This is a genomic window from Proteus sp. PR00208 (assembly GCF_016238545.1).
In the GTDB taxonomy this organism is placed as follows: Bacteria; Pseudomonadota; Gammaproteobacteria; order Enterobacterales; family Enterobacteriaceae; genus Proteus.
Genome location: NZ_JAEHQE010000011.1, coordinates 1 through 57,671, shown reverse-complemented (window position 1 = coordinate 57,671; position 57,671 = coordinate 1). Strand labels below are relative to the sequence as shown.

General features: G+C 40.0%; 58 protein-coding genes (1 of these 58 running past the window's edge). 36 read left to right on the top strand and 22 right to left on the bottom strand.

The features are described from left to right. The 8 genes from lptA to rnk all read left to right on the top strand — a co-directional run. A protein-coding gene (gene lptA / locus JEP36_RS09415) for a lipopolysaccharide ABC transporter substrate-binding protein LptA (protein ID WP_075671459.1) crosses the window boundary here: on the top strand, nucleotides 1–452 show its 3' portion. Its footprint begins 82 nt before the window's first position; the window shows 452 of its 534 coding nt (coding positions 83–534); the start codon falls outside the window, past its left edge; it ends in the stop codon at nucleotides 450–452. Nucleotides 453–458: 6 nt separating this feature from the next. Next, nucleotides 459–1,184 (top strand): LPS export ABC transporter ATP-binding protein, encoded by a 726-nt coding sequence (gene lptB, locus JEP36_RS09410; protein ID WP_006535352.1) that lies wholly within the window; start codon nucleotides 459–461, stop codon nucleotides 1,182–1,184. A gap of 59 nt (nucleotides 1,185–1,243) precedes the next feature. Further along, nucleotides 1,244–2,725, top strand: a complete 1,482-nt coding sequence (gene rpoN / locus JEP36_RS09405) for an RNA polymerase factor sigma-54 (RefSeq protein ID WP_198630123.1) — start codon at nucleotides 1,244–1,246, stop codon at nucleotides 2,723–2,725. 23 nt (nucleotides 2,726–2,748) lie between these two features. After that, nucleotides 2,749–3,036 (top strand): ribosome hibernation promoting factor, encoded by a 288-nt coding sequence (gene hpf, locus JEP36_RS09400; RefSeq protein ID WP_036913954.1) that lies wholly within the window; start codon nucleotides 2,749–2,751, stop codon nucleotides 3,034–3,036. A 149-nt stretch (nucleotides 3,037–3,185) separates the two neighbouring features. Then, nucleotides 3,186–3,653, top strand: coding sequence for a PTS IIA-like nitrogen regulatory protein PtsN (ptsN, locus tag JEP36_RS09395; RefSeq protein ID WP_023582879.1), 468 nt, complete (start codon nucleotides 3,186–3,188; stop codon nucleotides 3,651–3,653). 79 nt (nucleotides 3,654–3,732) lie between these two features. Next, nucleotides 3,733–4,587, top strand: a complete 855-nt coding sequence (gene rapZ / locus JEP36_RS09390; RefSeq protein ID WP_023582880.1) for an RNase adapter RapZ — start codon at nucleotides 3,733–3,735, stop codon at nucleotides 4,585–4,587. Continuing rightward, on the top strand, nucleotides 4,584–4,856 hold the full coding sequence (npr, locus tag JEP36_RS09385; protein WP_006535359.1) for a PTS phosphocarrier protein NPr: 273 nt from the start codon (nucleotides 4,584–4,586) through the stop codon (nucleotides 4,854–4,856). The genes rapZ and npr overlap by 4 nt, the downstream gene beginning before the upstream one ends. Before the next feature lie 175 nt (nucleotides 4,857–5,031). Beyond that, the gene (gene rnk / locus JEP36_RS09380; RefSeq protein WP_075671465.1) at nucleotides 5,032–5,442 is read left to right on the top strand and encodes a nucleoside diphosphate kinase regulator; all 411 of its coding nucleotides are present in this window, start codon (nucleotides 5,032–5,034) and stop codon (nucleotides 5,440–5,442) included. 116 nt (nucleotides 5,443–5,558) lie between these two features. On the opposite strand, the gene pmbA is transcribed toward rnk, so the two are convergent. Further along, nucleotides 5,559–6,887 (bottom strand): metalloprotease PmbA, encoded by a 1,329-nt coding sequence (gene pmbA, locus JEP36_RS09375; RefSeq protein ID WP_109371960.1) that lies wholly within the window; start codon nucleotides 6,885–6,887, stop codon nucleotides 5,559–5,561. Between the two features lie 187 nt (nucleotides 6,888–7,074). Here pmbA and yjgA point away from each other — a divergent pair, with 187 nt between their 5' ends. Next, nucleotides 7,075–7,635 (top strand): ribosome biogenesis factor YjgA, encoded by a 561-nt coding sequence (gene yjgA, locus JEP36_RS09370; RefSeq protein WP_198630137.1) that lies wholly within the window; start codon nucleotides 7,075–7,077, stop codon nucleotides 7,633–7,635. A gap of 73 nt (nucleotides 7,636–7,708) precedes the next feature. Here yjgA and JEP36_RS09365 read toward each other — a convergent pair whose 3' ends face one another. The 10 genes from JEP36_RS09365 to mreB all read right to left on the bottom strand — a co-directional run bounded on the left by JEP36_RS09365 (nucleotide 7,709) and on the right by mreB (nucleotide 19,509). Next, nucleotides 7,709–7,990 carry a barstar family protein gene (locus tag JEP36_RS09365; RefSeq protein WP_198630122.1) on the bottom strand — a complete coding sequence of 94 codons (282 nt, stop codon included), beginning with the start codon at nucleotides 7,988–7,990 and terminating at the stop codon, nucleotides 7,709–7,711. Then, nucleotides 7,990–8,490, bottom strand: coding sequence for a ribonuclease (locus JEP36_RS09360; protein ID WP_198625947.1), 501 nt, complete (start codon nucleotides 8,488–8,490; stop codon nucleotides 7,990–7,992). Before JEP36_RS09360 ends, JEP36_RS09365 begins: the two co-directional genes overlap by 1 nt. Before the next feature lie 86 nt (nucleotides 8,491–8,576). Further along, nucleotides 8,577–10,022 carry a metalloprotease TldD gene (tldD, locus tag JEP36_RS09355; RefSeq protein WP_109371966.1) on the bottom strand — a complete coding sequence of 482 codons (1,446 nt, stop codon included), beginning with the start codon at nucleotides 10,020–10,022 and terminating at the stop codon, nucleotides 8,577–8,579. After that, complete coding sequence (gene nit1, locus JEP36_RS09350) at nucleotides 10,019–10,879, bottom strand: deaminated glutathione amidase (protein WP_151434176.1); 861 nt, start codon at nucleotides 10,877–10,879, stop codon at nucleotides 10,019–10,021. The genes tldD and nit1 overlap by 4 nt, the downstream gene beginning before the upstream one ends. Next, entirely contained in the window at nucleotides 10,876–14,676 is a 3,801-nt protein-coding gene (gene yhdP, locus JEP36_RS09345; RefSeq protein ID WP_198630121.1) for an AsmA2 domain-containing protein YhdP, read from the bottom strand. Before yhdP ends, nit1 begins: the two co-directional genes overlap by 4 nt. A 45-nt stretch (nucleotides 14,677–14,721) precedes the next feature. Beyond that, nucleotides 14,722–16,191, bottom strand: a complete 1,470-nt coding sequence (gene rng, locus JEP36_RS09340) for a ribonuclease G (protein WP_109371972.1) — start codon at nucleotides 16,189–16,191, stop codon at nucleotides 14,722–14,724. Next, nucleotides 16,188–16,775 (bottom strand): Maf family protein, encoded by a 588-nt coding sequence (locus tag JEP36_RS09335; protein WP_196532389.1) that lies wholly within the window; start codon nucleotides 16,773–16,775, stop codon nucleotides 16,188–16,190. The genes rng and JEP36_RS09335 overlap by 4 nt, the downstream gene beginning before the upstream one ends. A 52-nt stretch (nucleotides 16,776–16,827) precedes the next feature. After that, the gene (gene mreD / locus JEP36_RS09330; protein WP_100159963.1) at nucleotides 16,828–17,316 is read right to left on the bottom strand and encodes a rod shape-determining protein MreD; all 489 of its coding nucleotides are present in this window, start codon (nucleotides 17,314–17,316) and stop codon (nucleotides 16,828–16,830) included. A 5-nt stretch (nucleotides 17,317–17,321) separates the two neighbouring features. Beyond that, nucleotides 17,322–18,374, bottom strand: a complete 1,053-nt coding sequence (mreC, locus tag JEP36_RS09325; RefSeq protein WP_109371976.1) for a rod shape-determining protein MreC — start codon at nucleotides 18,372–18,374, stop codon at nucleotides 17,322–17,324. A 91-nt stretch (nucleotides 18,375–18,465) separates the two neighbouring features. Next, a complete protein-coding gene (mreB, locus tag JEP36_RS09320) occupies nucleotides 18,466–19,509 on the bottom strand; it encodes a rod shape-determining protein MreB (protein ID WP_023582893.1) in 1,044 nt (347 codons plus the stop codon). A gap of 687 nt (nucleotides 19,510–20,196) precedes the next feature. Between mreB and acuI the strand changes: the two genes are divergently transcribed. From acuI to JEP36_RS09265, 11 genes are all read left to right on the top strand, one after another. Beyond that, the gene (acuI, locus tag JEP36_RS09315; RefSeq protein WP_198619271.1) at nucleotides 20,197–21,171 is read left to right on the top strand and encodes an acrylyl-CoA reductase (NADPH); all 975 of its coding nucleotides are present in this window, start codon (nucleotides 20,197–20,199) and stop codon (nucleotides 21,169–21,171) included. Between the two features lie 478 nt (nucleotides 21,172–21,649). Continuing rightward, nucleotides 21,650–22,093, top strand: coding sequence for a type II 3-dehydroquinate dehydratase (aroQ, locus tag JEP36_RS09310; RefSeq protein WP_006535378.1), 444 nt, complete (start codon nucleotides 21,650–21,652; stop codon nucleotides 22,091–22,093). A 33-nt stretch (nucleotides 22,094–22,126) separates the two neighbouring features. Next, on the top strand, nucleotides 22,127–22,597 hold the full coding sequence (gene accB / locus JEP36_RS09305; protein ID WP_023582895.1) for an acetyl-CoA carboxylase biotin carboxyl carrier protein: 471 nt from the start codon (nucleotides 22,127–22,129) through the stop codon (nucleotides 22,595–22,597). A gap of 12 nt (nucleotides 22,598–22,609) precedes the next feature. Beyond that, complete coding sequence (gene accC, locus JEP36_RS09300; RefSeq protein ID WP_109371980.1) at nucleotides 22,610–23,959, top strand: acetyl-CoA carboxylase biotin carboxylase subunit; 1,350 nt, start codon at nucleotides 22,610–22,612, stop codon at nucleotides 23,957–23,959. A gap of 272 nt (nucleotides 23,960–24,231) precedes the next feature. Then, nucleotides 24,232–24,480, top strand: coding sequence for a YhdT family protein (locus JEP36_RS09295; protein ID WP_023582900.1), 249 nt, complete (start codon nucleotides 24,232–24,234; stop codon nucleotides 24,478–24,480). Next, nucleotides 24,470–25,915: a sodium/pantothenate symporter gene (gene panF / locus JEP36_RS09290; protein ID WP_198630136.1), complete on the top strand. Its 1,446-nt coding sequence runs from the start codon at nucleotides 24,470–24,472 to the stop codon at nucleotides 25,913–25,915. The genes JEP36_RS09295 and panF overlap by 11 nt, the downstream gene beginning before the upstream one ends. A 23-nt stretch (nucleotides 25,916–25,938) precedes the next feature. Next, nucleotides 25,939–26,820 carry a 50S ribosomal protein L11 methyltransferase gene (gene prmA / locus JEP36_RS09285; protein WP_198619269.1) on the top strand — a complete coding sequence of 294 codons (882 nt, stop codon included), beginning with the start codon at nucleotides 25,939–25,941 and terminating at the stop codon, nucleotides 26,818–26,820. A gap of 321 nt (nucleotides 26,821–27,141) precedes the next feature. Continuing rightward, nucleotides 27,142–28,113, top strand: a complete 972-nt coding sequence (dusB, locus tag JEP36_RS09280) for a tRNA dihydrouridine synthase DusB (protein WP_069368388.1) — start codon at nucleotides 27,142–27,144, stop codon at nucleotides 28,111–28,113. Nucleotides 28,114–28,133: 20 nt separating this feature from the next. Next, nucleotides 28,134–28,430, top strand: a complete 297-nt coding sequence (fis, locus tag JEP36_RS09275) for a DNA-binding transcriptional regulator Fis (RefSeq protein WP_004245342.1) — start codon at nucleotides 28,134–28,136, stop codon at nucleotides 28,428–28,430. Nucleotides 28,431–28,667: 237 nt separating this feature from the next. Beyond that, complete coding sequence (locus tag JEP36_RS09270) at nucleotides 28,668–29,300, top strand: hypothetical protein (RefSeq protein ID WP_198630120.1); 633 nt, start codon at nucleotides 28,668–28,670, stop codon at nucleotides 29,298–29,300. 1 nt (nucleotide 29,301) lies between these two features. Next, a complete protein-coding gene (locus JEP36_RS09265) occupies nucleotides 29,302–30,054 on the top strand; it encodes a DUF3307 domain-containing protein (RefSeq protein WP_198619267.1) in 753 nt (250 codons plus the stop codon). 4 nt (nucleotides 30,055–30,058) lie between these two features. Here JEP36_RS09265 and JEP36_RS09260 read toward each other — a convergent pair whose 3' ends face one another. Then, nucleotides 30,059–30,586, bottom strand: coding sequence for an SMI1/KNR4 family protein (locus tag JEP36_RS09260; protein WP_232805438.1), 528 nt, complete (start codon nucleotides 30,584–30,586; stop codon nucleotides 30,059–30,061). 140 nt (nucleotides 30,587–30,726) lie between these two features. Here JEP36_RS09260 and JEP36_RS09255 point away from each other — a divergent pair, with 140 nt between their 5' ends. Continuing rightward, on the top strand, nucleotides 30,727–31,473 hold the full coding sequence (locus tag JEP36_RS09255; protein ID WP_198619265.1) for a hypothetical protein: 747 nt from the start codon (nucleotides 30,727–30,729) through the stop codon (nucleotides 31,471–31,473). A 119-nt stretch (nucleotides 31,474–31,592) separates the two neighbouring features. Continuing rightward, nucleotides 31,593–32,783 (top strand): cyanate transporter, encoded by a 1,191-nt coding sequence (locus tag JEP36_RS09250; RefSeq protein WP_198619264.1) that lies wholly within the window; start codon nucleotides 31,593–31,595, stop codon nucleotides 32,781–32,783. Nucleotides 32,784–32,883: 100 nt separating this feature from the next. Here the strand turns inward: JEP36_RS09250 and JEP36_RS09245 are convergent, their stop codons facing one another. After that, nucleotides 32,884–33,831, bottom strand: coding sequence for a carbamate kinase family protein (locus JEP36_RS09245; RefSeq protein WP_198625941.1), 948 nt, complete (start codon nucleotides 33,829–33,831; stop codon nucleotides 32,884–32,886). Nucleotides 33,832–34,154: 323 nt separating this feature from the next. Continuing rightward, a complete protein-coding gene (locus tag JEP36_RS09240; RefSeq protein WP_109372016.1) occupies nucleotides 34,155–34,889 on the bottom strand; it encodes a glycerophosphoryl diester phosphodiesterase in 735 nt (244 codons plus the stop codon). A gap of 174 nt (nucleotides 34,890–35,063) precedes the next feature. On the opposite strand from JEP36_RS09240, the gene ugpB reads away from it, so the two are divergent. The 5 genes from ugpB to JEP36_RS09215 all read left to right on the top strand — a co-directional run bounded on the left by ugpB (nucleotide 35,064) and on the right by JEP36_RS09215 (nucleotide 40,515). Beyond that, nucleotides 35,064–36,371, top strand: coding sequence for a sn-glycerol-3-phosphate ABC transporter substrate-binding protein UgpB (gene ugpB / locus JEP36_RS09235; protein ID WP_198625940.1), 1,308 nt, complete (start codon nucleotides 35,064–35,066; stop codon nucleotides 36,369–36,371). A gap of 62 nt (nucleotides 36,372–36,433) precedes the next feature. Further along, nucleotides 36,434–37,318 carry a sn-glycerol-3-phosphate ABC transporter permease UgpA gene (gene ugpA, locus JEP36_RS09230; RefSeq protein WP_109372020.1) on the top strand — a complete coding sequence of 295 codons (885 nt, stop codon included), beginning with the start codon at nucleotides 36,434–36,436 and terminating at the stop codon, nucleotides 37,316–37,318. Next, nucleotides 37,318–38,166, top strand: coding sequence for a sn-glycerol-3-phosphate ABC transporter permease UgpE (gene ugpE, locus JEP36_RS09225; protein WP_109372022.1), 849 nt, complete (start codon nucleotides 37,318–37,320; stop codon nucleotides 38,164–38,166). Before ugpA ends, ugpE begins: the two co-directional genes overlap by 1 nt. A gap of 1 nt (nucleotide 38,167) precedes the next feature. Next, nucleotides 38,168–39,268 carry a sn-glycerol-3-phosphate ABC transporter ATP-binding protein UgpC gene (ugpC, locus tag JEP36_RS09220; RefSeq protein ID WP_198630119.1) on the top strand — a complete coding sequence of 367 codons (1,101 nt, stop codon included), beginning with the start codon at nucleotides 38,168–38,170 and terminating at the stop codon, nucleotides 39,266–39,268. Between the two features lie 494 nt (nucleotides 39,269–39,762). Continuing rightward, the gene (locus tag JEP36_RS09215) at nucleotides 39,763–40,515 is read left to right on the top strand and encodes a M48 family metallopeptidase (RefSeq protein ID WP_198630118.1); all 753 of its coding nucleotides are present in this window, start codon (nucleotides 39,763–39,765) and stop codon (nucleotides 40,513–40,515) included. 55 nt (nucleotides 40,516–40,570) lie between these two features. Here JEP36_RS09215 and JEP36_RS09210 read toward each other — a convergent pair whose 3' ends face one another. After that, nucleotides 40,571–41,038, bottom strand: coding sequence for a MarR family winged helix-turn-helix transcriptional regulator (locus tag JEP36_RS09210; RefSeq protein WP_198630117.1), 468 nt, complete (start codon nucleotides 41,036–41,038; stop codon nucleotides 40,571–40,573). Between the two features lie 115 nt (nucleotides 41,039–41,153). On the opposite strand from JEP36_RS09210, the gene JEP36_RS09205 reads away from it, so the two are divergent. Further along, a complete protein-coding gene (locus JEP36_RS09205) occupies nucleotides 41,154–42,341 on the top strand; it encodes an MFS transporter (protein WP_198619258.1) in 1,188 nt (395 codons plus the stop codon). Between the two features lie 11 nt (nucleotides 42,342–42,352). After that, entirely contained in the window at nucleotides 42,353–42,760 is a 408-nt protein-coding gene (gene panM, locus JEP36_RS09200; RefSeq protein ID WP_198630116.1) for an aspartate 1-decarboxylase autocleavage activator PanM, read from the top strand. 140 nt (nucleotides 42,761–42,900) lie between these two features. Here the strand turns inward: panM and JEP36_RS09195 are convergent, their stop codons facing one another. The 5 genes from JEP36_RS09195 to ftsY form a co-directional block, all read right to left on the bottom strand. Further along, nucleotides 42,901–44,043 carry a glycerate kinase gene (locus JEP36_RS09195; RefSeq protein WP_198625935.1) on the bottom strand — a complete coding sequence of 381 codons (1,143 nt, stop codon included), beginning with the start codon at nucleotides 44,041–44,043 and terminating at the stop codon, nucleotides 42,901–42,903. 94 nt (nucleotides 44,044–44,137) lie between these two features. Continuing rightward, nucleotides 44,138–44,992 (bottom strand): RNA polymerase sigma factor RpoH, encoded by an 855-nt coding sequence (gene rpoH / locus JEP36_RS09190; RefSeq protein ID WP_023583733.1) that lies wholly within the window; start codon nucleotides 44,990–44,992, stop codon nucleotides 44,138–44,140. Nucleotides 44,993–45,359: 367 nt separating this feature from the next. Further along, nucleotides 45,360–46,337 carry a permease-like cell division protein FtsX gene (ftsX, locus tag JEP36_RS09185; protein WP_109372037.1) on the bottom strand — a complete coding sequence of 326 codons (978 nt, stop codon included), beginning with the start codon at nucleotides 46,335–46,337 and terminating at the stop codon, nucleotides 45,360–45,362. Continuing rightward, nucleotides 46,330–46,995 (bottom strand): cell division ATP-binding protein FtsE, encoded by a 666-nt coding sequence (gene ftsE, locus JEP36_RS09180; RefSeq protein WP_023583735.1) that lies wholly within the window; start codon nucleotides 46,993–46,995, stop codon nucleotides 46,330–46,332. Before ftsE ends, ftsX begins: the two co-directional genes overlap by 8 nt. Nucleotides 46,996–47,000: 5 nt before the next feature. Further along, nucleotides 47,001–48,782, bottom strand: coding sequence for a signal recognition particle-docking protein FtsY (gene ftsY, locus JEP36_RS09175; RefSeq protein ID WP_198630115.1), 1,782 nt, complete (start codon nucleotides 48,780–48,782; stop codon nucleotides 47,001–47,003). Nucleotides 48,783–49,010: 228 nt separating this feature from the next. On the opposite strand from ftsY, the gene rsmD reads away from it, so the two are divergent. Both rsmD and JEP36_RS09165 read left to right on the top strand, forming a co-directional pair. Further along, the gene (gene rsmD, locus JEP36_RS09170; protein WP_198619254.1) at nucleotides 49,011–49,595 is read left to right on the top strand and encodes a 16S rRNA (guanine(966)-N(2))-methyltransferase; all 585 of its coding nucleotides are present in this window, start codon (nucleotides 49,011–49,013) and stop codon (nucleotides 49,593–49,595) included. Nucleotides 49,596–49,612: 17 nt separating this feature from the next. Continuing rightward, the gene (locus tag JEP36_RS09165; RefSeq protein WP_109372044.1) at nucleotides 49,613–49,909 is read left to right on the top strand and encodes a DUF1145 family protein; all 297 of its coding nucleotides are present in this window, start codon (nucleotides 49,613–49,615) and stop codon (nucleotides 49,907–49,909) included. A gap of 80 nt (nucleotides 49,910–49,989) precedes the next feature. Here the strand turns inward: JEP36_RS09165 and JEP36_RS09160 are convergent, their stop codons facing one another. Then, a complete protein-coding gene (locus JEP36_RS09160; RefSeq protein WP_198619253.1) occupies nucleotides 49,990–50,376 on the bottom strand; it encodes a DUF2500 domain-containing protein in 387 nt (128 codons plus the stop codon). Nucleotides 50,377–50,523: 147 nt separating this feature from the next. Here JEP36_RS09160 and JEP36_RS09155 point away from each other — a divergent pair, with 147 nt between their 5' ends. Further along, nucleotides 50,524–51,150 carry a lysoplasmalogenase gene (locus JEP36_RS09155; protein ID WP_109372048.1) on the top strand — a complete coding sequence of 209 codons (627 nt, stop codon included), beginning with the start codon at nucleotides 50,524–50,526 and terminating at the stop codon, nucleotides 51,148–51,150. 179 nt (nucleotides 51,151–51,329) lie between these two features. After that, the gene (locus JEP36_RS09150) at nucleotides 51,330–53,711 is read left to right on the top strand and encodes a zinc/cadmium/mercury/lead-transporting ATPase (protein ID WP_198630114.1); all 2,382 of its coding nucleotides are present in this window, start codon (nucleotides 51,330–51,332) and stop codon (nucleotides 53,709–53,711) included. A 60-nt stretch (nucleotides 53,712–53,771) separates the two neighbouring features. On the opposite strand, the gene tusA is transcribed toward JEP36_RS09150, so the two are convergent. Then, on the bottom strand, nucleotides 53,772–54,026 hold the full coding sequence (tusA, locus tag JEP36_RS09145) for a sulfurtransferase TusA (protein WP_109372081.1): 255 nt from the start codon (nucleotides 54,024–54,026) through the stop codon (nucleotides 53,772–53,774). A 205-nt stretch (nucleotides 54,027–54,231) separates the two neighbouring features. On the opposite strand from tusA, the gene JEP36_RS09140 reads away from it, so the two are divergent. The 3 genes from JEP36_RS09140 (at nucleotide 54,232) to JEP36_RS09130 (ending at nucleotide 57,579) form a co-directional block, all read left to right on the top strand. After that, nucleotides 54,232–54,906 (top strand): 7-cyano-7-deazaguanine/7-aminomethyl-7-deazaguanine transporter, encoded by a 675-nt coding sequence (locus JEP36_RS09140; protein WP_196532411.1) that lies wholly within the window; start codon nucleotides 54,232–54,234, stop codon nucleotides 54,904–54,906. A gap of 364 nt (nucleotides 54,907–55,270) precedes the next feature. Then, a complete protein-coding gene (locus tag JEP36_RS09135) occupies nucleotides 55,271–56,374 on the top strand; it encodes a glycerol dehydrogenase (RefSeq protein ID WP_198619251.1) in 1,104 nt (367 codons plus the stop codon). Between the two features lie 59 nt (nucleotides 56,375–56,433). Next, complete coding sequence (locus tag JEP36_RS09130) at nucleotides 56,434–57,579, top strand: phosphoenolpyruvate-utilizing N-terminal domain-containing protein (protein WP_196532413.1); 1,146 nt, start codon at nucleotides 56,434–56,436, stop codon at nucleotides 57,577–57,579. The last annotated feature ends 92 nt before the right edge of the window (nucleotides 57,580–57,671 follow it).

The window sequence follows — 57,671 nt, the reverse complement described above, 5'->3', positions numbered from 1 at the left end:
CACAACAACCTATTGTTGTGAACTCAGAGAAACAGTCGCTTGATCTAGAAAAAAACGTCACAACCTTTACACAAAATGTTGTGATCAAACAAGGATCTATCGATATTCGTGCTGATAAAGTTGTTGTCACACGCCCAGGTGGTGACTCCAAAAGGATCGTCATAGAAGCTTTTGGTAACCCAGTGACTTTTTATCAGTTACAAGATGATGGTAAACCTATCAAAGGTCGTGGCGAGAAAATGACCTATGAAATGGATAAAGAGTTAATGACCTTAACGGGTAAAGCCTATCTTGAACAATTAGACAGTAATATCACCGGTGATAAGATCACTTATCTCGTCCCAACTCAGCAAATGGAAGCTTTTAGCGGTAAAGGTAAACAAGTGACTACTGTTTTACTGCCTTCCCAGTTGCAAGAGAAAGGCCCTGGTGTTAACAACAAAGGTAAGTAACACTTTATGGCGCTGTTAAAAGCTGAAAATTTAGCGAAAGCATACAAAGGGCGCACCGTTGTCGGTGATGTAAGCCTGAACGTTAATTCAGGTGAGATTGTCGGCTTACTTGGACCAAATGGTGCAGGTAAAACAACCACATTCTATATGGTTGTTGGCATTGTCGCTCGTGATGCAGGTAGTATCACAATTGATGATGAAGACATTACGCTGTTACCGTTACATGAACGAGCACGTAAAGGCATTGGCTATCTTCCTCAAGAGGCGTCTATTTTTAGACGCTTAAGCGTTTATGACAACATTATGGGGATCTTAGAAATCCGCCATGATTTAACGCCTGAAGAACGAAAAGATCGAGCAGAAGAACTGCTAGAAGAGTTTAATGTCAGCCACTTACGTAACAGCTTAGGGCAATCATTATCAGGGGGTGAACGCCGCCGCGTTGAAATCGCGCGGGCATTGGCAGCAAACCCTAAATTCATTTTATTAGATGAACCTTTTGCGGGTGTTGACCCTATTTCGGTATTAGATATTAAAAAAATTATCCAGCATCTACGTGATTATGGATTAGGTGTACTGATTACTGACCATAACGTTCGTGAAACATTAGATGTGTGTGAACGTGCTTATATCGTCAGCCAAGGTCACCTTATCGCTCATGGTTCACCAGAAGAAATTCTTGAAAATGAGCAAGTTAAACGTGTTTACTTAGGTGAAGGCTTCCGCCTGTAATCTTTGATTCACTTTTACTCTGTCATGGATGACAACAGCAAAGGACTCATCGCATTATTATGAAACAAAGTCTGCAACTTCGTCTTAGTCAGCAACTGGCAATGACGCCACAGCTACAACAGGCTATTCGTTTGTTGCAACTTTCGACGCTTGAATTACAACAAGAAATTCAGCAAGCGCTTGAGTCTAATCCACTTCTAGAACAAGACGACGATCAACAAGATCCCGTTTCAGATGAGACCTCTCATACAGAGAATCAGTCAGACTCTACAACAGAAACAACAGCTGAAAACGGAGTTGAAGAGTTCGACACGCTGGATGCTTTAGAGCAAAAAGAGATGCCTGATGATCTCCCTTTGGATACTCAATGGGAAGAGATCTACACCGCAGGCACGCCTTCTGGCACCAGTAATGACTATACTGATGATGAGCTTCCATTGTATCAAGGTGAAACAACTGCCTCATTGCAAGATTACCTAACATGGCAGGCTGATCTCACTCCATTTTCAGAAACAGACAGAGCGATTGCGATAAGTATTATCGATGCTGTTGATGAAACAGGATATTTAACGGTCACAACAGATGACATCCTTTCTGGAATGGGCGATGATGAATTAGAGCTTGATGAAGTCGAAGCCGTATTAAAACGTATTCAACGCTTTGATCCTATTGGTGTTGCTGCTCGTGATTTAAAAGAGTGTCTTTTGATTCAGCTATCCGCTTTTTCAACAGAAACACCCTATCTTAAAGAAACGCAGTTAGTTATTAGCCAATATTTAGAGTTGCTAGGTAACCGTGATTTTCGTCAATTGATGCGTCAAACGAAGTTACGCGAAGAGACACTAAAATCTGTTATTGAGATGATCCAGTCTCTTGATCCTAAGCCCGGATTAAGTATTGATACAGGCGAGTCAGAGTATGTTATTCCAGATATACTGGTAAAAAAATCAGGTGAACGCTGGCAAGTTGAGTTAAATACAGATAGCATTCCTCGCCTACGAATAAATGAGACTTATGCAGCTTTGGGTCAATCGACTCAAAATGAAAGCGATGGAAAATTTATTCGTGACAATTTACAAGAAGCCAAATGGCTGATAAAAAGTTTAGAAAGCCGTAATGAGACATTATTAAAAGTCGCTCATTGCATTGTTGACACACAGCAGGCATTTTTCGAATTGGGTGAAGAGCATATGAAACCCCTAGTGTTAGCCGATATTGCTGAACAGGTTGAAATGCACGAATCCACCATTTCTCGCGTGACAACGCAAAAATTTTTGCATTGCCCGAGAGGAATTTTCGAATTGAAGTATTTTTTCTCTAGCCATGTGAATACTGATAGCGGAGGCGAAGCCTCTTCAACAGCAATCAGGGCTTTAGTGAAGAAACTAATCGCAGCAGAAAATCCAGCGAAACCACTTAGTGATAGTAAACTGGCTGATATGCTCGCAGAACTTGGAATACAAGTTGCTCGACGTACTGTTGCGAAGTATAGAGAGTCATTATCCATCCCGCCTTCAAATCAACGCAAAGAGTTGGTTTGAGCATAATTGAGAAGGAAGACACTATGGAACTTCAAATCACTGGTCATAATATTGAATTAACCGATGCTCTGCGTGATACCGTCAAAGCAAAAAGCGCGAAATTACCTCAGTTCTTTGACAAAATTAATAACGTTCAGGTTATCCTGAAAGTCGAGAAAGTTAATAAAATCGCGGAAGCGACCATTCAAGTTAATGGCGGTGAATTGCATGCCTCTGCAGAAGCAGAAGATATGTACGCAGCAATTGATGGATTAATGGATAAACTGGCTCGTCAATTAACCAAACACAAAGATAAACTGAGACAACATTAATTCATTTCCCATTGTGAAATGGAGATACAATCGGCGAAGTTACTGCGTTGTTTATGACTCGGTTTAAACCAACGCCTAATCAATATCAGTAACGAAAAACCAGATGTCACTTTGTGGCATCTGGTTTGCTGGTCTAAGTGAATAAGACAATGAACAACGATACAAAGATGAATATTAGCGACGTACTTTCTCTGGCATGTACGCATAATGATGTACATTGCACGAGTAAAAAGCGCGCGTTAGAAATTATCAGTGAAAATGCAGCAAAAGCACTTAATTTACCCGAAACACTGATATTTGAAGCCTTATTGACGCGTGAAAAAGTCGGTACAACAGGGATTGGGGGTGGCTTGGCTATCCCTCATGGACGTATTGAAAGTGATGAAACAGAAAAAGTAGTTGGTGTGTTTCTTCACCTAAGCGAACCTATTGCCTTCGACGCTATTGATAATCAACCTGTCGACTTGTTGTTCGCATTACTCGTTCCTGCAACACAATGTAAGGAACATTTACACACACTGTCTTTGATTGCAAAACAGTTGGCAGACAAAAATTTATGTCGCCGACTACGCTCCGCACAAAGTGATGAAGAGCTTTATCAGATTATCACTGAATAACCCCTACGGGTTTAGTAGGACGCGAATAGCATACAGTGGAATGATATTCATCACTGGGAAATTATAGGGGAGCTACCTCATGGTGCTGATGATAGTCAGCGGACGCTCTGGTTCAGGTAAGTCGGTCGCTTTGCGTGCGCTTGAAGACATGGGATTTTATTGTGTTGATAACTTACCTGTTGATCTTTTACCTGAGCTCGCAAAAACACTGGCTGAACGTGATGCTTCTGCTGCCGCAGTCAGTATTGATGTCCGAAATATGCCAGAGTCGCCGGAGATCTTCGAAAAAGCGCTGGAAAGTTTACCCGCTGAATATTCTCCACAACTCTTATTTTTAGACGCAGATAGAAATACCTTAATTCGTCGTTATAGTGATACACGACGTCTGCACCCTCTCTCAACTAAAAATCTTTCATTAGAAATGGCGATTGATACAGAGAGTGATCTGCTTGAGCCATTACGATCACGAGCTGATCTCATCATTGACACCTCTGAAATGTCAGTTCATGAGCTTGCAGAAATGCTGCGTACTCGCTTATTAGGCAAGCGTGAACGTGAGCTAACGATGGTTTTTGAATCCTTTGGCTTTAAGCATGGTATTCCTATTGATGCGGATTATGTTTTTGATGTGCGATTCTTACCAAATCCACATTGGGATCCTAAACTGCGTCCAATGACAGGTTTAGATCGCCCTGTCGCGGCATTTTTAGATAGACACACCGAAGTTCATAACTTTATTTATCAAACTAGAAGCTATCTTGAACTTTGGTTGCCGATGTTAGAAACCAATAACCGTAGTTATTTAACGGTTGCGATTGGTTGTACGGGAGGTAAACACCGTTCTGTTTATGTTGCTGAGCAACTCGCAGATTATTTCCGCTCTAGAGGGAAAAACGTACAATCACGCCACAGAACACTAGAAAAACGCAAATGACCCAATATCGACAAGTTGCGATTAAAAATCGACTCGGTATGCATGCAAGACCTGCAATGAAGTTGTTTGATTTAGTAAAAACATTTCAATCAACCGTCATTTTACGCAACAACGAAGGGGTTGAAGCACAAGCGGATAGTGTGATTGCTATGCTAATGTTAGATTCAGAGCAAGGCAGTCAAATTGATATAGAAGTTACTGGTAGTGATGAAAATGAAGCTATTGATGCTATTATCGCATTATTTGAATCGGGGTTTGATGAAGAATAATCGCAATAGAAAACAATAGATTAGCATTTCTTAACTAAATAACCCGAAAGAGACTGTGATCACTGTCTCTTTCTTTTTTATACAGAACCGCCTATTATCTCTTATATGAGTTTAACAACACCCCCACCTCACCCGTGGGGGTGTTGTTTTGCATTGGAATAAATTGGAGTGTGGTATGACAAAGCCAACAATTATCATCAACGAACTTGATGCAGAACGTTTAGATTCATTACTTGAACAACCGGCATTTGCAGATAGTCCGATTGCTGAAGCATTGAATGAAGAATTAGATCGTGCTGACATTGTTACACCAGCTGATATCCCTGCTAATATTGTCACAATGAACAGCAAAGTCCGTTTTATGGACTTAAAAAATAATGAAGAGCGCACTCGTACTTTAGTGTATCCCGCTTCATTAAAAGACAGCACTACTGAACTCTCCGTCATGGCACCAATGGGTGCTGCGCTATTGGGTTTAGCCATTGATGATGAAATTAGTTGGAAGCTGCCTAATGGCCTTGAAACCAAGGTTAAAGTATTAGAAATTCTATACCAACCGGAAGCTGCGGGTGAATTACACCGTTAAGCAGAGCTGAAGGTTCGCGTCTTATTTTTATCTTATCGTTTGAAAAGCACACTGATAAACGCGATATCTCAGCCCATTGCGGGCTGAGATTAAAGGTTGTGATGAGTATCTAAAATTTACTCACCTGCAATGCTCATTTCTGGTAACAACAACGATCCACACTGAACATTACTGCGCGTCTCAATATCATCACCCATCGTGGCAATATTTGCCCACATATCTTTTAAGTTACCTGCAATAGTCACTTCGCTTACAGGATATTGAATTTCGCCATTCTCAACCCAAAAACCGCTCGCACCACGAGAGTAATCACCTGTTACTGTACTGACACCTTGTCCCATCAATTCCGTAACAACAAGACCTGTTCCCATCTCTTTTAACAGTGCATCAAACGATAAACCTTGCCCAGGGATATACCAGTTATGAATACCACCAGCGTGACCATTACTCTTTAAGCCCAGCTTTCTTGCTGAATATGTGGTTAACAACCACTCTTGTAATACGCCATCTTTGATAATTTCAGCATCTGTGGTACGCACACCTTCACTATCAAACGGTGTTGATGCCAAACCTCTCATTAAGTGAGGACGCTCTTGAATATTTAACCACTGAGGGAAAATTTGCTTACCTAAGCTATCGAGTAAACAAGATGATTCACGATAAATCATGCTACCACTGATTGCTGCAACCAAATGACCAAAAATACCTGTCGCCACATCTGCCGCAAAAATAACGGGGGCTTTCATGGTTGGTAGTTTACGAGGTGCAAGGCGAGATAAAGTACGGCGAGCGCACTCTTGACCAACCCATTCAGGTGATTCTAGATCATCAAAGCGACGACTAATAGTGTAAGCATAGTCGCGCTCCATATCTTCACCATCACGAGCAATAACACAACTCGACATCGAATAGCGTGAAGATGAATAGCTTTTTAATAAGCCAAGGCTATTACCAAATACACGGGTTCCACTGTGACTATTAAAACTGCCACCCTCGGTGTTGATAATACGGCTATCACTATCTAAAGCGGCTTTTTCTGCTCTCGATGCTAATTCAATCGCTTTATCTGCTGTGACTTCGGTAGGATGGTAAAGATCAAGGAAAGGTGCATCAAACGCTAATAGCTCTTGATCAGCAGGCCCTGCATATGGGTCAACTGAAGTGTAGCGTGCAATATCCACAGCAGCTTGTACAGCTCGCTTAATCGCATCAGGACTTAAATCTGTTGAAGATGCACTACCTTTGCGTTGTTGTTGATAAACAGTGATGCCTAAAGCGCCATCACTGTTAAATTCAACATTTTCAACTTCACCATAACGCGTACTTACACTAATACCCGTCGATTTATTAATAGCGACTTCAGCACCATCACACTGTTTTGCAGCCAGCTCTAATGCGAGAGAGACGGCGTCTTCAAGCTGTTTTACCTGATCTGAATTATTCATTGAGAACCATTTTTCCTAAGGAGAACACCACTTTTTACTTATTTTTAGCAAAGTAAATCAATTGACAGGTGGTCAACAAGCGATTTTCCCAGTTACAATAGAAGATATATGAATGTTATCACCCGTCGGGCTTTTGGTCATTCACCAAATCACACTCCCGGCTTACTCTGCAACAGGAATTTTTATTATGGCAAAGCAGCCTGAAGAGTGGCATTACCTCAATCCTGAATTTGACGATACCTCGTCAGAAGAGGAAGAAGAGGACGAAATCATCTGGGTCAGCAAAAGCGAAATTAAACGTGATGCTGAAGCACTCAAAAAACTGGGTACTGAATTAGTTGAATTAAGTGCACAAGAATTAGAACGTGTGCCATTAGATGAGAAATTATTAGCCTCTATTCAATTAGCACAAAAAGTACAGCGTGAAGCACGCCGCCGCCAAATTCAATATATTGGAAAACTACTGCGCAATGTAGACGAAGATCCGATCCGTCAAGCGCTTGATAAACTCAAAAACCGCCACAATCAACAGATCTTAGTGTTACATAAAATTGAAGATCTGCGAATTCGCCTTGTTGAAGGTGGCAATGAAGTGATTGAAGAAGTCGTTGCGCTTTATCCAATGGCTGATCGCCAACAATTACGCACACTTATCCGTAATGCGAAAAAAGAAAAAGAAGCGAATAAACCGCCAAAATCATTCCGCTTACTATTTCAATATCTAAAAGATTTATCAGAATCAGCATAAAACCTGATCATCCTGAAAACGCAGTGTAAATTCAGCCTCACTGCGATTTTCAGGGCGTATTTTCTATTCTGAATTACTTTTGTGTTTTATGCTCACAATGAAAGCTTAAAACGTCTTTACCAAGCTCATTTTGTGCTTCTTGCATCAATTCCACCAAAGGTTGAAAATCACGGGAATGATGAGGCAAATGCCTGAAAACAATACTGACTGGCAATTCTATTCCACCCACTAACGCATCCCATAGTGCATCTAGGTTATCGCCAAATTTATCATCTAACTGAAATTGCAGTGCAAAATCGTGATAAAAGGCTTCTCTATCTGCCAGTGTCTTAAAATTGAAGATAACCTGTTTCATTAAGGTGCGACCTTTGTCATTGTACGATAATGATCAGTGGTAACATAAATCAGCCCATCATTCGAATAGAGCAATCTGTCACTGCCACGATGACCACACTGATAATTTACATCCGCTTCATACCACTGGCGTCCAGTTTCTTCTGGCAACTGTTTTTCGCGGTTCATAAAGCGATCGCCTCCGATTGCTCTTCCCGGTAAGACTTCACATAAATTGCCCGCTTTCGCATTCCAGCCTTTTTCTCTCGCCTCTTTTTTAGTGAGATAAAAATCTGGCAATTGTTGATGACGTTGCAAATAGTTAGCTACCACATTGGCTTGTGTTTTCTCATCAATAGATAGTGGGATTTGTGCTGGTTTATTGGTGTTATTGCTTGATGATGTCGGAATAGGAGCTGAGGATGAAGGCATTGGCGCTTTGGTTTCAGACAATAAACCTTTATAAAGAACACCAAATAAAACCGCAATAACAATAATAACTGGTAATAAACGTTTACCCATAAGTTAACCCCCTTACTGTTGCTAGGATAAAAAACTCCATCAAAAGATGGAGTTCAATAGATACTGACAAATAACGATAGCGATAATTAAGCTGTACCGCCAACCGTGATTTTATCAAGCTTCAACGTTGGTTGACCCACACCAACAGGGAGACTTTGTCCTTCTTTACCACAAACGCCAACCCCTTTATCTAAAGCAAGATCATTACCTACCATAGAAACTTGTTGCATAGCTTCAATACCTGAACCAATTAGAGTTGCCCCTTTAATTGGTTTGGTTATTTTTCCATTCTCGATTAAATAAGCTTCTGAGGTTGAGAAAACAAATTTGCCCGATGTAATATCAACCTGACCGCCACCAAAGTTTGGTGCGTAAATACCGCGATCAACACTGGCAATAATCTCTTCTGGTGAAGACTTACCTGCTAACATGTAAGTGTTTGTCATACGAGGCATAGGAAGATGCGCGTAAGATTCACGACGACCATTTCCCGTTGGTGCAACCCCCATTAAACGCGCGTTCATCTTATCTTGCATATAGCCTTTTAAGATGCCGTTTTCGATTAAAACATTGTATTGACCTGGTACACCTTCGTCATCAATAGCCACAGAGCCACGACGACCTTCAATTGTGCCATCATCAACAATAGTACAAAGCTCAGAAGTTACTCTCTCGCCAATGCGTCCCGAAAATACAGAGGTTTCACGACGATTGAAATCCCCCTCTAATCCATGACCGACTGCTTCATGCAATAACACACCTGGCCATCCTGCGCCCAATACAACAGGCATCGTTCCCGCAGGTGCCGCAATTGCAGATAAATTCACTAATGCCATACGCACAGCTTCACGCGCATAAGTGATAGCGTGGCTTTCACCATCGACTTTAGTTAGGAAATAATCATAACCAAAACGACCACCGCCACCACTTGCGCCACGCTCACGTTTGCCATCTTCTTCCACCAGCACACTCACTGAAAGACGAACTAAAGGACGCACATCGGCGGCTAACGTGCCATCGGTTGCTGCAACAAGCACATGCTCATAAACACCTGTTAATGACGCATTAACTTGTTTAACGCGTTTATCTTCAGCGCGAGCCGCTTTATCTACCTCATGCAATAACGCAATTTTCTCTTCACGAGAGAGGCTTTGCAGAGGATCGTTTAAGCTGTATAGCGGAGAATGTTGAATAGCACCTAAAGTATGGATGCGACCATTACCTTTAGCCTGAACAATACTTCGTGCAGCATGAGCACTTTGGTTAAGTGCATTAAGCGTTAGTTGGTCTGCATAAGCAAAGCCGGTTTTTTCACCGTAAATTGCTCTAACACCAACACCTTGATCAATATTGTAAGAGCCATCTTTAATAATCTGATCGTCTAGGATCCAAGCCTCGTGATAACTTGACTGAAAATAAAGATCACCATAATCAATTTGACGCTGTGCAAGCTGCTCTAGTGTTGATGCTAAATCATCTAAACTAAGTTTGTTTGCTTCCAACAGACTTTCGCTGACAACAGCTAAACTCATAATTCTTCTTTATCCTTAACTTTTTTGATTAAGTGGGTCAGTTTCGGGCGAAAGCGGTTATGTTTTACAACCCGTATCTGTTCACGCATACCGTGTAGACTTTCGACACCAACATTCAGCGTTAGCGCACTAACAGCATCAGGGTTCTTTTTCAAGACTTTACCCCAACCATCAATCGCCATCGTATGACCCCAAGTCCGGCGCGTATCATGTGTACCCACTTGTGCTGGCGCTAAGATAATACACTGATTTTCAATGGCACGAGCACGTAATAAAGGCTCCCAGTGCGCTTTACCTGTTAAACGGGTAAAAGCCGCAGGTACAGAGATTATCTCTGCCCCTTTTTCTCTTAATGCTTGGAAAATACCTGGGAAGCGTAAGTCATAACAGATTGTTAAACCTAATTTCCCAACCGGAGTATCAACGACTGTTAGGCGCTCACCGCGTTGATAAATAGAAGATTCGTTATATTCGCCTTGCTCATCATCAATACTGACATCAAACATATGGATTTTGTCATAACGAGCTCGAATAACACCTTCATCATCAAACACCAAACTACTGCTGGTAATTTGGTCTGGGGAGTCTCGACTAATCAATGGCATAGAACCGACTAAGATCCACACTTTATAGCGCTGAGCCATTTTAGCGATAGCATTTTGTAAAGGCCCATCGCCCTGAACTTCAGCATGTTTATGATAATCTTTAGAGTTCGAAAAAAGTAACGCATTTTCAGGTGTTAATACAAGCTTCACTGAATCGGGTAATTGCTTAATCTGTTGCTCAATTTGCGCCAGATTATTTTTTGTGTTTTTACCGCTACAAAGTTGCAAAAGTGCGACATTAACTTTTTTCATAACGCCTGATTCTCCTTAAGCTGACGCAGTACTTCGTCAATTTTGGGTTGTTCCATAGTTCCGGTCACATGATAACGGATAACTGAAATCTTACTCCAAAGTGGCCCCAGAACCTTTGATGCCGCAAACACTGCGGCGCCTGCAATTGGGTTTATCGCGAAAGCCGTAGCAACACCGACAGTTGCTGAAATCTCTGGCGTTACCACAACTTGTAGGTCCATTTTACGTTCAAGTAAATCAACTTTCCCACTTATCGCAATATCAGCAATAACACCATCAACTCGGACACTCTCAGCATTCATAATACCTTGATTGATCGTAATTTCACTCTTAATCGAGTCATACTCAAAATGCTCGCTGAAAGTATCCCTAAAATCAAACTGTAATTTACGTAAAAGCGCATCAAAACTCACAAGGCGCAGTAATTTACCCGCTTGTCCAACATTCACTTTTTCGATACGCCCTTTCCCTAAGACAGATTTAATATCACCATTTAAGGTCGCCAGATTAAAATCCCACGGCGTATCACGCCATTGTAATGAAAAATCAGCAGAAAGTGGGGACTGGATAATAGGAATAATAAAACCGAAATAAGCGGCCATTTCATCAATTTCTTCCGCTTTTAATTTACCTATTAACTTCGTCGTATTATTACCTGCATTATCTTCAGACCACACACCATTAACAGACAATTCACCGCTGCTATTTTCCAACTTACCGTCAGTTAGAAATAAAGCACCCTGATTTTGTTTTAACGAACCTTCAATTTTCCCTAAAAGCAAGCCATTTACCCAACATTCTCGGCACTCAAAATCAATAGAAGGAATGTTTTTAACTGAAAACTTCAATGCATTCACATCAGAAGTGTTTGCCATTTTTAACGGTTTTTCTTCTTGAGATAGGGTTGCACCATTAAAATAGAGATAATTAATATTCACTTGCCAAGGTGTCGATGCTTCAGGAATAAACACATCGCCTCGTAATTCACTTCCTGAAAAGGCAAATTTTACCCCTTCACTAACGCGCATAATCTCAGTTTGAGGATTACGCCATTTTTGCCCTGCAAAATTTAAATCAGGCAAACTGATATGCACATTATCAGGAAAAGTGACTTCATTTTCAGACGGCGTTAAAGACGAAAAAGCCATTAATGTCGGCAACCATTTATCCCCCTCTAATCCTTTAAGAGCGATAGTTAAGCGTTGTTGTGAATTTAATTCAGCTAATTTAATAGAAGAAGAAACAACATGGCCTTGTAATAAACGTAGCTGTTTTCCTAATGCCCACTGGCTATTAAGTTTCCACTGTTTCTCAGCACTGGCATTCACGGTTAAGGTTTCACTGTTACCCTTGGCAGAAATCACAATAGGTGGTGAATTTTTTAAATCCTGTGTTTCAGGCGCTGTTAACTTGCTGCTTAATGCATTGATATTTCCGGTTAAATCGACTTGATAATCAACATCACCTTTTTCGGGGATCTTAACATTAACGTTGCCATGCCATGGAAATACACCACTAAACTTATGTTGAATATCGCTAGGTAACCCTTGAATTTTTTGAATATCCCATTGGCCTTTTAAGCCGACATCAACCTGATAATTATCCGTATCATTGTGACTTGTAAATGAGAAAGCAAGCGGCTGCCCAAACCAATTAGCCGTTAATGTATCACTTTCAAGTTTGTCATTATGGTAACGAAACTGCCCACTCACGCCTTTCAATGTGGTATCCATGAAGTTCAAAGTGACATCATTATTTTTTAAATTAACCTCACCAGAAGCCACAACCTCATCACCACCAAAGGGGATATCAAGTTTCAATGTACCGTCAATTTTTCCCGCTACTTTTAGCTCTTCAAGTGTATGACCAATACTCGCCATTTGAGAATCTAAGAAATACTCTTTCAGCTCGTCGCCTGTGGCTTGAATATCCGCATTAATTAAGATTTTTTCTTGTCGATAGCTTTCAATGACTGCACTTAAATTCGTGGCTGTCGCTTTACCCACTTTTGCTTGTGCAGAAGACATCCATAAGCCGTCATTTTTAAAGTCTAGATTAATATCGAGATCAAATAACGCAGGCCATTCACTATCAAATTTAAAGGTCGCGTGTTTGACGGGCGCATAAACTTGGAACCATCCTTTGTGGTTATCAAAAGGAAAATCAGCGGGATCGCCATCAAAAATAAAGGTTCCATTATCGATATTACCCGCAATAATCGCATCTGAGAGATATTGAGTCAGTGCCTTCCCGACATACTCCTCAGGCAAATAACGCCATGTATCACCCGCATTTGTAACTCTAACGCCTGATAAAATGGAAAGACGCTGATCTTCACCTTGTTTCTCATAACGAAAATCGCCCGCAACCCATGCTGATGTAGCTTTAACATCTAGCCCTTGGCTCCAAAGAGACAGGTTATCCCCTGAATGTTGCCAATAAACCGTTCCTTTCCCTTTTTCAATATTCAACGGCGCCTTAAATAATTCGCCCGTGTCTATTTCACTATCTGCTAGGGCAAAGTTAAGCTCACCACGTTGCATACTCCCTTTTAATTGCCCGCTGAAATGCTGTACTGAGGGGATCTCTTGCCAACGCTTCCAACTCACATTTTCCCAAGAGAGATTAATAGCGCTTTGCTCGAAGTTTTCTGGAGTGAGATCTAATGCAAAGTCATTAACCACACCAGAAAATTGGCGATACTGCCACTGGCGAACAAAATCAGGTGTTAAAAAAGAGAATAATGGCAATACAGCATATAACCTATCTAACTCAATATTCTTGGCGCGAATGCGCCATGCTTCATCATGCTGTTTTTCTTTTGGTTGATAAAGCACCGCTAAATAACCGTCAGGCCACTCTTCACCATCCATTGTAATTTTTCGAGTATAAGGAACATCCGCAAGCCAGCCATTTTCTTGCCTTCTCATACGTAAAATTAAGTCTTCAACATTTAATACGTGCGAGGTTCCATCACTACTCCAATCCATTTCACCTTGATGAATTTGCAACTGACTTCCAGTAATACGCCCTTGAGTAATTTCAATCCAGTTAGACAAACTGGCTTTAGCTTCACCTACGCCACTATTATTTTTGACCCACTGACTAAGCCAAGGTGAAATATCGATGTCATCTGCGGTAAGAAATACTTTACCGTTATCGATCAAACCGTTCTCTTTGGTATAGAGATCAAGGCGTACCTTTAACCCCCCATAATGATTAATGGGTGTATCAAGAGTGACTTCACCTTGAGCTCGGTGACGATTTTTCTGATTCAACCACATTAATTCAGGCACATGTAATGTACTGGTATCTCCTGAAGGGGTTAAAAAAATAAAACGGCTTTCAATCAGTTTAAAACGATCAAACTGTTCGAGAAAAAGTGAAGAAATATCATCAGGTTCGGTTAAGGTAATATCACCACTTTGCCCCGTAAAAATTGGCTGTTGGTAATTAACATATAACTGTTCAAAGGTCAGTTCACGAAAATGAAGACGAAAAGCGAATAATGAACGCCACACGTCAAAAGAAAAAGTGACTTTTTCTGCCGTAACGTTCACATCTTTATTGGTAATATTCAGTCCTTCCAATTGAATATCAGGACCAAAATTTTGCCACTCCCCCGTGATCTTTGTCATTGAGACGGGGCTATTGAGTTGCTTCGTAAGATACGTTTCTATTTCAGGGCGATAACTATCTAAGCGTGGCAGAAAGTAGCGAAATCCGCTTAATACCAAGGCAAAAACGATGAGGCAAAAAACTGTTATCACTAACAGGTATTTAGGCAGCCGCTTCATTTTTGTCTCCTTTCTGCCATCATATTCATTAGGAAGGCGAATCCATTACATCATCACCACATCAAATTGCTCCTGACTATAGAGTAGCTCAGTTTGCACTTTCACTTGTTTACCGACAAAAATTTCAACCTCTGCTAATGCATGTGATTCATCGCCTTTTAATGCTTCTGCAACTGCTGAGGAGGCGTAAACTAAGAAGCGATCTGCATCAATCGTTTTATGCACGCGCACTATTTCACGTAAAATCTCATAACAAACTGTTTCAACTGATTTTACCGTACCTCGCCCTTGGCAAGTTGGGCAGTCATCACAAAGCACATGTTCAAGGCTTTCCCGCGTTCTTTTACGTGTCATTTCTACTAAGCCAAGTTGAGAGAAGCCATTAATCGTTGTTTTCACTCTATCTTTACTTAGCGCTTGTTCAAGTGATGCCAATACTCTGCGTTTATGTTCATCATTATTCATATCAATAAAGTCAATGATGATAATACCGCCTAAATTACGTAACCGTAATTGACGGGCAATGGCTTGGCTTGCTTCAATATTAGTATTAAAAATAGTTTCTTCTAAATTTCGATGACCAACAAATGCCCCTGTATTGATATCAATAGTGGTCATTGCTTCAGTTTGATCGATAATCAGGTAACCTCCTGATTTCAATTCAACTTTGCGCTCTAAAGCCCGCTGAATTTCACTTTCTACACCATAGAGATCAAAAATAGGCTGATTACCTTGGTGTAATTCAAGTTTAGCGGTTAATTCAGGAATATATTCACCAATAAATTCCTGTAGTTGATTGTAGGTCAATTTAGAATCAACTCGTATGCTATCTAATTCAGAGCCTGCAAAATCACGTAAAATACGCTGGGCTAACGCTAATTCGCCATAAATTTGAATACGGGTTTTATTTCTTTTCTTACGCTCAATGATTTTATTCCATAGGCGTTTAAGAAAGGCAGCATCTTGCTTAATTTCGTGTTCACCAACACCTTCGGCAGCGGTACGAATAATAAAGCCGCCATTTTCATCGCAATACTCTTCAACCAATTGTTTTAAGCGCTCGCGCTCTTCTTCACTGTCAATTCGCTGAGAAACGCCTACATGAGACGCACCAGGCATAAACACTAAATAGCGAGAAGGCAATGTAATATCCGTGGTAAGGCGAGCGCCTTTTGTTCCTAAAGGATCTTTAACCACTTGTACAATTAAATCTTGCCCTTGATGCACCAGTTGCGCGATATCACGAACATTAAATTTCTTCTGCTCTTCTCCAGCAATACATTCCGTGTGAGGCATAATATCAGAAGCATGTAGAAAAGCGGCTTTATCCAGCCCGATGTCAATAAATGCAGCTTGCATCCCGGGTAATACGCGACTTACCCGACCTTTGTAGATGTTTCCGACGATACCTCGTTTAGCTTCTCTTTCAACATGGATTTCTTGAAGTATGCCTCCGCGAATATAGGCGACACGGGTTTCAGAAGGCGTCACATTCACTAATAACTCTGCTGTCATGAAATCTCCTTCTCATTAGCTAGAGACGAAAATTGAGCTATCAATGCTTCGGTTTCAACAAGAGGCAATCCGACAACAGCATGATAACTCCCCTCAATCCGTTGAACAAAACGGCCTCCTTTTCCTTGAATACCGTAAGCGCCAGCTTTATCCATTGGCTCTCCTGACTCAATATACGCGCTAATCTCACTCTCTGTCATCACTCTAAAAGTGACGTGTGTGACGACTAATTGACTCAATGTGTGTGTTCTATTAGAGATAGCAATTGCTGTCATCACTTGATGTGTTGCGCCTGAGAGTGAACGTAGAATTTGCGCAGCATGGGTTTTATCACGAGGTTTTTCAAGAATATGACCATCATAAACCACAATAGTATCAGAGCCCAAAACGGGATAATCTTGAGGTGCTTGTCTTACACCTTCTTGTGATTTTTCTTTTGCTAAACGAAGAACATACTCTTCTGGTTTTTCACCTTGTTGCCAAATTTCATCAATTGCTGGCGTGATAATACTAAATTCAACATCTAATAACGCGAGAAGTTCACGTCTTCTTGGTGAGCTGGAAGCAAGGTAAAGTGTGGTCACAAATAATGTCCTCATGACGGTAACGCAAAAGTGACCGCCATGATCCAATAACTTAGTGAACTAAAAACTGGTGACGGATTTTGCGAAGTAAAAAATAAAGCCATGGCCAAAGAATACCACTGACTGGGCTATTCCAGAATACTTGAGGGTGAAAAGTCACAGGTGAAAGTAAAAATTCTGCCCAAAATACAGCAAGATCAACAACGACAACACTTAACATTACCACTAAGGCTTGTTGCCATAACGCTAAATTACAAAAAAGCTGATATTTAAAGGCGATGACATAACTCACTAAAGTATAGGCCAATGCATTGACACCTAGGGTAGTTCCTTGGACTAGATCCATAATCATACCTAAGACAAATGCGGTTCCGACACTAACACGATGAGGTATTGCTGTTATCCAATAAATAAGAAATAACATCGGCCAAATAGGTCGATACACTTCTAACTGTTCTGGCCACGGCATAATTTGTAAAACTAATGCGACAAGAAAAGAGAGCCAAACAACCCAACGCCCACGACTTTGATATGGATTCATCGTGTCTACCTACTTCTATTTGTACTAGTAGGTGTATTTGTTGCAGCAGGTGTTGTTGCTGGTGTCGTGGTTCCGTTAGTTTCTTCTGTCGTACTGTCTAACGGCTCTTGAGACATAGAACGAGGAAGCGGTGGCCCTGCTTGTTCATAATTAGGTAAAACTTGAGGCATCAGTTGCATTAAACGCTCATTAGCCGCGTGATAAACCTCTGAAGGTAGAGGAGGCTCTCCCATTTTGTCTGATGCATTCCATAATAAAAGCAAATAGCGTAAACGTTGTAGCTCTGCTGAAGGTCGAACATTAATCACGGAATAAGCCCGTTGATTATCCACTTTAACTGAAGATACCACACCAACAGGATACCCTTCTGGGAAACGGCCGCCCAATCCTGATGTCACTAAAACATCGCCTACACGAATATCAATATTGGCAGGTAATGCTTCTAACAATAAATCATCGGCACAGCCCGCACCAGAAGCTATAACACGAATATCGTTACGTAAAACTTGTACAGGTAATGCATGAGAAGTGTCGCATATTAATAGTACACGACTCGTAAGCTCACTTACGGCAATAACTTGTCCCACAACGCCTTTATCACTAATAACAGGTTGTCCTTCATAGACGCCATCGTTGGTTCCTTTATCAATAACCACTTGATCTCGATAAGGCGTGCTATTCCCAGACAAAACTTGCGTTACTGTCATTTGTTCATTTTGGCGCAGTGGTGAACCAAGTAATTCTCGTAAACGGGCATTCTCTTGCTTAAATTGCTCCAGTAATTGGCTTTCTCCGCTACGGACTAATAACTCTTTTCTTAACGCTTGATTCTCAAATTGTAAACGCTCACGCGTGGCAAATGTTTCTGAAATTTGATCAAGGAAACGGCGTGGACCATTTGCAAGAAAATAGAAGGGACTAACAGCAGTATCAAGATACTGGCGGACTTTAGAAAATGCACCAATACGGTTATCAGCAATCAATAAAGAGATAGCGACAACCACGGCGATTATTAATCTTAGTTGCAGGGAAGGACCCCGACTAAAAATTGGCTTCATAAACTCTAAGATCACTCACACGGAGAAGTAAAAGAACAGGTGTTAATATTCTCATCAAGGGGGAATCCATTCTCCCTTGTTAGAATTAATCTCAATCTTCGCTAAACAGATCGCCACCGTGCATATCGATCATTTCTAATGCTTTACCACCACCACGAGCGACACAAGTCAGAGGATCTTCAGCAACAATCACAGGAATACCTGTCTCTTCCATTAATAAACGGTCTAGGTTACGTAATAATGCACCACCACCAGTTAATACCATGCCGCGCTCTGAAATATCAGAGGCCAATTCTGGTGGACATTGTTCTAATGCAACCATCACTGCACTAACGATACCCGTTAATGGTTCCTGTAATGCTTCAAGAATTTCATTAGAGTTTAAAGTAAAGCTACGAGGTACACCTTCTGCAAGGTTACGACCGCGAACTTCAATCTCATTGACTTCATCAGAAGGATAAGCTGAACCGATATCGTGTTTGATACGTTCTGCGGTTGCTTCACCAATCAGTGAGCCGTAGTTACGACGCACATAGTTAATGATAGCTTCATCAAAACGGTCACCACCGATACGAACAGAAGAAGAGTAAACGACACCGTTTAATGAAATCACGGCAACTTCTGTTGTACCACCACCAATATCGACCACCATTGAGCCTGTTGCTTCAGAAACAGGTAAGCCTGCACCGATTGCCGCAGACATAGGTTCTTCAATTAAGAACACTTCACGAGCACCCGCACTTAATGCTGATTCACGGATAGCTCTGCGTTCTACTTGAGTGGCTCCTACTGGTACACAAACTAATACACGAGGACTTGGACGCATAAAGCTATTGTTATGAACCTGTTTTATGAAGTGCTGAAGCATTTTTTCGGTTACATAAAAATCAGCAATCACACCGTCTTTCATTGGACGGATAGCAGCGATATTCCCAGGTGTACGCCCTAACATCTGTTTGGCTTCATGCCCTACAGCTGCAACACTTTTTGATGTGCCAGCGCGATCTTGGCGAATAGCGACAACGGAGGGTTCATCGAGAACAATACCCTGTCCTTTGACATAAATAAGGGTATTGGCGGTACCCAAGTCAATAGACAAATCGTTGGAAAACATGCCACGAAATTTTTTAAACATACGAAAGGATAATCCTGCAAGCCGGGACGGAAAAATCCGTCTACTCTATCAACCACAATAAGCAGCGACAAGGCGCGATTCACTACTTAGATTAAAGTGGACACGTAAATAATCATAAAGGCACAATATTCTACGTTACTTTTCCCAATTGGAGCAGAAAAAAACTGCATAAAAATGGGCTAATTAGAACGATTAACGCATAATTTCGATCCTACGCTGTTTATATTTGACTTATGTAACAATACAAACAACGTTCACATCAATAAAGAAAAATCTTACTTAGTTGCCACACTGTGACTCAAAAGTCTCATTGCAAGTTCAAATAAAATTTATTCATTTGAATAAGCACAATTATTCTATTGATATTAAATGGTGTTTCACTGGCAAAATTTGACTGAGATAACAACCAAAGTACCCACCTCGAATACTTCTAAGACAACACATTATCTTTATTTCGAGCATAAAGAGAAATGCTAATTTTTATCCAATCGTAACCCATTAACGGTGTTATCTAATTACCAAGATATAAAACTCAGAATAATCTCTGCACCAATAAACGTAGAACCCCCGTTTATACACTAAAAAAGGATTATTTGTCTCATTATTACAATAGATATTGTGCACAATCACGACGAGATCTAAAAAATCACCTATCATGACACAAATAGAAATCGATGAGGGGTCAAGATGAAAGCATTATTAGTAGAACAAAATGACAACAAACTCAGTACCAACGTACAAAACATTGATGAAAAAATACTGCCTATTCATGAGGTTATTGTCGATATTCATTACTCAACGCTTAACTATAAAGATGGGCTCGCTATCACGGGCAAGGGAAAAATACTGCGCCAATTTCCAATGGTGCCGGGTATCGATTTTTCGGGTGTTGTTCATCACACCGAAGATCCTCGCTTCCACATTGGTCAACATGTCTTATTAACCGGCTGGGGAGTAGGTGAAAATCACTGGGGTGGCCTTGCACAAAAGGCAGGTGTAAAAGGTGATTGGTTAACCGTTGTGCCAGAAGGACTCTCTTTAAAAAATGCCATGATAATTGGGACTGCGGGTTTTACTGCCATGCTTTGTGTGATGGCATTAGAACAAGGCGGCATTACACCTGAAAGTGGTGATATTTTAGTCACTGGAGCCAGTGGTGGTGTCGGAAGTACCGCTATTAGTTTGCTAACAGCATTAGGCTATCAAGTTACCGCATTAAGTGGCAGAGCGAGTAACCATGACTATTTACGCAAACTTGGCGCCAAAAATATTATCACTCGTGAAGAGTTTGAGCCTGCGGGCAGAGCTTTAGATAAACAACGCTGGGCGGGTGCAATTGATACCGTAGGTGGGCAAATTCTTGCCAATATTCTGTCACAGACAAACTATAACGGAACAGTAGCGGCTTGTGGATTAGCTGGCGGTTTCTCTTTACCAACAACTGTCATGCCTTTTATTTTACGTAATGTTCGCTTACAAGGCGTCGATTCTGTTTATTTCCCAGCAGAAAAACGCGCTCAGGTTTGGCAACGTTTATTAAAATTACTACCAGAAACGTTCTATCAGCAAGCGATGACAGAAATTACACTTGATGAAGTTCCTCGTTATGCTCAGATGATTATGGATAATCAAGTGACAGGTAGAACCTTAGTAAAACTGTAACTGCTCCCCACCCGCATTAGGCGAGGGTTTACGGCATTTTTTTGCTAATTCTCGGTTTTTATCTGCTTATTTCTGGCATTAATTCACCTTATTTAGTGCCAGAATAAGCTTCTTTGTGTGTGAAACGAATATGAAATTGTGATTCAGATCACATTTATGATATATATTGATGATTGTTCTCAAAGAAGTTCAGATTTCCAGTGACATCAATAAATAACGTGGTGTTATGATTATTTTTTAGACACCTGTTTATTTTGCTTTCTCGCGTTTACAATCTTGTAAAAACTTTTAACTTTTCATCAAAATAAACCCTTCATTCCCTGATTAGACCAGTATTTTGCTGTTATCTTCTGTGAAATGTCTATAATGTCGGACTTTGTGATATGTATCGTAGCAATGGATACAATAAAAGATGACAAAACGAAAAGCACAGGTTATTTTGTCATTTCGTTGACGAATTGACGGAGATAGAAGCATAATGTCGGAAAATTTTCATATTTTGCTCCTGAATGGTCCGAATTTAAACCTGCTTGGAACAAGAGAGCCGGAAACCTACGGACACTTAACTCTGGATGATATCGTTCAAAGTTTGTCAGCAGATGCTCAGGCATTAAATGTGAAACTCAGTCATTTTCAGTCTAACGCTGAATTTGAGCTGATAAATAAAATTCATGCAGCTCGGGGTAATGTCGATTATATATTAATCAATCCTGCAGCTTTCACGCATACCAGTGTTGCACTGCGTGATGCATTATTAGGGGTGAATATTCCATTTATTGAAATTCACCTGTCCAATGTCTACAGTCGGGAGCCTTTCCGTCACCATTCATATCTCTCTGATATCGCAACAGGCGTAATCTGTGGATTAGGTGCAGAAGGTTATCGATTTGCTTTACAGGCAGCGGTCAGCCGCTTGTCTTAATAAAAAACATCAAAAAGAGTACGGAATCAACTCATGGATATTCGTAAAATTAAAAAACTGATCGAGCTAGTCGAAGAGTCTGGCATTTCTGAACTGGAAATCTCTGAAGGTGAAGAGTCAGTACGTATTAGTCGTAACTCTGGTCTTCAGGGTCAAATGGCTCCTCAGCAATATTTTGCGGCACCAGTGGCACCTCAACCTGCATTAGCAAATGCAGTTGCGCCTGTAGCGCCAGAAACACCAGCGGCTACACCAACGCAAGAAATCAGCGGTCACGTTGTTCGTTCACCAATGGTCGGAACGTTCTACCGCTCACCAAGCCCTGAAGCTAAGAAATTTGTTGAAGTCGGTCAGCAAGTCAATGTAGGCGATACTCTGTGCATCGTTGAAGCAATGAAAATGATGAACCAGATTGAATCTGACAAAGCGGGTGTTGTTAAATCTATCCTTTGCCAAGATGGCGACAACGTTGAGTTTGACGCTCCACTCTTTGTTATCGAATAACGAGGCAGGTCCATGCTAGAAAAAATCCTCATTGCCAACCGTGGTGAGATTGCACTGCGTATCCTAAGAGCATGTAAAGAGCTTGGGATCAAAGCAGTTGCTGTTCACTCCACGGCAGACCGTGATTTAAAACACGTTCTGCTGGCAGACGAGACTATCTGTATTGGTCCCGCTGCTTCAGCAAAAAGTTACCTAAATATCCCTGCAATTATCGCAGCGGCTGAGATCAGTGGCGCACAAGCCATTCATCCAGGATACGGTTTCCTGTCTGAAAATGCTGATTTCGCAGAGCAAGTTGAACGCTCTGGCTTTATTTTTATCGGCCCGAAAGCTGAAACCATCCGTCTAATGGGTGATAAAGTTTCTGCTATTGAAGCGATGAAAAAAGCGGGTGTTCCTTGTGTACCAGGATCGGACGGTCCTTTGGGTAACGACACTGCGAAAAATATTGAAATTGCTAAACGTATTGGCTACCCAGTTATCATCAAAGCCTCTGGTGGCGGTGGTGGACGCGGTATGCGTGTTGTTCGTGCTGAAAAAGATCTAGAACAATCCATTACAATGACGCGTGCAGAAGCAAAAGCGGCATTTAGCAACGACATGGTATACATGGAAAAATACCTTGAAAACCCACGCCATGTTGAAATTCAAGTTATGGCTGATGGTCAAGGTAATGCAATCTATTTGGCTGAACGTGATTGCTCAATGCAACGTCGTCACCAAAAAGTTGTTGAAGAAGCTCCAGCACCAGGTATTACCCCTGAAATCCGTAAAAATATCGGCGAACGCTGTGCGAACGCATGTATTGAAATCGGCTATCGTGGTGCAGGTACATTCGAATTCCTGTATGAAAATGGCGAATTCTACTTTATTGAGATGAACACCCGTATTCAGGTTGAACATCCAGTAACAGAAATGATCACAGGCATCGACTTAATCAAAGAACAGTTACGCATTGCATCTGGCTTACCTTTATCAGTAACGCAAGATCAAGTTAACGTTCATGGTCATGCAATTGAATGTCGTATCAACGCAGAAGATCCAAAAACCTTCATGCCAAGCCCGGGTACAATTACTCGCTTCCACTCACCAGGTGGATTTGGTGTGCGTTGGGAATCGCATATTTACGCAGGTTATACTGTTCCACCTCACTATGATTCAATGATTGGTAAATTGATCACTTACGGTGAAACACGCGAAATCGCGATCTCTCGTATGAAAAATGCGTTGGCGGAACTTATCATTGATGGTATTAAAACCAATATTGAACTGCACCAGTTCATTATGAATGATGAGAATTTCCAAAAAGGTGGTACAAACATTCACTACCTTGAAAAACGTTTAGGTTTAGCTGAGAAATAATCTTTCTCGCTTAACAAAAAAAGGCATAGTTTATTTACTATGCCTTTTTTATTGCTGATGACCCGCCATAAACAGATCCATAGAGGACAAATTAAACGCATTTCTTAATTAAAACCTGTACTGTTTTCTTTCATATTTATATTTAAAAACAATAAGATAATCTATTTTTAATATTCCCTCATGACTTTGTGATTAATTTTCACTGAATCAATACTCACTTTCCCGTACAATCCTCCCATTCATTTTTAACCCTATTAAGATTGGGAGAACAGATGGACAAACGTTTTGTTCAGGCCCACAAAGAAGCCCTTTGGGCCCTAATTTTAACTTTTATGTATTTGTTGGGTTGGTTAATTACCGCCTATTTACCTGATAACACACTAGGCATTACTGGTTTACCTCTTTGGTTTGAGCTTTCATGCTTATTCCTACCTGTTTTGTTTTTTCTGTTGTGCTATCTGATGGTGCGCTACTTTTTCAAAGATATGCCGTTAGGAGATGAGCATGACGATGCAAACTGAGGTCATAGTGCCACTGATTGGCTACCTTCTGTTAGTTTTTCTGCTGTCAGCTTATGCTTATCGTAAGCGCGAAAAAGGCGAATTTCTTAACGAATATTTTCTTGGTAACCGCTCAATGGGTGGCTTCGTGCTAGCCATGACTATCACTGCAACTTATGTCAGTGCAAGCTCCTTTATTGGCGGGCCGGGTGCTGCCTATAAATACGGTATTGGTTGGGTATTACTTTCAATGATCCAACTTCCCGCTATTTGGCTCTCTTTGGGTGTTTTAGGGAAAAAGTTTGCCATTTTAGCGCGCCGTTATAATGCTGTTACCTTAAATGACATGCTTTATGCTCGTTACAAAAGTCGTTTCCTCGTCTGGTTTGCCAGTTTAAGCCTGTTAGTCGCTTTTGTCGGCGCGATGACTGTTCAATTTATTGGTGGAGCACGCTTATTAGAAACTGCAGCAGGCATTCCTTATGAATTCGGCTTGCTGATCTTTGGGATCTCCATTGCGCTGTATACTGCGATTGGCGGATTTAGAGCCAGCGTATTAAACGATACCTTACAAGGCCTTGTGATGCTACTTGGTACATTTATTCTCCTGTTTGCCATTATCTATAAAGCAGGTGGATTAGATGTTGCGATACAAAAACTCAATACCATCGATCCTGCATTAACCTCTCCTCAAGGGGCTGATGGGATTTTAAGTGGCCCGTTTATGGCATCATTCTGGGTACTTGTCTGTTTTGGTGTTATTGGCTTGCCACATACTGCGGTACATTGCATCTCTTACAAAGACAGTAAAGCCATGCATAAAGGGATCATTATTGGCACAATCGTGATGTCATTATTGATGTTTGGTATGCACTTTGCTGGCGCATTAGGTCGGGCGATCATTCCTGATCTCACGGTTCCTGATCAAGTTATTCCAACATTAATGGTTGAAGTATTGCCGCCTATTGCAGCCGGTATTTTCCTTGCTGCGCCTATGGCCGCCATTATGTCGACGATAAATGCGCAACTGTTACAATCGTCAGCAACTTTGGTCAAAGATCTCTATCTCAATATCGCTCCGCATGCGATAACTAACGAGAAACGCATCTCTCGTTTATCGAGCCTTTCGACCTTGATTTTAGGTGTGTTACTGCTATTTGCAGCATGGAACCCACCATCAATGATTATTTGGCTTAACTTACTTGCTTTTGGTGGCCTACAAGCTGTTTTCTTATGGCCTTTAGTTCTTGGGCTTTATTGGGAAAAAGCTAACCGTTATGGTGCTATTGCGGGCATGATCACAGGTGCCACACTCTATGCCACCCTTGCGACATTTAACATCCAGATCGCTGGATTTCACCCCATTGTTCCATCACTGTTATTGAGCTTAGTCGCGTTTCTTGTGGCTAATCGATTTGGAGAGCATACTCTGCCTCAATCAGCATCATTACAGTGAATTCGTTTTTAAAGAGACTAATTATGCCTTGGATACAATTAAGACTTAATGCAACCGCCGCTAATGCAGAAGCTATTGGTGATGAATTGGTTGAAAGCGGTGCCGTTTCAGTGACTTTCCAAGATAGTCACGATACCCCTATTTTTGAACCGTTACCGGGTGAAACTCGCCTTTGGGGTGATACTGACGTTATCGGTTTATATGATGCAGAAACTGACATGAAAATCGTTGTGGCGATGTTAGAAAATACGCCACTACTCGGTAAAGGCTTCCTGCACAAAGTTGAACAACTCGAAGATAAAGATTGGGAACGTGAATGGATGGATAACTTCCACCCGATGCGTTTTGGCGAGCGTTTATGGATTTGCCCAAGCTGGCGTGAAGTACCTGATCCTAACGCCGTAAACGTCATGCTAGACCCTGGCCTTGCGTTTGGTACAGGTACCCACCCTACTACCTCATTATGCCTTCAGTGGCTTGATGGATTAGATCTAGAGGGTAAAACCGTTATCGACTTCGGTTGTGGCTCTGGCATTTTAGCTATTGCGGCATTAAAGCTGGGTGCAGCTAAAGCAATTGGTATTGATATCGATCCTCAAGCCATCCAAGCAAGCCGTGATAATGCACAGCGTAATGGCGTTTCTGACGCACTCACACTGTATCTTGCAAAAGACCAGCCTGATAACCTCAGTGCCGATGTTGTCGTCGCCAATATTTTAGCAGGTCCATTGCGTGAACTTGCACCTGTTATCAGTACACTGCCACGTCAAGGTGGACACCTAGGCCTTTCTGGTGTGTTAGCGACACAAGCAGAAGGTGTAGCAGCCGCCTATGAAGGACTATTTAACTTAGATCCTGTTGCCGAAAAAGAAGAGTGGTGCCGTATTACCGGTGTGAAAAAATAACATCGAACAAATATTAACCAAAATGAGATAATCTCATTACGTTAATATTTCACTTAATTATTGTTTATCAGGCATTAATCACATTTTTGCCTGATAAACTCTACTTAGTTCCACTTGTTTATCAATTCTACATCATCAATTTTTAATTTTTTAAAAACAGATAACATTATGTTTTTATTGATTAAATAATCAATTCATAAAAAATCAAGTGTAAAAAAGTAACTTTTTTTCGCAATTTGGTTAAACTTTGTCCTTTCATATCTGGCAAAAAATGCGTAATATACGCGCCCTTGCAGTCACAGTTTGGCCCTCTTTTCATCTATGCGAATCGGACAGTATCAGTTAAAAAATTGCCTTATCGCGGCTCCCATGGCTGGCGTTACAGACCGACCTTTTCGGTCACTTTGCTATGATATGGGTGCGGGTATGACAGTTTCTGAAATGCTTTCTTCCAATCCTCAGGTTTGGCAGACAGACAAGTCTCGATTACGAATGGTACATAGTGATGAATTGGGGATCCGCTCCGTACAAATTGCAGGAAGTGATCCCGTTGATATGGCGGCAGCTGCGAAAATAAACGCAGATAGTGGCGCTCAAATTATCGACATTAACATGGGTTGCCCTGCAAAAAAGGTGAATAAAAAGCTAGCCGGTTCAGCACTACTTCGTCATCCCGACCTTGTCGCAGAGATCCTCTCTGCTGTGGTTAACGCGGTAGATGTTCCTGTTACTCTCAAGATCCGTACTGGCTGGTCACCTGATGAACGTAACTGTGTAGAGATTGCCAAATTGGCTGAACGTTGTGGTATTCAGGCTCTCACTATTCATGGACGTACACGCGAGTGTTTGTTCAAAGGGGAAGCCGAATACGACAGTATTCGGACAGTTAAGCAGAGTGTTTCTATTCCCATTATTGCGAATGGAGACATAACAGACCCGCTAAAAGCCAGAGCAGTATTAGACTACACTGGAGCCGATGCTTTGATGATCGGTCGCGCTGCTCAGGGAAGACCCTGGATCTTTCGGGAAATCCAGCACTATCTGGACACAGGTGAACTGTTGCCCCCTCTGCCGATTGCAGAGGTACAACAAATAATGCAAAAGCATGTGCGTGAGTTGCACGACTTTTACGGTCAAGGCAAAGGAACTCGCATTGCACGCAAGCATGTCTCTTGGTATCTCAAGGAACATGCCCCTGATGACCAGTTTCGGCGCTCCTTCAACGCCATAGAGGATGCCAGCGAACAGCTGGAGGCGTTGGAAGCATATTTCGAAAATTTTTTGCGTAAATAAATAAAAGAGCTGACAGAACTATGTTCGAACAACGCGTAAATTCAGACGTACTAACAGTTGCCACCGTAAATTCACAAGATCAGGTGACCCAAAAACCTTTACGTGACTCAGTTAAACAAGCACTGAAGAACTATTTTGCTCAATTAAATGGTCAAGATGTTAATGACTTATATGAGCTAGTATTGGCGGAAGTTGAACAGCCATTGTTGGACATGGTAATGCAGTACACCCGTGGCAACCAAACGCGTGCAGCGCAAATGATGGGCATTAACCGCGGCACACTGCGTAAGAAACTGAAAAAATACGGCATGAACTGATCCTAGTCAGTTAGGTCTATTTTTATAAAAAGCCTTTTCTGGTTTTCCAGAAAAGGCTTTTTTGTTGCCTATTTTTCACACTTGCTCTATAACATAAATCATTAAGTTACCCAATATGGTAACATTTGAGTACGTTACCAAATATGGTAACATCCTCTTTTGTATTTCAATTAAATAACTGAGTAAAAGATCACTATACTCATTCTATTTCTCTCACAAAATAATAAGAGCAAGCTAATGAATAAAGACATCGTAAGTGTGGTTACAGGTGATATCATAGACTCTAGAAACATCACACCTGAAAACTATGATGTTATGCTCTATACCTTGGAGCAAACGGTTCAATTACTCTCAGAACAGTTACCACTTAAATATGACAGATATCGCGGTGACTCCTTCCAACTTGTTTGCTTACATGCTTGTGATGCCATTAAAGTTGCTATCGTTATTCAATTAGCATTGAAAACGTCAGAATTAAACATCAGTGCTCGTCAAAGTATTGGTATCGGTCAAATTAATTCATTGCGTAATGATATTAGAACATCAATGGGGGAAGCCTTTATCTTATCGGGCGAAGGATTAGATAAGATGAAAAGTGAAATATTAACAATATCAACATCAGATAAAGAATTTCAAAAAAATATTACTTTAGTGACTAAATACTTAGATATACAACTTAAAGAAATAACTCGAGCACAAGCGCAAGTTTTACTTAAATATATGGTTAATGAAGATAAATCTCATTATGCTATTGCCAATGAATTAAAAAAATCGAGAAGTAATATTACACGATTATTGAACGCTAGCCACTACCAGTTAATAGATGAATATATTCAATACTTTAATTATTTAATTAACAAGGCTTATTGATATGTATAATTTTACGCTTCTTATTTCTCTCTATATTGCTCATATTACTTTTGATTTTTATTTACAACCTAAAGCATGGATAGAAGCGCGAAATGCTCTACATTACAAATCTAAAGAGCTTTACTTACACTCACTACTGCACGCTGGAATAACCTTTATTATTCTAGTTTTAATGTCTGAGATAAGTTTTAGTTTTATTTTCATTTATAGTGTAATTATATTAATAACACATTATTTTTTTGATCTTGGTAAATCTTATACTGATAACTCTTTAAGATGGTTTATTACTGATCAAGCTCTTCATTTATTCGTGATTACCTTTTTATGGATAGTGCTTGTTGATCAAAATACTCAAATATTCCATGATCTTAGTTTTAAAAATATTAACTACAAATATCTTATTGTTGTTCTTGCCTACATCATTATTTTAAAGCCTATTTCGAGCCTTATTTATATGTTACTAAAGAAATGGACACCTGTTGCAGTAGAAGGCTCAACACTCGTTTCTGCGGGTCAATCTATTGGTTATTTAGAAAGAACACTAATCTTAACTTTTATTCTTTTAAATCAATTTGCAGCAATTGGCTTTTTATTAGCAGCTAAATCAATATTTAGATTTGGTGAATTACAAAATGATCAAGATAAAAAGCTAACAGAATATGTTATGTTAGGTACACTGATTAGCTTTAGCATTTCTATCTTTATTGGACTTGCTACTTCCTATTTTGTGACTCAACTCCCCATAGGAAAATAACTCATCAAACTTCTGGGCTAAATATCATTTTTTCTGATGGAAATCCCTCAGGGAATGATTGGCAACGTATTCGTTTTGATAAAACTCCCTCTAAAAACCCTGTCAGACTCTCTGCAATAAATTCTACCTCTGATCCTCTAGATGGAATAATTGCCATTGTCCAAAGCTCACTATTTTCTGATAAAACAACCCAAAAAAGCGTATCTCCATTATCCGTGACACCAATGGGTAAAAGCCCATTACATTTTGGATATAGAACAAAACGATAGTAATTAGGATCATCATTGATTAATGAGCTGAAATCTTCAAGGATCTGCTCTTTTTGCTGGAAAAAATTAATGTAGTCATTTTGGCTAAAGGGATTAAATAACGTTATAAAATCAGCTACCTGACCTGATCCATATTGGGTAATAAACGCAATATAATCTTTGGGAAAGGCATATTTGTTATCAATTAATGGCCATCTCTCTTCTTTTCCATTTTCATGTATTGCAGAAGGAATAGGTAGTTGCTGATTTAATGCCATTAACATCACTATCTCACTTATTTGAGTTCTATTACACCGTGTAATGTATGATATTTTAGAGTGAGCATCACTTTTATCATAATCATGCTGATAGTTATCACTCTATTACCCTAGTAAACAAACCTATATTTAAAAGAAAACAGACCATGACCACACCAGTACGTACCATTACTTTTATTGATAGTGCCTATCCGAAATCCCATAAAATTACAGAATTTGTCTGGTCAGGTCGATTAGATAAACATGGTCAACTTTGGTTTGATCTTCATCTTAGAAGTGCCGATTACTATTTAAGTGAAGGGGAGGATTATCTGGATGATATCGACGAAGATGAATCAGATGACGAAGAAGAATATACCAGCCTAGCTCACTGGCAAGCTCCCATTGTTTGGGATAATTATCACTGTTGTACACTCTCCTCAACTTATTGGTCTGACGACCAAGGTATTTTGCTCAGCACAGGAAATACGCCGTTCGATTTTGATAACTTTATTACTCATCAATTTAATGTTGATATTGCCCCTCAAATCGATAGTGATACAGATGAATATGAAGAAAGAGCAGAAGTCCCTGCTTTCAGTATTTACTTATTAGGTCATGATGCATGTAAAAATCATCAAATTCACTTCCAGCGCCAACAAGATAATACTTATCACATTAATTGGTCTGGAAAAATCGCACTCTTTTATGCTGGGTTTGATGAATTTATTCATCAATTTAGTGCACAACTTGAAAACATCCCTTTTGATGGCTTTTATTTCCCTAAATCGTGGGCTTTAGATAAAGCAGCACTGGAATTTAAAAAGGTACTTTCTCATTTTGAACATTATGAGTTTGTATTAATTAATCCCAATAGTCAGATTAAACAGTGGAAATTAAAATACATCGCTTAAATAGCGTGATGATTAATTAAAATACCTAATGATATTTATGTTGATATAAAATCCCTCATCTGTTTATATCAACACTGTCCATAAAGCAGGCAATATTTATTGTTTATCAGGGAATTATAATGACTGCCTTACCAAGAAAAAAAACATGGCAGATTGTCCTGACGATTATTTTAGTCGGGATAAATTTACGCCCTTTCTTAACTGGCCCCGGCCCTGTTATTGATAATATTATTGCATCAACAGGAATGAGTTATAGCCAAGTCTCATTACTCACGCTATTACCCATGTTTTTAATGGGTATAGGCGCACTAATCGTTCCTTTCTTACAGCCTTATATTCAAGTTCGGAAAGGGCTTTTAGTCGCAATGTTGTTGCTTCTTATAGGCTCATTTTCTCGAGCTTATGTTTCTGATGGTAATCAGTTATTACTGACTGCCCTCTTTTGCGGTTTGAGCGTGGCTTATATTCAAGCGGTATTTCCTGGCATTATTAAAGGATGGTTTGGACATCGAACGCCTATTATGATGGGGCTGTATTCCGCCATGCTAATGGGGGGAGGCGCATTAGGTGCTCAATTATCCCCGATTATTACGGTATCTAATGGTCATTGGCAAAATGCTTTAGCGTGGTTTGCACTTCCAGCAGGATTGGCATTTGTCGCTATTCTTTTTTCTATTAAAAACAGTGCCATATCTGCTAATAAAATATCACTCAATACCTTAATTTGGCGCCCCAGAACAGGATTGCTTATTTTAGGTTTTGGTTGCGTTAATGCAGGTTACGCTTCAGTTGTGACATGGTTGGCACCTTTCTACCAATCGTTAGGAATGCCAAGTGCACAAAGTGGCTCTCTTGTCGCTATCCTTTCGCTTTTCCAAGCCTCTGCTGCTTTAATTATTCCTTTCTTAGCGGCTAAAAATCACGACCGACGTTTTTGGCTTATGCTGACATTACTAAGTCAATTTATCGGTTTTATTGCAATAATGACTATTCCGATGAGTGCGCCTTATCTGTGGAGTATTTTCTTAGGCTGTGGCTTAGGTGGGTGTTTTTCCATGATGATGATTGTCGCGCTCGATCATATTCCTGATCCAGCACAAGCGGGCGCGCTGTCGGCATTAATGCAAGGTGGAGGATTTATCATTGCTGCCTTTGGACCGTTAGTGGCAGTGATATTGCGTCAGCCAGACGGAAGCTTTACTTATGCATGGGCATTTCATGCGGTTTTAGTGATTATCACGATAGGATTATTTTCACGATTAAATCCGCGCCATTACGCGAAAGCCTATCCCGCTAATCACACTATTTAATCATCGATATATTAAGAAACTCTGCATAAAATAAGCGCCTTATTCTTTTATAAATAAGGCGTTTATCAATTAAATAACGGAGTACTTTTGATTGCGAAAATTAAGCAACAATATGCGTTCCGGTTTCACCTTTTAAGGCAGAAGCTAGTTTTTCTGGCGTTGTGATAATCACTCTTTTTCCACCCGCGGCTAAAAATGAGAGGCTGGCTTCGATTTTTGGAAGCATACTGCCCTGAGGGAAATGCCCTTCATGCATATATTGTGTCATTTCCTCAACCGATGTTTCACCCAATGCTTTTTGTTCTGGCTGACCAAAATGAATACAGACTTTTTCAACACCCGTGGTGATGATAAGAATATCTGCATGTAATTCTTTTGCGAGCAATGTTGATGACAAGTCTTTATCAATAACGGCATCGACACTTTGGTAATTTCCCTGTTCATTTTTAATCACAGGAATACCACCGCCACCCACAGCAATAACAACATAGCCGCATTCTGATAGTGACTTAATTGCACTAGATTCAATAACATGTTGTGGAATTGGGGAGGCAACAACACGACGATAACCACGACCAGAGTCTTCAACAAAATGCCATTGAGGATTTTCTTGCTTTAATTGCACCATCTCTTGTTCAGAGAAAAATGCACCAATAGGTTTTGTTGGAGAAACAAAATTAGGATCGTTTTTATCTACTTCAACTTGTGTGATAAGGGTAATTGCTTGTTTATTTTGTTGAACACGAAGCTTATTCGTTAACGCTTGTTGTATTAAATAGCCAATACCGCCTTGTGTATCTGCAACACAGTTAGCTAAAGGTGTTAACGGTAAACCTTCTTGCACATGCGCCACTTCAGCGCGACGTAAATCAAGCCCTACTTGTGGCCCATTACCATGAGTTAAAACAATATTATACCCTTCAGCCACCATATCACTAATATGGGCTGCAACCTCTTGTACTGCTTGTTCTTGATGAGCGATAGACTGGCTAGCATTGTCTTTAATAATACTGTTGCCTCCAATGGCAACAACAACGAGTTCTTTCATATTTCACTCTCAATTATATTATTGGCAATTAAAGTAGAAATAACGCACCTCTACTCTTAGAGGTTGGGTTGATAAGGTCGCCATATTCGCTAACCATTTTCCCCATTTTTATTTTTAATGAGATAAACATTACCAAGTTGAATAATATCTATTCATTAATTGCGCAGGATAATAGCAGAGAATGTAAAGAAAACATCTATTACTCAACGTTTCTCTTATTTAATTTCTGTAATTAAAATACGGAAAGAAAAGGATAAAAGGCGTCATCAAACACATCAATAACGCCTTATTCAATACAAGTAAGCAGGATTGTTAGTGCTTTTTCACTTTGCTATTTGATCAACATTAGGTAGATAAACATCAGGCATATCAGTGATCAGCATATCAACACCCCATTGCTCAAAATCTTTCACTTCCTCAGGATTATTCGGGGTATAACAATAAATTTCATAACCCGCTTGTTTCAACATTTGAGCTTGTTCTTGTGTGAGATATTTGTAATTACAATGCACACTAAAACCATCGATCGCTTTTAGTGTTTCTAACGCATTATCAGGAATTTCATCCCACAATTGGCCTCTGCGAATAAAAGGTAGGTATCGTTTCATAACGATCAGTGCATGCGTATCAAAAGAAGAAAATAAAATTTGCTCATTCGGAATATCTGCACTTTTTATCATGTCAGAAACCGCTAAACATAAACGTTCAACATCATCATCAGGCCATGTTTTCAGTTCAATATTGAGCTTTGTTCCTGAACGCTTAATAAGTTGCAATCCTTGTCTTAAAGAAGGAACTTTCTCACCTTGATAGAGTGAACTAAACCAACTTCCCGCATCAAGGCGATGTAAATCATCTAAGGTATGAAAACGCACAGCACCTTGCCCATTCGTGCAACGATTAACTGTTTTATCATGAATAAGCACAGGAACATGATCCGCGGTTAATTGCACATCCGTTTCAATCCATTCGCACCCGAAATCAATCGCCATTTTAAACGCAGCCAATGTATTTTCAGGCGCTTTTCCAGAAAAACCTCGGTGAGCAGCTATCTTCATTTCTCTCTCCTTTTCATTTGTGCCGACATCATGACAACCATTTATGACAGCAATTTGACAGTCATACCATCAATATATCTTCATTTAATTGTCACCCATTTGTCATAAACAACATTTAGGGTAATTCGCAGATTAGATTGCACCTTTAACTTTCGATTAAAAAGGAAATTCTGCATGTCGATAAAATCAATAACAGGTCTTGCTGTTGCAATGGCGTTATTTACTTCTCCTACACACGCAAAAACACAAATTGAATGGTGGCATGCAATGGGAGGTGCGCTCGGTCAAAAAGTAAATCAAATCGCCTCTGATTTTAACGCCAGTCAATCTGAATATGAGATAAAACCCGTTTATAAAGGCACTTACGCTGAAACGATGACCAGTGCAGTGGCTTCATTTCGTGCTAAAAACCAACCCGCTATTGTGCAAGTCTTTGAAGTGGGCACAGCGAGCATGATGGGGGCAAAAAAAGCCGTTTTTCCTGTTTATCAATTAATGGAAAAAACTAACGAGCCTTTTGATCCTAATAGTTATTTATCAACTGTCACGGGCTATTACACCACCAGCGATGGAAAAATGATGTCACTGCCGTTTAATAGTTCTACGCCTGTACTTTATTACAACAAAGCCCTCTTTAAAAAAGCAGGCATAGAGCAACCACCAAAGACATGGAAAGAGATGGAAGCTGTTTCTCAGAAACTGCTCGATTCTGGAGTGAAATGTGGATTTACCACCACATGGCAATCATGGACACAAATCGAAAATTTTGGTGCGCGTAATAATTTACCTATTGCGACAAAAAATAACGGTTTCGATGGTTTTGACACTACCTTCCTTTTTAATAAAGCACCTTTCGTGGATCATATTCAACAAATGGCAGATTGGTCGAAATCCGGTATTTTCAAATATGGCGGACGTCAATCGGATGCAATGCCACTGTTTTATACTCAAGAATGCGCCATGGTGATGGAATCATCAGCAGGATTTGCAGGCATTAAAGAGAATATGAAAGGGATTGATATTGGTGTTAGCCAATTACCTTATGACGATTCTCTTGTACAAAAACCTGCGAATACCATTATTGGCGGAGCGTCTTTATGGGTGATGTCGGGACGTCCAGATGCCGAATATAACGGTGTTGCCAAATTCTTTACCTATCTTTCAAGCCCTGAAGTACAAGCCGATTGGCACCAAGCAACAGGTTATTTACCGGTGACTAAAGCCGCTTATGCGTTAACACAACAGCAAGGCTTTTATCAGCAAAATCCGGGCGCAGATACGGCAATATTACAAATGACAACCTCTGAACCAACAGCCAACTCCAAAGGATTACGTTTTGGTAATTTCCTGCAAACTCGAGAAATCGTTGATGAAGAGTTAGAAAAAGTGTGGTCAGGAAAACAGACCGCTCAGGCTGCGTTAGATAATGCGGTTGCGCGTGGGAATGAGCAGTTACGCCGTTTTGAACGAACTCAACAATAGTCACTTATATTAGGCGAGCAAAGTCGCTCGCCTTCTGTTTTTATCGATTTACTGGACATTGTATGGCTTCTCAATCCATTTATTTTAAACAAAAATGGTTACCTCTCGCGCTAATTTTTCCTCAATTAGCTATCACGCTTATCTTTTTCATTTGGCCTGCGGGGCAAGCTTTCTTTCAGTCATTTCAATTAGAAGATGCGTTTGGACTTAGTCGAGAATTTGTTGGTTTTGAAAATTTTCAGCGACTTTTTAGTAATCGCTATTATTTTGACAGTTTAATCACGACATTAATTTTCAGTATCAGTGTCGTGTTTCTCTCTATGCTGTCAGCGCTTATTTTGGCGGGTATTGCAGAGCAAGTCTTACGTGGCAAACTGTTTTATCGCACTATTTTAATTTCACCCTATGCCATTGCGCCAGTTATTGCAGGCTTTCTGTGGTTATTTATGCTTGATCCCACAATTGGTGTATTAAGCCAACAATTAAAGAAAATAGGTATTAATTGGGATCCCGTACTTAATACACATCACGCTATGTGGATGGTGATTTTAACAGCGACATGGAAACAAGTGAGTTATAACTTTCTGTTTTTCCTCGCCGCCTTGCAATCTGTACCTAAATCTCTTTTAGAAGCTGCGGCTATTGATGGTAGTGGTCCCATTAAACGCTTTATTACTATCAGTTTTCCTTTAATTTCTCCCACAACCTTTTTCTTACTTGTGGTTAATTTTGCTTACGCCTTTTTTGATACTTTCGCCATTATCCACGCGATGACGCAAGGTGGCCCTGGTAGTAGCACCTCAACACTGGTTTATAAGGTCTATAACGATGGTTTTGTGGGATTAGATTTAGGCTCCTCCGCCGCACAATCCGTTATTTTGATGTTTATTGTCGCGATATTAACCATTATTCAATTTCGTTATGTTGAGAAAAAGGTGGCTTACTGATGGTTGAACGTAGACCTTTATTTCATGCTTTCTGCCACTTTATTCTTATTGTCGGCATTCTTTCTGTGGCATTCCCTGTGTGGATTGCACTAGTGGCAACAACCCATCAAAACACCGAGTTTGCCACAGGCTCTCCTCTTTGGTTTGGTACTGAAGGCTTCAATATTTTTAAAACGATATTTTCACAGGCAGGTACAACGCAAAATAGTGCGATTTCAATTAACAGCATGTTATTGAATTCGTTAGTTATGGCGTTAGTGATCACCATAGGGAAATTAGCTATATCGATTTTATCGGCCTATGCCGTGGTTTTCTTTCGCTTTCCGGGACGGATGCTTGCCTTTTGGACTATCTTTTTTACCTTAATGTTACCCGTTGAAGTTCGCATTATGCCGACATTTGAAGTCGTCACTGATCTTAATATGTTGAACTCTTATGCTGGATTAACTATTCCATTAATTGCTAGCGCCACAGCTACTTTTTTGTTTCGTCAATTTTTCCTGACCATCACCCCTGAATTAATTGAAGCCGCAAAAATTGATGGCGCTGGGCCGATTAAATTCTTTTTCACTATCTTGCTTCCTCTTTCTCGCACCAATATCGCTGCCCTTTTTGTTATCACCTTTATTTATGGGTGGAATCAATATCTTTGGCCAATGCTGATCACAACTGATACCCACTACTACACCATTGTGATGGGAATTAAACAGATGGTTGCGGTTTCTGATGGTGTCGTTGAATGGAATAAAATTATGGCAACCACGTTGATCGCCATGTTGCCGCCAGTCCTTATCGTCATTCTGATGCAAAGAGCCTTTGTAAAAGGCTTTATTGATACGGAGAAATAATATGACAACCGTAACGCTCACTGATTTAGAAAAACGCTATCCTAATGGACACCAAGCTATTTCGAAATTGAACCTTTCTATTGAGCAAGGTGAAATGGTGGTGTTAGTTGGCCCAAGTGGTTGTGGCAAATCAACATTACTGCGAATGATTGCAGGATTAGAAACCATCACACAAGGTGATTTACTCATTGATAATTTACGTGTTAATGAACATGAACCGAGTGAGCGAGATATCGCAATGGTATTTCAAAACTATGCGCTTTATCCTCATATGTCTGTCTATAACAACATGGCATATGGTTTACGTAATCGAAAAACACCCAAAGCCCAAATAGAAGAACTTGTCACAAATGCGGCTAACATGCTGGAAATCAGTCATTTATTGGATAGAAAACCCAAAGAGCTTTCCGGTGGACAACGTCAACGTGTCGCAATGGGAAGAGCCATTGTGCGTAAACCCAAAGTGTTTTTATTTGATGAACCACTCTCTAACCTTGATGCAAAATTACGTGTTCAGATGCGTCTGGAGATCAAAAAATTACAGCGAAAACTCTCCACAACCTCGATTTATGTGACGCACGATCAGGTGGAAGCGATGACATTAGCCGATAAGCTGGTGGTTTTAAATCAAGGAAATATAGAGCAAGTGGGGACGCCTTTAGAGATTTATGAAAGTCCAGCTTCCGTGTTTGTGGCAACGTTTATGGGCTCTCCGGCAATGAATATCTTAGATGTCCCAATTAATCATGGTGTAATTGAAATCGCTGATGGGCATATTGCCGTTTCATCTCAGCATCTTCCTTATCAAGCCATTAAATTAGGTTTACGCCCTGAACATTTGATCATTAGCCATCAACATCCCCTTTTTCATGTTGAAGTGGAATTTATTGAAGCACTAGGCGCTGATGTTTTAATTTATGCCACAACTTGCGATAAACAAAAACAGTCTATTGTTATTCGCGCACCTAACAATCATGGTGTGAATATTGGTAATAAAATTGGTCTAACCATTCATCCTGAAAACCTTCATTTCTTTAATGAGCAAACAGGAAAACGTATTAACCGCCCTTTTATGCTCATCAGTGAATTAATGGTTTCCTGATACATCAATATCAATTTATTCATTTTCGGTTTAATCTTAATAGCGATGCTTTAAGCATCGTTATTTATTTATCACTAAGCAATAAATATTAAAAATATAAAATTTGTCAGAATTAAACAAATAAAACCCATATCTAAATACAATGTTCCTTTGATATTATTCCAAGTAGATTCAAAACAGCATAACGTACACTCAGAGTAAGTATAATCAATGATCTACATAGATATTACTAAGAGAAATTTATCTTCTCCCTATTAGACACTATATTAATCCTCTTAAATTTAAAGAAGTTAAAATAACCAATATGTTTTTCCATCATCATTTTAAGAATAAAAAATAATATTTTTTAGATGAAAAAATAGAAATATATATGGAGATAATATTTATTACATAAAATGCTTATATTGCACCGATAGATAAGCACTGTTATTCTTCCGCTCGTATTTAATACGCAATTATATAAAACTGCGCAGCAGAAAAGGACTTAATTCAAAATGAAAATCAAATTACTTGCTACAGTGATGGTATCAGCAGCACTACTCTCTGGTTGTCAAAATCTTAATACCGATATGTTGACCAAATCAGGCACTCAACTATTCCAAGCTGCAACATTAAGCGATAACGATATCAAAGCGCTAACGAATGATGCTTGTAAAGAAATGGATGCTCAAAATAAAGTTGCACCCGCAAATAGCACCTACACTAAACGTTTAAATAATATCGCTAAAGCGTTAGGTAATGAAGTTAATGGCACGTCAGTAAACTACAAAGTTTATATGACTAAAGATGTGAATGCGTGGGCTATGGCGAATGGCTGTGTTCGTGTTTATAGCGGTTTAATGGACATGATGACAGATAACGAAGTTGAAGGCGTGTTAGGTCATGAAATGGGTCACGTTGCTTTAGGTCATACTCGTAAAGCAATTCAAGTTGCACACGCAACAGTTGCAGCACGTACTGCGGCAGCATCCGCAGGGGGTGTAGCAGCGCAATTAAGTAGCTCTCAGTTGGCTGAAATGGGACAGAAACTGGTTAATGCTCAGTTCTCTCAACACCAAGAGTCAGAAGCAGATAATTTCTCTTACGATCTGCTGAAAAAACGTGGGGTAAGCACCGCAGGTTTAGTCACAGGTTTTGAGAAATTAGCTAAACTAGGTGGCGGTGATTCAAGTATGTTTGATTCTCACCCACCATCAAAAGAGCGTGCAGATAATATCCGTAATCGCATTGCTGAAGATAAAAAATAATTACCTTGCCCCTGTATCCCATGATATGGGGGTTTTCTTTTCAGGTTTACCCTTTTTACGAATCGCGAAAAGTATTTATCACATCAGTAAAAAAACGTTGGATCGCTTGTTTTTCACTCTGATTATATTGTTCAAATAACGCAGACCATTTTGCTTGAGATTGTTGATGCAACACCTCATGCGCGTGAAAAAGCCGCTCGCCTTCTTCTGTTAAGATAAAAAATATTTCTTTCTGATTATCTGCTAATTTTATTTTTTCAATCGCGCCTTTCTTTTGTAATCGACTACATATCTTTGAGACAGCACCTCGTGTCATTGCCATATATTCACTGATAGTTGTGAGATTTCTCATACTCTCTTCACCAATACAATGGATCACATGCAGTTCTGTGAGTGAGTAATTATCTAACCCATTCTCTTCTAATACTTTTTTATGATTGCTATCGGCTTGTTCATCTTTAAGATGCAAAAAATCACTTAACCCTTTTAGTAAGTCCTGTGTGGTTATATTCTCTTTCACCATTTTGTTTCCTTGGAAAAAATAATATTAAAAATAGTATCAAAAGTATTTACAACAATCAAAATATCGCTATTATCTATTTTGTTTCCGTGGAAACAAAATAACAAAGGGCAATATTATGAAACTATCAATCCGCAGTCTATTTTATCTCATTTGCTTTAGCGCGCTGCTGGGCTCTTTGGCGCAAAATATCTATACCCCTGTACTTCCCTTGATCCAACAGCTATTTAATACCACGTTATCATTGGTTAATTTAACGGTATCTGCATTTACTTTTTCTATGGCTGTTATGCAACTATTTTACGGCTCATTGATTGATAAATGGGGAAGAAAACCTATTTTGCTTGGCGGATTAGCCATTTCAATCGTGGGAGCTTTGGGCTGTGTTTGGTCTGACTCTATTGGCGTATTGATTTTTTGGCGGGTGATCCAAGCCATCGGTATCGCAGCTATTCCTGTGGTTGCAGCCACTATTCTTGGGGATCTTTATCAAGGAAACGAGCGTGCTAAAGCAATGGGATCATATCAAATGTTATTAGCACTAGCTCCTGCTTGTGGTCCTTTATTAGGCGGGTATTTAGCGCAACATTATCAATATCAAGGTATTTTTATTTTCTTGGCCATAGTCGGTGTCATATTACTTATTACGCATCTCTTTTATTTACCTGAAACACGTCCAGAACAGAAAGAAGCTTTTAAAAGCATGTCTGCAATGCAACAAGTACTTATGGCTCCTGCGGGTAAATCTGTATTTGTCATCAGTTTTATGGTGTTTTATAACTATTTTTGTCTCTTAGTATTTTTACCCTTAATAGCCTTTCATCTCTATCAGCTTAACAGTACCGAAATCGGTGGATTGTATGTCCCTATGTCTATTGCACTGATTTCAGGTAGCTATCTTTACCGTAGGATTTGCCATTTATTTAGCATTGAGTTTGGTGTAATTATAACCTCCTGTATTAACCTGATTATGCTGACGCTATTTGCACTCTTTTGGCAAATATCACTTCCTATGATGTTGGGTTTAACTGTGTTATATGGGCTTTCTCTCGGATTAACCATGCCAACACATACCACATTATTAGCGAGTTATTTCAGTACAATGAGAGCAACCGCAATGGGGATTTATAACTTTATTCGTTATTGTGGAATGGCTGCGGGTCCTATGGTGGCGACCTATTTTGTCACTGGTAATAGTTATGAGTATGTCTTTTATTCTTGTGTGATCTTCACGAGTTTGGCATTGTGTTTCACATTCAAAACATTAATGTCATCATTAAAAGAAAAAAGGCACACTGCAAACTAACAGGAAATTTGATGAAACTGACCATTGAAAAACTGACACAGCTTTCAACACAAGACCGTATCGATTTAGGTAAAATTTGGCAAGAGCCTTGTTATCAACATGCACTAACAACCGAAATTACCGAAGATAACACTCTCTTTGTGGCACGTTTTAATGAGCGATTACTGGCGGCTTGCCGTATTCAATTATCGGGTAATAAAGCGATAATCACCGATTTTATGGTCAGAGAAGTAACACGTCGCCGTGGTGTTGGGCATTATTTACTGACACAATGTTTATCTGCATATCCTGATATTCCCCATTGGCAAGCAATAAGCTTATCCAACGAAAAAAATGGATATGATGTTGCACATGCTTTTTTAACACACCATCAATTTAATCCATCACCACAATCTGATCTCTATGTTCTCAATATTTGACAATATTCTTACTCTAAACAATTCTACAACTTGCATATATGCAACATATACTCTAAATAATTCTACAACTTGCATATATGCAACATATACTCTAAATAATTCTACAACTTGAATATATGCAACATATACTCTAAATAATTCTACAACTTGATATATGACGAATAATAAAGCCTCGCCACATTATAAGCCGTCTCATTAAGATTTTTTTGCGCATTACTTAACGCATCAGAAAGTGTAGAAACACCAGGAACAATAGAAAAAACCGCATCAATACCCTGCTGATGAACTACATCGTAATCTGGTAAATAACCACCGACCAACGCAATAACAGGAAGGTGGTATTTTTTTGCCAACTTAGCAACGCCTGTTGGTGTTTTACCTTGCGCCGATTGGCTATCCATTCTCCCCTCGCCCGTGATCACCAAATCTGCATCAATAAAATATTTTTCTAATTCAACAGCTTTAGCTACCAATTCGACACCTTGCGAAAGTCTTGCTTGCGTAAATGCAAGCAAAGGCAGAGCCAATCCTCCCGCAGCACCACTTCCTGCTATATGGATAAGAGTGCGTTGCGTCATTTTCTCAAGATAAGTACCAAAATGGTGTAATGCGTTATCAAGTTGCGCAATATCGTCTTTGGTTGCTCCTTTTTGTGGACCAAAAATAGCGGATGCTCCTTTTTCGCCACACAATGGATTAGTGACATCGCAAGCAATCTCAATTTCAATATGTTTTAGTTTGGGATTGAGTTTGGTGATATCAATAGAATGAAGTTGAGCTAATGATAGCCCACCAAAAGGTAAAGATGCCCCAAACTTATCTTTAAGACCAAGACCGAGTGCTTGCATCATCCCTGCACCAGCGTCATTTGTAGCACTGCCACCTAATCCTAAAATAATTTTTTTAACGCCCATTTCAAGTGCGGCATTAATTAATTCACCCGTACCATAACTGGTCGTTAATTTGGGATCACGTTGAGATGAAGGAATAAGATGAAGACCAGAAGCTTGTGCCATTTCAATCACAGCGGTGGTGTTATCACCTAAAAGTCCCCACGTTGCGGTCACTTGTTTACCTAAAGGCGAACACACTTGTGTAGAGATAAAACGGCCTTGCGTTGCATCCACCAGCGATGTCACCGTGCCTTCACCACCATCCGCCATAGGAATACAACAATACTGAGCATCGGGTAAATAACGTGAAAAACCCTGTTTTATTGCTGTTGCAACTTCTTTCGCACTTAAACTTTCTTTAAAAGAATCAGGGGCGATAACTATTTTCACGTTATTTTCTCCAAGCAATAAAAAAGCGATATTTTCATATCGCTTTTATAACATACTCTACTTTATGGGAGCGTGTGCTTGGTCTGAAATGTGATTAATCTTCAATCGCTAAACGCAATTTCTTCATCGCATTTTTTTCCAATTGACGAACACGCTCGGCAGAAACACCGTATTTTGTCGCCAAGTCTTGCAATGTCGATTTGTTATCATCATCTAACCAACGAGCACGAATAATGTCTTGGCTACGTTCATCAAGAGTTTCAATTGCTGACGTCAGTTTATCTGTCGCATGATTATCCCAGTTATCTTCTTCAATGCCGTCGGCAAAGTCAGAAGACTTATCTTCTAGGAAGAGTACAGGAGCAATAGGATGTGAGTCATCACTATCGTCAGCGGTCATATCAAATGCCATATCTTGTGCTGACATCCGTGATTCCATTTCTCGGACATCACTTTCTGATACACCTAATTCTCTTGCAACAAGCTCCACTTCATCTTGATTAAACCAACCTAAACGCTTTTTATTTTTTCGCAGATTAAAAAATAGTTTACGTTGTGATTTTGTGGTCGCGACTTTCACGATACGCCAGTTGCGTAGCACATATTCGTGAATTTCAGCTTTGATCCAATGCACAGCAAAAGAGACTAGTCGAACACCCACTTCTGGGTTAAAACGACGAACCGCTTTCATCAAACCAATATTACCTTCTTGGATAAGATCAGCTTGTGGTAAGCCGTAACCTGAATAGCTGCGAGCAACATGAATAACGAAGCGTAGATGTGAAAGGATAAGCGTTCTTGCTGCATCCAAGTCACCATCGTAATGCAGCCGTTCAGCGAGTTCCTTTTCTTCCTCTGCGGTTAACATCGGATAGGAATTGGCTGCACGTATATACGCTTCGATGCTGCCTTGCGGAACCAATGCTAAGGATTGCATTTCTTTTGTCATTCAAATCCTCATGAAAATCAAATAAATAATTAAAATTATCGCTGTAAGGGAAAATAGATGAGCCTTATAAATATAGCTTAAATAGGAAGTCTGTTAAGGTTTTTTACGATGTGTTTTTATCATAACGACTATTTGACCAGCATAAAGACTAAAGGTTCATCTCGCATCTATGTTTACATATCTTTGTACTTTTCTATCACAGAAGCAAATATGACTGTTGCCTTATCGTAGAAAAGAGTGCGTGCATTATTATGCCAGAGACGGGGCGTCGATAAAATGGCTGGGTGACGATATTAACGTAACCCAGCCTGATAAAAAAATATCTTCTCATTATTTATGAGGATAAGTATAAAAATGCTCTAATTCATTATTCTGGTGTGAATTGACGCAAATGTTGCATTGTTGTCAACCATGCAGCAAGCCAACCAATTGTCATAGCAACTAGAATAAGAATGATAGATTCATCAAAACCTAGTCCTGAAATGGAAAATGAAGTCCCAAACACGATCGCAGCTTGAGTCACTACATCAGAGAGTTTCCACACCAGTAAAGCTGAAAAGATCAGGGCAAATACGGCACCAATAAAGCCGAGGATCAATCCCCAATTAAGGAAAGGACGCATAATAAAGCCATCAGTTGCACCAATTAGCTTCATCACATTAATGGTGTCACGGCGACTGAAAATATTGAGGCGCACACTGTTACCAATTACCAATAACAGGGCAACAACCATCAATGTGCCAATCACCAAAGCAATTTGCCCGACTAATGAAGTTAACGTTGAAAGCCGAGTAAACCAACTATCATCCATTCTTACTTCGTCAACACCGGGTATTTTCGCTACTGTATCACGCAAATTCGTCATTAATTGTTGATCGCTAGGCTCCATAACAGGTGTCACAATCGCAACCGCAGGTAATGGATTCTCTTCTAACATATCTAACGCACTGCTAAAGCCAGCCCAAGAACGAAATTCTACTAGCGAATCTTGTCGTGAAAGATAGTTAACATCTTCGACTTTTTCTAAGGCTTCTATTTTTTTGATCGTGGCTTCAGCTAATGAATCATCAAGAGATTTATCAAGATAAACAGTTAATTGTGGTGTTGGATACCATTGTTCTGACGCAGTTGAGACATTCTTCCAGACAATATAGAAGATGCTAGGTAAGGTGAGTGATATAGCGACAACCATTACCGTTAAAAAAGAGGAGAGCGGCTGGCGTAAAAAATCAGCCATAGTATTACGCCATGCGTAACGCCATTGTTCTCGTCTTCCCCCTTTTAGCGCCTTGGTTTTTGCACCTGGCGTTGGCATTGATTTACGGGAACTTTTTGCTTTAGCCATTTTGTCCTCCCACCATTCTGCCTTGCCCTAATGTAAGAATACGATAATTTCTACGCTCTATCAGGGACATATCGTGCGTCGCCATTAACACCGTTACACCAACACGGTTGAACTCTTCAAAAAGGCGCATGATACCTTCTGAAAGCTCACCATCAAGATTACCTGTTGGTTCATCTGCGAGTAAAACTGTCGGTTTATTCACAACAGCGCGCGCAATACCGACACGCTGTTGTTCACCACCAGAGAGTTGAATAGGATAATTTTTGGCTTTATCCAATAGTCCTACTTTATCTAAAGCGGCTGAAACTCTTCGCCGAATATCCTCTTCACTCGCGCCAGCAATAATCAGGGGAAGAGATACGTTGTCATAAACCGTTCGATCCATCAATAAGTGGTGATCTTGGAAGATCATCCCAATTTGACGACGCAGAAAAGGGATCTCACTATTTTTTAGTCTACTGATATCATGACCAGCAAACCAAATAGCACCATCACTTGGTCGTTCTATTCCACAAATTAACTTAAGCAATGTACTTTTACCGGCGCCAGAGTGACCCGTTAAAAAAGCCATTTCACCAGGGCGAAGATGAAAATCAACCCCCTGTAATGCTTGTCTTCCACCTAAATAAGCCTTGCTGACGTGTTCGAAGCGGATCATTAAAACTACTCCTCGCGGGCAAACAGAGCCTCAATAAAATCGTCGGCCTTAAACGGACGTAGATCTTCAATACCTTCACCTACCCCGATATAACGGATAGGAATACTAAACTGATCAGCTATGGAGAAGATAACGCCCCCTTTTGCTGTACCATCGAGTTTAGTCAATGTTAATCCAGTTAGCCCAACTGTTTCATTAAAGAGTTTTGCCTGACTAACTGCATTTTGTCCAGTACTTGCATCTAACGTCAGCATCACTTCGTGTGGTGCTTCTTCGTCTAATTTCTTCATAACACGAACGATTTTTTTCAGCTCTTCCATTAAATGGGATTTATTCTGCAATCGTCCTGCGGTATCAGCAATAAGAACATCGACACCTTTTGCTTGGGCTGATTGAATTGCATCAAAAATAACAGATGCAGGATCAGCGCCAGTATGTTGTGCCACAACAGGGATATTATTACGCTCGCCCCAAACTTGTAACTGTTCAACAGCCGCAGCTCGGAATGTATCACCGGCAGCTAACATGACAGATTTACCTTCAGCTTGGTATTGTCGCGCTAATTTTCCGATTGTGGTTGTTTTACCAACACCATTAACGCCAACCATTAAAATAACAAAAGGTTTTTTACCTTCAATATTTAATGGTTTATCAACCTTACTTAAAATATCGCCCATCTCTTCACGTAATTTTCCGTAAAGGGCTTCAGCATCTTTAAGATCTTTATGAGTGGCGTGTTTGGTCAGGCTAGTGATGATTTTAGTGGTGGTTTCCATACCCACATCAGCAATTAAGAGTTGCTCTTCTAACTCTTCAAAAAGCTCATCATCAATTTTCTTACCACGAAATAGGCTAAGGAACCCTGAACCTAAGTTCTGGCGAGTTTTCAGTAAACCTTTTTTCAGTCGGCTAAAAAAGCCTTCTTTCTTAGGTTTCTCTTGTTCAACAACTTTATCTGCTAGTACTTCTTCGCGTAAAGATTCAATATCTTCAGCTTCCGCTTGCGCAATAGCAAGACGTTCGTTTTCTTCTTCTTGCGCTAAACGTTGAGCTTCGGCCTCTTGAGCCAGACGTTCCTGCTCTAAACGCGCCGCTTCTTGACGTTGTGCTTCTAAACGTTCTTGTTCCGCTTTTAGTTCAGCTTGGCGTTGCGCTTCCTCTTGCGCTAAACGTTGGGCTTCAGCTTCTTGAGCCAAACGCTCTTGCTCTAAACGCGCCGCTTCTTGACGTTCTTGTTCCGCTTTAAGTTCAGCTTGGCGTTGCGCTTCTTCTTGCGCTAAACGTTGAGCTTCAGCTTCTTGAGCCAAACGCTCTTGCTCTAAACGCGCCGCTTCTTGACGCTGTGCTTCTAAACGTTCTTGTTCCGCTTTTAGTTCAGCTTGGCGCTGCGCTTCCTCTTGCGCTAAACGTTGAGCTTCAGCTTCTTGAGCCAAACGCTCTTGCTCTAAACGCGCCGCTTCTTGACGCTGTGCTTCTAAACGTTCTTGTTCCGCTTTTAGTTCAGCTTGGCGCTGCGCTTTCTCTTGTTCTAAACGTTGTTTTTCAGCTTCTTGTGCCAATCTATCTTGCACAACACGTTGCGCTTCTTGGCGCTCTACTTCTAAACGTTCTTGTTCCGCTTCTAATTGCGCTTGGCGAGCCGCTTCTTCTTGCGCCTCTTTTGCCAAACGTTCTTGTTCTAAACGCTCTTCTTCTAAGCGTTGCTGTTCTTTCTCTTGCTCAATATTTTCTTCTTTGTTACGCCCAAAACCGAGCCACGAGAAAAAACCTTTTTTTTCTTTTGCCATTAGCTACTAAACTCCTCGCACTAAATCATGGCGCGATTACATTGACGATATTGAAAATAATAATGAAGTCTATCATTTGATCATAGATAAACGCATCTTTTATACGAATTTTATGGTAAATTATTGCGGATTAAATCAAGGGAAGTCATCGAGATAACAACAGACACGAATTCCTTATTCCCAAAGACACTCCAAAACTCACGTTTAAACGATATAAATCAAAATAATATGGCCAAAAAACCACAAAAAGCCCCAATGGGACAAATCAGAATAATTGGGGGAAAATGGCGTGGTCGTAAACTTCCTGTTCTCGATAGCCAAGGATTACGACCAACAACGGATAGAGTGAAAGAAACGCTCTTTAATTGGCTAATGCCTGTTATCCAAGATGCCCGTTGCCTCGACTGTTTTGCAGGAAGCGGTGGTTTAGGAATTGAAGCTCTTTCTCGCTATGCTCGTGAAACCACGTTTATCGAATATGAACGTGCCGTTGCCCAACAAATTACCGCAAACTTAACCTTACTAAATGCAGAAAATGGGCATGTCATTCAAGACAGTGCATTGTCATATCTCGCTAAACAAGGTTCACCTTATAATGTCGTTTTTTTAGATCCTCCTTTTCATAAAGGCATGTTGTCAGACACTATCCAATTATTAGAAAATAACGGCTGGTTAGCGCAAGATTGCTATATTTATATCGAGGAAGAAATTAAAGCACAGACTTATACGCTTCCTACCACTTGGACATTGCATAGAGAGAAGATCGCAGGACAAGTTGCGTATCGTCTTTATATTCGCAATCTATCTGCTTAATTTTTTATGGAGCTGCTATGTTAATCTTTTTTGGCCGATTTTTAATGGTCGGTGTTTGGGGCTTTCTATTTTTAAATATTATTTCCCCGTTTCCTAAGCCTTTAAAATATTTTATGGATATCGCCATGATTTTTATGGTGATTATGCATGGTTTACAAATTGTCATGTATAAAGCAGGACAGCCTAAAGATCAAAAACCGTCAACGGCATTACAATTTCGTATTTTCTTTTTTGGTATTTTTGAGCTATTAAAAATACAAAAAGAACTACGAAAAGAATACGAAGAAAAACAAAAGAATAAAACGAAACAATAACCGTAATATCGTTATATCCTCGCAATTATCTGGGGTGGTCAACCAACCCCAGAGGTTGCCAACCTTATCAACAAATTCTCTTATTTCTTGTTTGATTCATCATTTGGCATATCAGTTTCAAATTTCACAAAACGACTGCCTTGCATAAATAAACGCCCTTTCATTTTAGGCTCGATATCTTGATAAGACGATTTATCAATCTTTAACACTAAATCTTTACGCGAGTCAGTGGTTAAACGAAAAGTCACTTGATAATAATGTGTTGTTTCAGGGCCATTCACATCATTTTCTCTTGAGCGCCGTTCATTTGCAGCAACTTCTTTTTTATCAATCACTTCGACCATATAGAGTGTAACAGGTGAATTATCATCACTTATTCGCTGCTTTCTTTGTTCAAAAAAACGATAAGTTGCTGACGCTATAATAACGATCAGTACCGCAATTCCTAAAATAGCCGCTTTATTCATTACATTAATTCCTATCGTTATATGGATTAAAAAGTAAGGTGCTTTATATTATTTTAATAAGTCCGTCAGTTTCGTCATTAACCGCTATTCTTAAATTAAACTTTCTGTTATCAATAATAAAACAGTTCTAAATATAAGGAAGATATTATGAGTTGGCCTTTTCTCGCCGTATTATTCTCTGGGTGGCTTTATATCGATGCAGCATATCGAGGCCCTAATTGGCAACGATGGTTATTCCGTCCTATCACGCTACTTCTTTTATTACTTTGGGCATGGCAAGTTCCTGAACACAGTATCAATAGCTACCTTATTGTAGGTGCATTATTAGCTACTTTGCTTTCTGACATATTAAGAATGTTTGATAGTAAGTATTTACTACCCTCCTTTGCCTTGGTTTTCTTAAGCTACATTCTTTATATGGTCAGCTTTTTATTACCACTGCAACTCTCTTTCTATCTTCCTTTACTTGGATTCGTCATTCTTGCTTTCATTATCATTTTAGTGATTGTTTGGAGTAAGCTCGATAAATTAGCTATCCCAGCATCTCTTACTTTATTAGCTGCATTTGCTATGTTTTGGATTGCTGGAGAAAAATTCTTCTACTTAAGTAACGATTACAACCTATCTATTATGATTGGCTCATTGTTGTTAGTAATTGCTTACTCCATATGGCTTATCAACCGCTTCCGCTTCTCATTCTCGGCTTCTAAAGGGCTTGTCAGCGCCTGTTATTTTATTGGGCATTTCTTTATCGTCAGAGCCTTATTCATTTAGCATCCATTAACCCCTCGTTTTTACAAAATAGAATGAGGGGTTAATTTTTTGACCTAATTCGCACTTTTTGCCAATGAATATACCTTCGATATCTTGACTCTGGACTCTACTCCAAGCTGTAAAGTACTTATCAGATAAATGAATTTAAACTTTACTTTGTTGAACAAGGAGAGCCAGTTATGACTAAACATGCTCATCAACACGATAATCATAAACATACCGATGCTTGCTGCTCAAGCTCTCAATGCTGTTCAGGTCACTCAGAGAATAGTACGCACTCACATACTGAAAGCGGACATTCTCATACCAAGATAGATAAAAGTGACCCTGAATCCGAGGATGAGCATCACCATGATCATGATGGTCACGATCATAGCCATGATGGGCATAGTCATGCTCATGGAAGCTGTGATATCAACGCCCCTGTTTCTAACATTGAGCCAGAAAAGATTGCACAACAACGCTTTAGCTGGAAAGTGCAAGGTATGGACTGCCCAAGTTGTGCACAAAAAATTGAAACCGCAGCACTTAAAGTGGCTGGTGTAAAACAAGCAAAAGTCCTTTTTGCCACCGAAAAATTGGTCGTTGATGCGGATAGCGATCTACGCGCAGATGTCATTGCCGCAATTAACAGTGCAGGATTTGAGCTTTTTGATCTTTCATCTCCTCAATCTAAAAAAGTGGCTAAGCAAAGCCTATTAAAAGAGAGCTCGTTTGTCATTGTACTTGCGATTTTAATGGCGATTAGCTGGGGTGCTGAGTTTATTGATCCTCAAGCAGGACGTGCCACTTTTCTTGCAACAACCTTAATTGGCCTATTCCCCATTGTGAAAAAGTCTTTGCAACTTATTCGCAGTGGTACACCTTTCGCCATAGAAACGTTGATGAGTGTTGCCGCAATTGGTGCGCTCTTTATTAATGCTACCGAAGAAGCAGCAATGGTTATTTTGCTGTTTATGATTGGTGAAATGCTGGAGTCTTATGCCGCAGGACGCGCTCGTCGTGGTGTCAGTGCATTAATGGCATTAGTGCCAGAAGAAGCGACATTAATCAAAGATGGTAAAAAACAAACTGTGCCTGTTGCGCAATTACGTCCAGGCGACATCATCGAAATTGCACCAGGTTCACGCTTACCCACAGATGCGGAATTAGTCAGTGCATTTGCAAGCTTTGATGAAAGTGCATTAACGGGTGAATCCGTACCAGTAGAGCGTCTACAAGGCGAAAAAGTAGCAGCAGGTTGTTTATCTGTGGATAGATCTGTACAGATGAAAGTGGTATCTGAACAAGGACAAAATGCTATCGACCGTATTTTGCAATTGATTGAAGAAGCTGAAGAGCGTAGAGCGCCGATTGAGCGTTTTGTGGACCGCTTTAGCCGCTACTATACCCCAGCTATTATGCTGTTCTCTGCATTAGTGATTATTGTGCCACCACTGTTCTTTGCTCAGCCTTGGGAAACATGGTTCTATCGCGGCTTAACGCTGTTATTGATTGGTTGTCCTTGTGCGTTGGTTATCTCAACACCAGCAGCAATTACCTCAGCATTAGCTGCTGCTACAAAACGTGGTGCGTTAATTAAAGGAGGTGCAGCGTTAGAGCAATTAGGCACCGTTAATACCATCGCACTTGATAAAACAGGTACATTGACTGAAGGGAAACCTCAAGTTACGGATGTTGTTGCTGAAACGGGGTTTAATGAAAAAGAAGTCCTGACTTTTGCTTCATCCGTAGAAGTCGGATCACATCACCCATTAGCAAAAGCCATTATCAATAAAGCACAAGAACAAGGCGTGCTTGTTGTTGAAGCGGAAGATCGTAAAGCCTTAGCGGGTAAAGGTATTGAAGGTTATTTAAATAGCCAACACATTCTAGTGAGTGCGCCGTCTCAATTATCAGAAACAACAACATTATCGCCTCAATGGCAACAAAAAGTTGCACGCCTTGAAGATGAAGGTAAAACCGTTGTTGTTGTATTAAAAGAGAGTCAGCTAATCGGTGTTATTGCTATGCAAGATACCTTACGCAGTGATGCCATTGAATCAATGAAATTATTGAAAGAGATGAACATTAATGCCGTAATGCTAACGGGCGATAACCCAAGAGCCGCAACGGCGATTGCGAAAAAACTTGGCATGGATTTCCGTGCAGGATTACTCCCTGAAGATAAAGTGACTTCAGTGATGGAAATCAGTAAAACGCATAACACCATGATGGTCGGTGATGGTATTAACGATGCGCCAGCAATGAAAGCAGCGACTATTGGTGTTGCAATGGGAAGCGGAACTGATGTCGCACTGGAAACCGCAGATGCAGCATTAACACATAACCGTTTAACAGGTTTACCTGAAATTATTCAGTTATCTCGTGCAACACGCAAAATCATTCGTGAAAACATCACTATCGCGCTAGGCTTAAAAGCCGTGTTCTTAGTGACCAGCTTATTAGGAATAACAGGGCTTTGGGTTGCAGTATTGGCTGACTCTGGTGCAACAGCCCTTGTCACCGCCAATGCCGTAAGATTGTTAAGAGTAAAACTTAAATCATCTAGCAAAGAATAAACTAAAAAACCCAAACTTCAATAATTGAGGTTTGGGTTATTTTTTTAGCGCGATGATAAATTACAGATTGCTCTCTTTTTTACGGATAAGATAACGATAAGGTGCAGATTCAGTCTCTTGATTTAATAAATCATGTTCCATAAAACGGCAAAAGCCGGGAATATCACGCACTGTGGCAGGATCATCCGCAATGACTAAAAGCGTATCACCTAATGCCATATTTCTTATGGTTTTACGCACTAACATCACAGGCTCAGGGCAACGTAGGCCTAGCGTATCTAATGTCTTAGTTGCATCATCAAATTGAGCATTCATTCTATTAACCATTCTTCTTACACTGACAGATTGTGTCATTATATCTCGCTTTCGTGTTCACATCACGGCACATTAAGCACAAAGGTATTCCCGCTAACCTTTGCTTTTGTTGCGCAACAGGCGTATTATGCGCATCCTCTCATTTAAGAGAGAAATCACTGTTTTATTGGGTTCCCTCACCCCAATCACTAAAAAGGTACAATTTATGTATACGTTTACTCCCCGCCAAAAAGCGGTGGCGCTGTTATGGCTTTCTTTGTTCCACATTCTGATAATTACATCTAGTAACTATCTTGTGCAATTGCCTATCTCCATTTTTGGTTTCCATACCACTTGGGGTGCCTTTACTTTTCCGTTTATTTTTCTGGCAACAGATTTAACGGTTCGTATTTATGGTGCGCCTTTGGCTCGACGCATTATTACTGCCGTCATGATCCCTGCATTAGCGATTTCTTACCTGATCTCAACGCTCTTTTTCCAAGGAAGTTGGCAAGGTTTTGCCTCATTAACTGATTTTAATATCATGGTGGCAAGAATTGCGACAGCAAGCTTTATGGCTTATGTGTTAGGTCAAATCATGGATGTGTCTGTCTTTAATCGTTTAAGACAACAACAAAAATGGTGGGTAGCACCAAGTGCAGCGATGTTCTTTGGTAATTTACTCGACACACTCGCCTTCTTCTTTATTGCATTTTATCGTAGTACTGACGCATTTATGGCGGAGAATTGGGTTGAAATTGCATTGGTTGACTACGTGTTTAAATTGACCATCTGTATGCTGTTTTTCTTGCCTGCATATGGTGTTTTGTTGAATTTTATTTTGCGTCACTTTTTCGCACAAGAAAATCAAAAACAAGATTATGCTGAAATTCGCTCATAATCTGTCTCACCTCGCAAAAAAATAATGACATAAATGTCATAATTCAAATAATAAAGCTTCATAAGTCAATTTTATGAAGCTTTATTCTGCCTGAAATAATTTATTATTTTACGTAAATATTTCTTATAGTAATTAATTAGCATGATTAGTCAAACAACGTACAGAATATTACTTAAATATCATTATTATGATGTTTTTTGCATGCTAATATAAAAATGATTAATTGTTTACAATGAAATATTTTATTCGTCTATTAAACTGTTAATGTATTTAAGTTCATCTCCATAGAATTCTGTGTCAATTGGGATGACAAGCCCCACCATAAGGATTTTTTACTCTCTTTTGCGAATAGTAGGAGTCTATTATGTTAAAAGTTATTCAATCCCCCGCTAAATATATTCAAGGACCAGATGCGCTATACCATATTGGTAAATACGCAAAACCTTTTGGCGATAGAGCACTGATTATTGCTGATAAATTTGTTATGGATCTCGTCGGAAGTACCGTCAAAGACAGCATGTCTCAATATGAAGTGAATGGGCACTTTGAACTGTTTAATGGTGAATGCACACACAAGGAAATCAATCGGTTATCTGAACTCGCAAAAGCACAAGCCTCTCTTGTGATCATCGGCGTTGGTGGAGGTAAAACACTTGATACTGCCAAAGCTGTTGCTTATAAATGTCAGCTTCCTGTCGTCATCTCTCCAACCATTGCTTCCACTGATGCACCAACAAGCGCACTTTCTGTCATTTATACAGAATTAGGCGCGTTTGATAGTTACCTTTTCTACCCAACAAATCCTGATGTTGTCGTGATGGACACCAATATCATCGCTTCTGCACCAGCTCGTTTATTAGTGTCTGGAATGGGAGATGCTTTAGCAACCTACTTCGAAGCAAGAGCCTGTAGTCATGCCCAAAAACAGACTATGGCAGGAGGCAAATCAACACTAGCAGCTCTAGCTCTGGCTGAACTTTGCTATAACACTCTTTTAGAAGATGGTTATAAAGCAAAACTCGCAGTCAGCCGAGGTGTTTGTACAACTGCAGTAGAAAATATTATCGAAGCTAATACCTTCTTAAGTGGTATCGGTTTTGAAAGTGCGGGTCTTGCGGCTGCCCATGCTATTCATAATGGGTTTACGGCATTAGAAGAGTGTCACAATATGTACCATGGTGAAAAAGTCGCCTTTGGTACATTAGTCCAATTAGTGTTAGAAAACAGTCCATTAGAAGAGTTAGAAGAGTTCCTCGATTTCTGTATTTTAGTCGGGCTACCGGTCACTTTAGAAGAGTTGGGTATCAATGCAACAGGCGATGAATTAAATGAAAAAATCATGGCGGTTGCTGAGTTAAGTTGTGCTGAAGGTGAGACAATTTACAACATGCCATTTGATATCGATTCCGATAAGGTTTATGCCGCTATTTTAACTGCCGACCAATTAGGACGGGAATGGCTTTATTAAAGCCTGAGTAAACAGGGAGTGTTTATCTCCCTGTTTGCATTTACAAAAAAGGGTGATTTATGGTCAGTATCGTATTAGTTTCAAAGAGCCTTACGCTCGCCAATGGTATTAAAGAGCTCGTTAATCAGACTGTAGATCGCCAAGTAAAAATTGCCATTGCGACCAACTATCAAACACCCTCTGATCTTGCTAATGAAGTGTCACCAGAAACGATACTCACAGCAATTAAAAAGTGTTATAGCAAACAAGGTGTACTCGTTTTACTCGATACTTATCATTCAGCACAAAATGCAGCACTCGCTATCGCTAATCTGGAGCATAACGTAGCCACTAACGTCGCGTTAAGTTCAGCACCAATTGTTGAAGGCACCTTGGCTGCCGCCAATAGTATTGCGTTAGGCGCTTCGCTTGAAGAAGCAGAAAAAGCGGCGCATAAAACCATTACAATTAAAAAACTGCAATTAGGTGAAAATCTGCCTAATTTTAATATTCACCCTAAAAACACAAATTACGAACCTGTCAGAATTATCACCGCACCTGTTTGGTTATACCCTTATCATCGTTTTGTGATCCCTCGTAAAAAAATATCCTCTCACTTATTACTTGAAGAGCAAAAACGTCTCGTAAAAGCCATTGAGCGATCCAAAAAAGATATAGACTGGTTAACAGAAGAAGCGTACCGCACGATTGGAGAACAATATGCCCATATTTTTTCTAGTCACCGCTTCTTATTAGAAAATACCGAATTACAACTGACTGTATGTAGCATGATAAGCAAACATCACTGTAATGCTGAATTTGCCTTACAGCAGACATTCATTGATTTAATAGATACTTATGCGCAAATGGATGATGATAATATGCGTGCTCGTGAAAGTGATTTAGATGATATTTTATCTCGATTACTACGCTATTTAACTTCAGCACCTCCGCCAATCACGCATCCTCCTTATACAAACGCAATTCTGGTGACAAAACAGCTTCATCCCTCCACATTAATGGCTCTTGATACCAATAAGATTAAAGGAATTTTATTAAGCCACGGCAATCCTCTGTCTAATACAACCGTATTGGCTAATGCACTAGATATTCCAATTATTAATGAAGCCGGAAAACAAGCGCTCTCGCTGACCGACGGGCAAAATATAACGCTCAAAAAAGTCCAAAATATTTGGCTTTATCAAAATACCTATATCTCACATTAAAAATAAGAGTATTTAAATAACCTGAGTTCCACCGTATCAGGTTATTTCATTTTCTTATTCTTTTATATTTCACAACTGTTTTTACTAAAAAT

What these genes read in the sequence shown, in the direction of transcription:
- lptB (WP_006535352.1), top strand. Translation starts at nt 459, where the DNA reads ATGGCGCTGTTAAAAGCTGAAAATTTAGCGAAAGCATACAAAGGGCGC.
- rpoN (WP_198630123.1), top strand. Translation starts at nt 1,244, where the DNA reads ATGAAACAAAGTCTGCAACTTCGTCTTAGTCAGCAACTGGCAATGACG.
- hpf (WP_036913954.1), top strand. Translation starts at nt 2,749, where the DNA reads ATGGAACTTCAAATCACTGGTCATAATATTGAATTAACCGATGCTCTG.
- ptsN (WP_023582879.1), top strand. Translation starts at nt 3,186, where the DNA reads ATGAACAACGATACAAAGATGAATATTAGCGACGTACTTTCTCTGGCA.
- rapZ (WP_023582880.1), top strand. Translation starts at nt 3,733, where the DNA reads ATGGTGCTGATGATAGTCAGCGGACGCTCTGGTTCAGGTAAGTCGGTC.
- npr (WP_006535359.1), top strand. Translation starts at nt 4,584, where the DNA reads ATGACCCAATATCGACAAGTTGCGATTAAAAATCGACTCGGTATGCAT.
- rnk (WP_075671465.1), top strand. Translation starts at nt 5,032, where the DNA reads ATGACAAAGCCAACAATTATCATCAACGAACTTGATGCAGAACGTTTA.
- pmbA (WP_109371960.1), bottom strand. Translation starts at nt 6,887, where the DNA reads ATGAATAATTCAGATCAGGTAAAACAGCTTGAAGACGCCGTCTCTCTC.
- yjgA (WP_198630137.1), top strand. Translation starts at nt 7,075, where the DNA reads ATGGCAAAGCAGCCTGAAGAGTGGCATTACCTCAATCCTGAATTTGAC.
- JEP36_RS09365 (WP_198630122.1), bottom strand. Translation starts at nt 7,990, where the DNA reads ATGAAACAGGTTATCTTCAATTTTAAGACACTGGCAGATAGAGAAGCC.
- JEP36_RS09360 (WP_198625947.1), bottom strand. Translation starts at nt 8,490, where the DNA reads ATGGGTAAACGTTTATTACCAGTTATTATTGTTATTGCGGTTTTATTT.
- tldD (WP_109371966.1), bottom strand. Translation starts at nt 10,022, where the DNA reads ATGAGTTTAGCTGTTGTCAGCGAAAGTCTGTTGGAAGCAAACAAACTT.
- nit1 (WP_151434176.1), bottom strand. Translation starts at nt 10,879, where the DNA reads ATGAAAAAAGTTAATGTCGCACTTTTGCAACTTTGTAGCGGTAAAAAC.
- yhdP (WP_198630121.1), bottom strand. Translation starts at nt 14,676, where the DNA reads ATGAAGCGGCTGCCTAAATACCTGTTAGTGATAACAGTTTTTTGCCTC.
- rng (WP_109371972.1), bottom strand. Translation starts at nt 16,191, where the DNA reads ATGACAGCAGAGTTATTAGTGAATGTGACGCCTTCTGAAACCCGTGTC.
- mreD (WP_100159963.1), bottom strand. Translation starts at nt 17,316, where the DNA reads ATGAATCCATATCAAAGTCGTGGGCGTTGGGTTGTTTGGCTCTCTTTT.
- mreC (WP_109371976.1), bottom strand. Translation starts at nt 18,374, where the DNA reads ATGAAGCCAATTTTTAGTCGGGGTCCTTCCCTGCAACTAAGATTAATA.
- mreB (WP_023582893.1), bottom strand. Translation starts at nt 19,509, where the DNA reads ATGTTTAAAAAATTTCGTGGCATGTTTTCCAACGATTTGTCTATTGAC.
- acuI (WP_198619271.1), top strand. Translation starts at nt 20,197, where the DNA reads ATGAAAGCATTATTAGTAGAACAAAATGACAACAAACTCAGTACCAAC.
- aroQ (WP_006535378.1), top strand. Translation starts at nt 21,650, where the DNA reads ATGTCGGAAAATTTTCATATTTTGCTCCTGAATGGTCCGAATTTAAAC.
- accB (WP_023582895.1), top strand. Translation starts at nt 22,127, where the DNA reads ATGGATATTCGTAAAATTAAAAAACTGATCGAGCTAGTCGAAGAGTCT.
- accC (WP_109371980.1), top strand. Translation starts at nt 22,610, where the DNA reads ATGCTAGAAAAAATCCTCATTGCCAACCGTGGTGAGATTGCACTGCGT.
- JEP36_RS09295 (WP_023582900.1), top strand. Translation starts at nt 24,232, where the DNA reads ATGGACAAACGTTTTGTTCAGGCCCACAAAGAAGCCCTTTGGGCCCTA.
- panF (WP_198630136.1), top strand. Translation starts at nt 24,470, where the DNA reads ATGCAAACTGAGGTCATAGTGCCACTGATTGGCTACCTTCTGTTAGTT.
- prmA (WP_198619269.1), top strand. Translation starts at nt 25,939, where the DNA reads ATGCCTTGGATACAATTAAGACTTAATGCAACCGCCGCTAATGCAGAA.
- dusB (WP_069368388.1), top strand. Translation starts at nt 27,142, where the DNA reads ATGCGAATCGGACAGTATCAGTTAAAAAATTGCCTTATCGCGGCTCCC.
- fis (WP_004245342.1), top strand. Translation starts at nt 28,134, where the DNA reads ATGTTCGAACAACGCGTAAATTCAGACGTACTAACAGTTGCCACCGTA.
- JEP36_RS09270 (WP_198630120.1), top strand. Translation starts at nt 28,668, where the DNA reads ATGAATAAAGACATCGTAAGTGTGGTTACAGGTGATATCATAGACTCT.
- JEP36_RS09265 (WP_198619267.1), top strand. Translation starts at nt 29,302, where the DNA reads ATGTATAATTTTACGCTTCTTATTTCTCTCTATATTGCTCATATTACT.
- JEP36_RS09260 (WP_232805438.1), bottom strand. Translation starts at nt 30,586, where the DNA reads ATGTTAATGGCATTAAATCAGCAACTACCTATTCCTTCTGCAATACAT.
- JEP36_RS09255 (WP_198619265.1), top strand. Translation starts at nt 30,727, where the DNA reads ATGACCACACCAGTACGTACCATTACTTTTATTGATAGTGCCTATCCG.
- JEP36_RS09250 (WP_198619264.1), top strand. Translation starts at nt 31,593, where the DNA reads ATGACTGCCTTACCAAGAAAAAAAACATGGCAGATTGTCCTGACGATT.
- JEP36_RS09245 (WP_198625941.1), bottom strand. Translation starts at nt 33,831, where the DNA reads ATGAAAGAACTCGTTGTTGTTGCCATTGGAGGCAACAGTATTATTAAA.
- JEP36_RS09240 (WP_109372016.1), bottom strand. Translation starts at nt 34,889, where the DNA reads ATGAAGATAGCTGCTCACCGAGGTTTTTCTGGAAAAGCGCCTGAAAAT.
- ugpB (WP_198625940.1), top strand. Translation starts at nt 35,064, where the DNA reads ATGTCGATAAAATCAATAACAGGTCTTGCTGTTGCAATGGCGTTATTT.
- ugpA (WP_109372020.1), top strand. Translation starts at nt 36,434, where the DNA reads ATGGCTTCTCAATCCATTTATTTTAAACAAAAATGGTTACCTCTCGCG.
- ugpE (WP_109372022.1), top strand. Translation starts at nt 37,318, where the DNA reads ATGGTTGAACGTAGACCTTTATTTCATGCTTTCTGCCACTTTATTCTT.
- ugpC (WP_198630119.1), top strand. Translation starts at nt 38,168, where the DNA reads ATGACAACCGTAACGCTCACTGATTTAGAAAAACGCTATCCTAATGGA.
- JEP36_RS09215 (WP_198630118.1), top strand. Translation starts at nt 39,763, where the DNA reads ATGAAAATCAAATTACTTGCTACAGTGATGGTATCAGCAGCACTACTC.
- JEP36_RS09210 (WP_198630117.1), bottom strand. Translation starts at nt 41,038, where the DNA reads ATGGTGAAAGAGAATATAACCACACAGGACTTACTAAAAGGGTTAAGT.
- JEP36_RS09205 (WP_198619258.1), top strand. Translation starts at nt 41,154, where the DNA reads ATGAAACTATCAATCCGCAGTCTATTTTATCTCATTTGCTTTAGCGCG.
- panM (WP_198630116.1), top strand. Translation starts at nt 42,353, where the DNA reads ATGAAACTGACCATTGAAAAACTGACACAGCTTTCAACACAAGACCGT.
- rpoH (WP_023583733.1), bottom strand. Translation starts at nt 44,992, where the DNA reads ATGACAAAAGAAATGCAATCCTTAGCATTGGTTCCGCAAGGCAGCATC.
- ftsX (WP_109372037.1), bottom strand. Translation starts at nt 46,337, where the DNA reads ATGGCTAAAGCAAAAAGTTCCCGTAAATCAATGCCAACGCCAGGTGCA.
- ftsE (WP_023583735.1), bottom strand. Translation starts at nt 46,995, where the DNA reads ATGATCCGCTTCGAACACGTCAGCAAGGCTTATTTAGGTGGAAGACAA.
- ftsY (WP_198630115.1), bottom strand. Translation starts at nt 48,782, where the DNA reads ATGGCAAAAGAAAAAAAAGGTTTTTTCTCGTGGCTCGGTTTTGGGCGT.
- rsmD (WP_198619254.1), top strand. Translation starts at nt 49,011, where the DNA reads ATGGCCAAAAAACCACAAAAAGCCCCAATGGGACAAATCAGAATAATT.
- JEP36_RS09165 (WP_109372044.1), top strand. Translation starts at nt 49,613, where the DNA reads ATGTTAATCTTTTTTGGCCGATTTTTAATGGTCGGTGTTTGGGGCTTT.
- JEP36_RS09160 (WP_198619253.1), bottom strand. Translation starts at nt 50,376, where the DNA reads ATGAATAAAGCGGCTATTTTAGGAATTGCGGTACTGATCGTTATTATA.
- JEP36_RS09155 (WP_109372048.1), top strand. Translation starts at nt 50,524, where the DNA reads ATGAGTTGGCCTTTTCTCGCCGTATTATTCTCTGGGTGGCTTTATATC.
- JEP36_RS09150 (WP_198630114.1), top strand. Translation starts at nt 51,330, where the DNA reads ATGACTAAACATGCTCATCAACACGATAATCATAAACATACCGATGCT.
- tusA (WP_109372081.1), bottom strand. Translation starts at nt 54,026, where the DNA reads ATGAATGCTCAATTTGATGATGCAACTAAGACATTAGATACGCTAGGC.
- JEP36_RS09140 (WP_196532411.1), top strand. Translation starts at nt 54,232, where the DNA reads ATGTATACGTTTACTCCCCGCCAAAAAGCGGTGGCGCTGTTATGGCTT.
- JEP36_RS09135 (WP_198619251.1), top strand. Translation starts at nt 55,271, where the DNA reads ATGTTAAAAGTTATTCAATCCCCCGCTAAATATATTCAAGGACCAGAT.
- JEP36_RS09130 (WP_196532413.1), top strand. Translation starts at nt 56,434, where the DNA reads ATGGTCAGTATCGTATTAGTTTCAAAGAGCCTTACGCTCGCCAATGGT.